Source organism: Gordonia sp. (in: high G+C Gram-positive bacteria) (genome assembly GCF_047602025.1).
GTDB lineage: Bacteria > Actinomycetota > Actinomycetes > Mycobacteriales > Mycobacteriaceae > Gordonia.
In genome coordinates this window covers 1,190,524-1,245,786 of sequence record NZ_JASGII010000001.1, presented here as the reverse complement: position 1 = coordinate 1,245,786, position 55,263 = coordinate 1,190,524, and the positions used below count along the sequence as shown (strand labels likewise).

The 55,263-nt window shown below is 70.2% G+C and carries 57 protein-coding genes and 2 pseudogenes (1 of these 59 only partly in view); 10 read left to right on the top strand and 49 right to left on the bottom strand.

Features of this window, described 5'->3' with window-relative positions:
• From cobA to QM728_RS06180, 3 genes and pseudogenes are all read right to left on the bottom strand, one after another.
• Positions 1 to 860 (bottom strand): annotated as a pseudogene (gene cobA, locus QM728_RS06190) (uroporphyrinogen-III C-methyltransferase); it reaches 374 nt to the left of the window's first position.
• Between the two features lie 34 nt (positions 861 to 894).
• The gene (locus QM728_RS06185) at positions 895 to 1,128 is read right to left on the bottom strand and encodes a hypothetical protein (protein ID WP_415031163.1); all 234 of its coding nucleotides are present in this window, start codon (positions 1,126 to 1,128) and stop codon (positions 895 to 897) included.
• Positions 1,129 to 1,130: 2 nt separating this feature from the next.
• A complete protein-coding gene (locus tag QM728_RS06180) occupies positions 1,131 to 2,165 on the bottom strand; it encodes an acyl-ACP desaturase (RefSeq protein WP_415031162.1) in 1,035 nt (344 codons plus the stop codon).
• Positions 2,166 to 2,274: 109 nt separating this feature from the next.
• Between QM728_RS06180 and QM728_RS06175 the strand changes: the two genes are divergently transcribed.
• Positions 2,275 to 2,928: a response regulator gene (locus QM728_RS06175; RefSeq protein ID WP_415031161.1), complete on the top strand. Its 654-nt coding sequence runs from the start codon at positions 2,275 to 2,277 to the stop codon at positions 2,926 to 2,928.
• A gap of 3 nt (positions 2,929 to 2,931) precedes the next feature.
• Here the strand turns inward: QM728_RS06175 and QM728_RS06170 are convergent, their stop codons facing one another.
• Both QM728_RS06170 and mqo read right to left on the bottom strand, forming a co-directional pair.
• Positions 2,932 to 4,530: a GAF domain-containing protein gene (locus tag QM728_RS06170; protein WP_415032842.1), complete on the bottom strand. Its 1,599-nt coding sequence runs from the start codon at positions 4,528 to 4,530 to the stop codon at positions 2,932 to 2,934.
• A gap of 81 nt (positions 4,531 to 4,611) precedes the next feature.
• Entirely contained in the window at positions 4,612 to 6,147 is a 1,536-nt protein-coding gene (mqo, locus tag QM728_RS06165; RefSeq protein ID WP_415031160.1) for a malate dehydrogenase (quinone), read from the bottom strand.
• Positions 6,148 to 6,227: 80 nt separating this feature from the next.
• Between mqo and QM728_RS06160 the strand changes: the two genes are divergently transcribed.
• Entirely contained in the window at positions 6,228 to 7,355 is a 1,128-nt protein-coding gene (locus QM728_RS06160) for an alpha/beta hydrolase (RefSeq protein WP_415031159.1), read from the top strand.
• Here QM728_RS06160 and QM728_RS06155 read toward each other — a convergent pair.
• From QM728_RS06155 to dxr, 7 genes are all read right to left on the bottom strand, one after another.
• Positions 7,352 to 8,173, bottom strand: coding sequence for an alpha/beta fold hydrolase (locus QM728_RS06155; protein WP_415031158.1), 822 nt, complete (start codon positions 8,171 to 8,173; stop codon positions 7,352 to 7,354). The two genes, QM728_RS06160 and QM728_RS06155, sit on opposite strands and share 4 nt — an antisense overlap.
• Positions 8,170 to 9,045 (bottom strand): type I methionyl aminopeptidase, encoded by an 876-nt coding sequence (map, locus tag QM728_RS06150; protein WP_415031157.1) that lies wholly within the window; start codon positions 9,043 to 9,045, stop codon positions 8,170 to 8,172. The genes QM728_RS06155 and map overlap by 4 nt, the downstream gene beginning before the upstream one ends.
• Before the next feature lie 33 nt (positions 9,046 to 9,078).
• Entirely contained in the window at positions 9,079 to 10,911 is a 1,833-nt protein-coding gene (locus tag QM728_RS06145; RefSeq protein WP_415031156.1) for a penicillin-binding transpeptidase domain-containing protein, read from the bottom strand.
• 80 nt (positions 10,912 to 10,991) lie between these two features.
• Positions 10,992 to 11,825, bottom strand: a complete 834-nt coding sequence (locus tag QM728_RS06140; RefSeq protein ID WP_415031155.1) for a GNAT family N-acetyltransferase — start codon at positions 11,823 to 11,825, stop codon at positions 10,992 to 10,994.
• A gap of 49 nt (positions 11,826 to 11,874) precedes the next feature.
• A complete protein-coding gene (gene ispG, locus QM728_RS06135) occupies positions 11,875 to 13,044 on the bottom strand; it encodes a flavodoxin-dependent (E)-4-hydroxy-3-methylbut-2-enyl-diphosphate synthase (protein ID WP_415031154.1) in 1,170 nt (389 codons plus the stop codon).
• Between the two features lie 8 nt (positions 13,045 to 13,052).
• Entirely contained in the window at positions 13,053 to 14,273 is a 1,221-nt protein-coding gene (locus tag QM728_RS06130; RefSeq protein WP_415031153.1) for a M50 family metallopeptidase, read from the bottom strand.
• Between the two features lie 4 nt (positions 14,274 to 14,277).
• Positions 14,278 to 15,447, bottom strand: coding sequence for a 1-deoxy-D-xylulose-5-phosphate reductoisomerase (gene dxr, locus QM728_RS06125; RefSeq protein ID WP_415031152.1), 1,170 nt, complete (start codon positions 15,445 to 15,447; stop codon positions 14,278 to 14,280).
• A gap of 80 nt (positions 15,448 to 15,527) precedes the next feature.
• On the opposite strand from dxr, the gene QM728_RS06120 reads away from it, so the two are divergent.
• Entirely contained in the window at positions 15,528 to 15,794 is a 267-nt protein-coding gene (locus tag QM728_RS06120) for a DUF2631 domain-containing protein (protein ID WP_415031151.1), read from the top strand.
• Positions 15,795 to 15,809: 15 nt separating this feature from the next.
• Here QM728_RS06120 and rlmN read toward each other — a convergent pair whose 3' ends face one another.
• Both rlmN and QM728_RS06110 read right to left on the bottom strand, forming a co-directional pair.
• Positions 15,810 to 16,916, bottom strand: coding sequence for a 23S rRNA (adenine(2503)-C(2))-methyltransferase RlmN (gene rlmN / locus QM728_RS06115; RefSeq protein ID WP_415031150.1), 1,107 nt, complete (start codon positions 16,914 to 16,916; stop codon positions 15,810 to 15,812).
• 34 nt (positions 16,917 to 16,950) lie between these two features.
• Entirely contained in the window at positions 16,951 to 17,574 is a 624-nt protein-coding gene (locus QM728_RS06110; RefSeq protein ID WP_415031149.1) for a TetR/AcrR family transcriptional regulator C-terminal domain-containing protein, read from the bottom strand.
• A 66-nt stretch (positions 17,575 to 17,640) separates the two neighbouring features.
• Here QM728_RS06110 and QM728_RS06105 point away from each other — a divergent pair, with 66 nt between their 5' ends.
• A complete protein-coding gene (locus tag QM728_RS06105; protein ID WP_415031148.1) occupies positions 17,641 to 18,609 on the top strand; it encodes a zinc-binding alcohol dehydrogenase family protein in 969 nt (322 codons plus the stop codon).
• A 16-nt stretch (positions 18,610 to 18,625) separates the two neighbouring features.
• Here QM728_RS06105 and QM728_RS06100 read toward each other — a convergent pair whose 3' ends face one another.
• From QM728_RS06100 to rpsB, 5 genes are all read right to left on the bottom strand, one after another.
• Positions 18,626 to 19,483, bottom strand: coding sequence for a phosphatidate cytidylyltransferase (locus QM728_RS06100; RefSeq protein ID WP_415031147.1), 858 nt, complete (start codon positions 19,481 to 19,483; stop codon positions 18,626 to 18,628).
• Positions 19,484 to 19,495: 12 nt separating this feature from the next.
• On the bottom strand, positions 19,496 to 20,053 hold the full coding sequence (gene frr / locus QM728_RS06095) for a ribosome recycling factor (protein WP_415031146.1): 558 nt from the start codon (positions 20,051 to 20,053) through the stop codon (positions 19,496 to 19,498).
• Positions 20,054 to 20,069: 16 nt separating this feature from the next.
• Positions 20,070 to 20,804, bottom strand: a complete 735-nt coding sequence (gene pyrH / locus QM728_RS06090; protein WP_415031145.1) for a UMP kinase — start codon at positions 20,802 to 20,804, stop codon at positions 20,070 to 20,072.
• A gap of 137 nt (positions 20,805 to 20,941) precedes the next feature.
• Positions 20,942 to 21,766 carry a translation elongation factor Ts gene (tsf, locus tag QM728_RS06085; protein ID WP_415031144.1) on the bottom strand — a complete coding sequence of 275 codons (825 nt, stop codon included), beginning with the start codon at positions 21,764 to 21,766 and terminating at the stop codon, positions 20,942 to 20,944.
• Between the two features lie 47 nt (positions 21,767 to 21,813).
• On the bottom strand, positions 21,814 to 22,680 hold the full coding sequence (rpsB, locus tag QM728_RS06080) for a 30S ribosomal protein S2 (protein WP_415031143.1): 867 nt from the start codon (positions 22,678 to 22,680) through the stop codon (positions 21,814 to 21,816).
• A 271-nt stretch (positions 22,681 to 22,951) separates the two neighbouring features.
• Here rpsB and QM728_RS06075 point away from each other — a divergent pair, with 271 nt between their 5' ends.
• Positions 22,952 to 23,467, top strand: coding sequence for a M23 family metallopeptidase (locus QM728_RS06075; RefSeq protein WP_415031142.1), 516 nt, complete (start codon positions 22,952 to 22,954; stop codon positions 23,465 to 23,467).
• Here QM728_RS06075 and QM728_RS06070 read toward each other — a convergent pair.
• Positions 23,460 to 24,116, bottom strand: a complete 657-nt coding sequence (locus QM728_RS06070; RefSeq protein WP_415031141.1) for a M15 family metallopeptidase — start codon at positions 24,114 to 24,116, stop codon at positions 23,460 to 23,462. The genes QM728_RS06075 and QM728_RS06070 overlap by 8 nt on opposite strands.
• A 17-nt stretch (positions 24,117 to 24,133) precedes the next feature.
• A complete protein-coding gene (locus QM728_RS06065; protein WP_415031140.1) occupies positions 24,134 to 25,045 on the bottom strand; it encodes a tyrosine recombinase XerC in 912 nt (303 codons plus the stop codon).
• Between the two features lie 190 nt (positions 25,046 to 25,235).
• Between QM728_RS06065 and QM728_RS06060 the strand changes: the two genes are divergently transcribed.
• On the top strand, positions 25,236 to 25,940 hold the full coding sequence (locus tag QM728_RS06060) for a response regulator transcription factor (protein ID WP_415032841.1): 705 nt from the start codon (positions 25,236 to 25,238) through the stop codon (positions 25,938 to 25,940).
• Complete coding sequence (locus QM728_RS06055) at positions 25,918 to 27,387, top strand: sensor histidine kinase (RefSeq protein ID WP_415031139.1); 1,470 nt, start codon at positions 25,918 to 25,920, stop codon at positions 27,385 to 27,387. Before QM728_RS06060 ends, QM728_RS06055 begins: the two co-directional genes overlap by 23 nt.
• Before the next feature lie 283 nt (positions 27,388 to 27,670).
• On the opposite strand, the gene QM728_RS06050 is transcribed toward QM728_RS06055, so the two are convergent.
• Positions 27,671 to 28,540 carry a siderophore-interacting protein gene (locus QM728_RS06050; RefSeq protein ID WP_415031138.1) on the bottom strand — a complete coding sequence of 290 codons (870 nt, stop codon included), beginning with the start codon at positions 28,538 to 28,540 and terminating at the stop codon, positions 27,671 to 27,673.
• A 116-nt stretch (positions 28,541 to 28,656) separates the two neighbouring features.
• On the opposite strand from QM728_RS06050, the gene QM728_RS06045 reads away from it, so the two are divergent.
• Positions 28,657 to 29,136, top strand: coding sequence for a hypothetical protein (locus QM728_RS06045; RefSeq protein WP_415031137.1), 480 nt, complete (start codon positions 28,657 to 28,659; stop codon positions 29,134 to 29,136).
• 27 nt (positions 29,137 to 29,163) lie between these two features.
• Here QM728_RS06045 and QM728_RS06040 read toward each other — a convergent pair whose 3' ends face one another.
• From QM728_RS06040 to rpsP, 14 genes and pseudogenes are all read right to left on the bottom strand, one after another.
• Entirely contained in the window at positions 29,164 to 29,454 is a 291-nt protein-coding gene (locus QM728_RS06040; RefSeq protein ID WP_415031136.1) for a type II toxin-antitoxin system RelE/ParE family toxin, read from the bottom strand.
• Positions 29,451 to 29,687, bottom strand: coding sequence for a type II toxin-antitoxin system ParD family antitoxin (locus QM728_RS06035; RefSeq protein WP_415031135.1), 237 nt, complete (start codon positions 29,685 to 29,687; stop codon positions 29,451 to 29,453). The genes QM728_RS06040 and QM728_RS06035 overlap by 4 nt, the downstream gene beginning before the upstream one ends.
• 49 nt (positions 29,688 to 29,736) lie before the next feature.
• A complete protein-coding gene (dprA, locus tag QM728_RS06030) occupies positions 29,737 to 30,876 on the bottom strand; it encodes a DNA-processing protein DprA (protein WP_415031134.1) in 1,140 nt (379 codons plus the stop codon).
• Positions 30,873 to 32,384 (bottom strand): YifB family Mg chelatase-like AAA ATPase, encoded by a 1,512-nt coding sequence (locus tag QM728_RS06025; protein ID WP_415031133.1) that lies wholly within the window; start codon positions 32,382 to 32,384, stop codon positions 30,873 to 30,875. Before QM728_RS06025 ends, dprA begins: the two co-directional genes overlap by 4 nt.
• A gap of 2 nt (positions 32,385 to 32,386) precedes the next feature.
• Entirely contained in the window at positions 32,387 to 32,782 is a 396-nt protein-coding gene (locus QM728_RS06020; protein ID WP_415031132.1) for a YraN family protein, read from the bottom strand.
• 86 nt (positions 32,783 to 32,868) lie between these two features.
• Entirely contained in the window at positions 32,869 to 33,447 is a 579-nt protein-coding gene (locus tag QM728_RS06015) for a histidine phosphatase family protein (protein WP_415031131.1), read from the bottom strand.
• Positions 33,448 to 33,460: 13 nt separating this feature from the next.
• Positions 33,461 to 33,766: a DUF2469 domain-containing protein gene (locus QM728_RS06010; RefSeq protein WP_415031130.1), complete on the bottom strand. Its 306-nt coding sequence runs from the start codon at positions 33,764 to 33,766 to the stop codon at positions 33,461 to 33,463.
• Positions 33,763 to 34,440, bottom strand: coding sequence for a ribonuclease HII (locus QM728_RS06005; RefSeq protein WP_415031129.1), 678 nt, complete (start codon positions 34,438 to 34,440; stop codon positions 33,763 to 33,765). The genes QM728_RS06010 and QM728_RS06005 overlap by 4 nt, the downstream gene beginning before the upstream one ends.
• Positions 34,441 to 34,448: 8 nt before the next feature.
• Positions 34,449 to 35,240, bottom strand: a complete 792-nt coding sequence (lepB, locus tag QM728_RS06000) for a signal peptidase I (protein WP_415031128.1) — start codon at positions 35,238 to 35,240, stop codon at positions 34,449 to 34,451.
• Positions 35,241 to 35,259: 19 nt separating this feature from the next.
• Positions 35,260 to 35,601, bottom strand: coding sequence for a 50S ribosomal protein L19 (rplS, locus tag QM728_RS05995; protein ID WP_415031127.1), 342 nt, complete (start codon positions 35,599 to 35,601; stop codon positions 35,260 to 35,262).
• Positions 35,602 to 35,756: 155 nt separating this feature from the next.
• On the bottom strand, positions 35,757 to 36,464 hold the full coding sequence (trmD, locus tag QM728_RS05990) for a tRNA (guanosine(37)-N1)-methyltransferase TrmD (protein WP_415031126.1): 708 nt from the start codon (positions 36,462 to 36,464) through the stop codon (positions 35,757 to 35,759).
• A 2-nt stretch (positions 36,465 to 36,466) separates the two neighbouring features.
• Entirely contained in the window at positions 36,467 to 37,000 is a 534-nt protein-coding gene (gene rimM / locus QM728_RS05985; protein WP_415031125.1) for a ribosome maturation factor RimM, read from the bottom strand.
• 14 nt (positions 37,001 to 37,014) lie between these two features.
• A complete protein-coding gene (locus QM728_RS05980) occupies positions 37,015 to 37,260 on the bottom strand; it encodes an RNA-binding protein (RefSeq protein ID WP_124247423.1) in 246 nt (81 codons plus the stop codon).
• A 347-nt stretch (positions 37,261 to 37,607) separates the two neighbouring features.
• A pseudogene (gene rpsP, locus QM728_RS05975) lies at positions 37,608 to 38,069 on the bottom strand (30S ribosomal protein S16); the annotation flags it as partial.
• Between the two features lie 172 nt (positions 38,070 to 38,241).
• On the opposite strand from rpsP, the gene QM728_RS05970 reads away from it, so the two are divergent.
• Positions 38,242 to 38,628, top strand: coding sequence for a hypothetical protein (locus QM728_RS05970; protein WP_415031124.1), 387 nt, complete (start codon positions 38,242 to 38,244; stop codon positions 38,626 to 38,628).
• 107 nt (positions 38,629 to 38,735) lie between these two features.
• Positions 38,736 to 39,455 carry an N-acetylmuramoyl-L-alanine amidase gene (locus QM728_RS05965; protein ID WP_415031123.1) on the top strand — a complete coding sequence of 240 codons (720 nt, stop codon included), beginning with the start codon at positions 38,736 to 38,738 and terminating at the stop codon, positions 39,453 to 39,455.
• 16 nt (positions 39,456 to 39,471) lie between these two features.
• On the opposite strand, the gene QM728_RS05960 is transcribed toward QM728_RS05965, so the two are convergent.
• The 13 genes from QM728_RS05960 to QM728_RS05900 form a co-directional block, all read right to left on the bottom strand.
• Positions 39,472 to 40,560 (bottom strand): amidohydrolase family protein, encoded by a 1,089-nt coding sequence (locus tag QM728_RS05960; protein ID WP_415031122.1) that lies wholly within the window; start codon positions 40,558 to 40,560, stop codon positions 39,472 to 39,474.
• Between the two features lie 3 nt (positions 40,561 to 40,563).
• Entirely contained in the window at positions 40,564 to 42,147 is a 1,584-nt protein-coding gene (gene ffh, locus QM728_RS05955) for a signal recognition particle protein (RefSeq protein ID WP_415031121.1), read from the bottom strand.
• Positions 42,148 to 42,202: 55 nt separating this feature from the next.
• Positions 42,203 to 44,599, bottom strand: a complete 2,397-nt coding sequence (locus QM728_RS05950; RefSeq protein ID WP_415031120.1) for a [protein-PII] uridylyltransferase — start codon at positions 44,597 to 44,599, stop codon at positions 42,203 to 42,205.
• Between the two features lie 34 nt (positions 44,600 to 44,633).
• Complete coding sequence (locus tag QM728_RS05945) at positions 44,634 to 44,972, bottom strand: P-II family nitrogen regulator (protein ID WP_415031119.1); 339 nt, start codon at positions 44,970 to 44,972, stop codon at positions 44,634 to 44,636.
• Between the two features lie 32 nt (positions 44,973 to 45,004).
• Positions 45,005 to 46,354 (bottom strand): ammonium transporter, encoded by a 1,350-nt coding sequence (locus QM728_RS05940; RefSeq protein ID WP_415031118.1) that lies wholly within the window; start codon positions 46,352 to 46,354, stop codon positions 45,005 to 45,007.
• Positions 46,355 to 46,557: 203 nt separating this feature from the next.
• Positions 46,558 to 47,841, bottom strand: a complete 1,284-nt coding sequence (gene ftsY, locus QM728_RS05935; protein WP_415031117.1) for a signal recognition particle-docking protein FtsY — start codon at positions 47,839 to 47,841, stop codon at positions 46,558 to 46,560.
• 13 nt (positions 47,842 to 47,854) lie between these two features.
• Positions 47,855 to 51,484: a chromosome segregation protein SMC gene (smc, locus tag QM728_RS05930; protein WP_415031116.1), complete on the bottom strand. Its 3,630-nt coding sequence runs from the start codon at positions 51,482 to 51,484 to the stop codon at positions 47,855 to 47,857.
• Positions 51,485 to 51,503: 19 nt separating this feature from the next.
• Entirely contained in the window at positions 51,504 to 51,788 is a 285-nt protein-coding gene (locus QM728_RS05925) for an acylphosphatase (protein ID WP_415031115.1), read from the bottom strand.
• 2 nt (positions 51,789 to 51,790) lie between these two features.
• Positions 51,791 to 52,198, bottom strand: coding sequence for an OsmC family protein (locus QM728_RS05920; RefSeq protein WP_415031114.1), 408 nt, complete (start codon positions 52,196 to 52,198; stop codon positions 51,791 to 51,793).
• A gap of 42 nt (positions 52,199 to 52,240) precedes the next feature.
• Positions 52,241 to 53,110: a bifunctional DNA-formamidopyrimidine glycosylase/DNA-(apurinic or apyrimidinic site) lyase gene (mutM, locus tag QM728_RS05915; protein ID WP_415031113.1), complete on the bottom strand. Its 870-nt coding sequence runs from the start codon at positions 53,108 to 53,110 to the stop codon at positions 52,241 to 52,243.
• The gene (gene rnc, locus QM728_RS05910) at positions 53,103 to 53,822 is read right to left on the bottom strand and encodes a ribonuclease III (protein ID WP_415031112.1); all 720 of its coding nucleotides are present in this window, start codon (positions 53,820 to 53,822) and stop codon (positions 53,103 to 53,105) included. Before rnc ends, mutM begins: the two co-directional genes overlap by 8 nt.
• Positions 53,823 to 53,825: 3 nt before the next feature.
• Positions 53,826 to 54,383 (bottom strand): YceD family protein, encoded by a 558-nt coding sequence (locus QM728_RS05905; RefSeq protein ID WP_415031111.1) that lies wholly within the window; start codon positions 54,381 to 54,383, stop codon positions 53,826 to 53,828.
• A gap of 40 nt (positions 54,384 to 54,423) precedes the next feature.
• Entirely contained in the window at positions 54,424 to 55,200 is a 777-nt protein-coding gene (locus QM728_RS05900) for a DivIVA domain-containing protein (RefSeq protein ID WP_415031110.1), read from the bottom strand.
• Positions 55,201 to 55,263: the final 63 nt, after the last annotated feature.

The following is a 55,263-nucleotide window of genomic DNA, read 5'->3' as shown; positions in this document are numbered from 1 at the left end:
GGCGCCGAGATGGCGCTGGTGATGCCGGGCACGACGGTGACGGGGATGCCCGCGTCGACGCAGGCCTGCAGTTCTTCGAAGCCGCGGCCGTAGACGTAGGGGTCGCCGCCCTTGAGGCGCACCACGAATTTTCCGGCCTTCGCGCGGTCGACGAGGATCTCGTTGATCCTCTCCTGCCGCATCGCACGGCCGTAGGGGACCTTCGCCGCGTCAATGACCTCGACGTCGGCGGGCAGGCCGGCGAGGAGTTCGGCGGGGGCGAGCCGGTCGGCGACGACAACATCGGCCCGACCGAGCAGCGCCCGACCGCGGACGGTGATCAGATCGGGGTCGCCCGGTCCCCCGCCGACGAGGGCGACACCGGCGGCATGCGGACCCTCGGGCGGGGCGACCGGCGCCGTGGAGTGCTCGATCGCGGCCAAGAGGCGGTCGCGGACCTGCGCCGAGCGCCGGTGGTCGCCGGAGGCCAGCACGCCGACGGCCAGGCCGTCGTGCCGAGCGCTGGCCGGCGTGACTGCGGTGCCCAGGCGAGCGTCGTCGGCGCGGACGCAGAAGATTCGGCGGCGCTGCGCCTCGGCGGCGACCGCGGCGTTCACCGCCGGATCATCGGTGCAGGCGATGACGTACCAGGCGCCCTCGAGGTCGCCGTCGGCGTACGCGCGGCGCAGCACCTCGACCCGCGGGTTGGACTCGACCGCCGGGGTCGGATCGAGCGCGACGACCACGACGCGCGCCTGCGCGGCCAGGAGGTTCGGGAGCCTGCGCTGGGCGACCGACCCTCCCCCGACGACCACGACTCGGCGACCGGCCAGGTCCAGTCCGGCCAGGTAGTGACCCGCGGCGGGTTCGTCGGCTGCCATAGCCGACAAGCCTACCGGCGACCGCCCCGTCGACTCAGATCGGCAGTTCGCCGGTCGCGCGGATGCGCGCCCAGATGTCGCTGACCGGGACGCCCATGCGGTGGGCCTGGCTGCGGATGAACTCGGCCAACAGCACCGACGAGGCGTAGCCGCCGTCGGCGTCGTGCGATTGGCTGCGCACCTCGTTCCACCACGTGGGGTTCTCGCAGGCCGCGGCCTCGGCCATGGCGATCGCGGTGTCAAAGCCGGGCATGTCCGTGACGGTCATCGCTACGCCCGCGCCTTCGCCCGGTCGCGGTCCGCCTTGGCCTGCATACGGGCCAGGGCGCGCTCGCGGGCGTCCTCGAACTTGACGACCTTGTCGTCGAGGTCGAGCAGGAACTTCTGCAGCTCGTCGCGGTAGTACTCGCCGGTGGGCCCGAAGTCGTCGCGCTCGAAGATGCGCCACTTCTTGAGCACCGGCGCGAGCACCTCGGTGCGGTGCTGCGGCAGGTCGTAGATGCCGTCCTTGGCGATCAGCACCGCGTTGCGGCGGAAGTTCGGCATGGTGGCGCCGGGCATCGCGAAGTTGGACACGATCGAGTAGATCGCGGCCATCGCCAGGTCCGGCACGACGTCGAGCGCCGCGGCGACGATGTTGCGGTAGAAGGTCATGTGCAGGTGCTCATCGGCGGCCACGCGCTGCAGCATGCGGTCGGCGATCGGGTCGCCGCACGCCTTGCCGGTGTTGCGGTGCGAGACGCGCGTCGCGAGCTCCTGGAAGCTGACGTAGGTCACCGACAGCAGCATCTCCAGCGCGGTGTGCTGGTGGAACGCCGGCTCCAGCTTGTGGATCTCGCGGGCATGGTCGATCGGGTCGTAACCGGCGGTCATGTGGACCAACCGGGTCTTCTCCAGCTCGACCGGGTCGACGCCGCGGGTGACGACCAGGTAGTCGCGCATCACGATCGAGTGGCGCGCCTCCTCGGCGGTCCAGCGGCCGACCCAGAAGCCCCAGGCGTCGTCGAGGGAGAAGTTCTCGGCGATGACGCGGTGGTAGGACGGCAGGTTGTCCTCGGTCAGCAGGTTGGTGATCATCGCGGCCTTGGCCGTCTCGGAGAGCTCCGACTGACTCGGATCCCAGTCCTCGCCGCCGAGGAAGGCGAAGTTGCGGCCCTCGTCCCACGGCACGTAGTCGTGCGGCATCCAGTCGACGGCGGCCTTCATGTGGCGGTCGACCTCTTTCGCGGCCACCGGCTCGAGCTCAGTCAGGAGGTCCTTGCCCTCCATGTTCTCGGTCAGTGCAATCACATCTGTAGCGGTCATACCCACAGACCCTGCCGGTCGGGCGAGGCGAATACATGAGTCAAAAGTCCTTGCGACACCGCGACATGCGTCCCGACCGCGGCGGGACTGTCGGGGTACCGTTTAGCCCATGTCCGAAGCACCGGTGCGGGTATTCATCGTCGACGACCACGAGCTGGTCCGGCGCGGTCTGCGCGACCTGCTGGCTACCGACGGCGACCTGGAGGTCATCGGTGAGGCGGCCAACGTCGCCGAGGCCCTCGTCGGGATCACCAACAACCCGCCCGACGTCGCCATTCTGGACGTGCGCCTGCCCGACGGCAGCGGCGTGGAGCTGTGCCGCGAGGTGCGCTCGCGCTGCCCGGACACCCACTGTCTGATGCTGACCAGCTACGCCGACGACGACGCGTTGCTCGCCGCGGTCATGGCGGGCGCGTCCGGCTTCGTGCTGAAGCAGATCCTCGGCCAGAACCTGGTGTCGGCGGTGCGCACCGTCGCAGCCGGCGGCAACCTGCTCGACCAGCGCAGCACCGCCGCCCTCATGGAGCGCCTGCGCGGGCGCAGCGCGGCGGCCGACGACCCGTTTGCCACGCTCACCGAGCGTGAACGCGAAATCGTCGACTTGATCGGCGAGGGCCTGACCAACCGGATCATCGCCAAGCGGATGCACCTGGCGGAGAAGACCATCAAGAACAACGTCACGCGGATCCTCGCGAAGCTGGACCTGTCCAGCCGCACGCAGGTCGCCGTGCTGGCGACGAAGAACTCCCAGCGCGGCAAATAGCGCTCAGTCCGCGCTCTTCACCTCGACGAGGGGCACCCGCCACAGCAGGCGCGTGCCGCGGCCCGAGAGTCCCGGTCCGACGACGAAGTCGCCCTCCCACTCCTCGGCCCGCTTGCGCAGGTTCTCCAGGCCGCTGCGGCGCACCCCCGGGGTGATGCCCTTGCCGTCGTCGGTTATCTCGACGGTCAACTCCCCCGCCCGCGGCTCGGCCACGACGCGGACCTCGATGCGGTCGGCCCCCGAGTGCCGCAGCGCGTTGCTCACGCCCTCGCGGACCACGGCGTCGACGTGGCTGGCGAGCTCGGGGATGACGACCGTGTCCACCGGGCCGTCGAAGCGCACCATCGGCGTCACCTCGGCATGGCCGGACACCTGGCCGATCACGGCGAGGACCCGGCGGCGCAGGGTCGCATCGTGCGACGGATCGCCGGTCTGCAGGTCGAAGATGGAGGTGCGGATCTGGGCGATCGTGCCGTCGAGGTCGTTGAGCACCTGCCCGAGCCGCTCCTGCATCGCGGCGTCGCTCGGCGCCCCCTGCGCGGTGAGGGCCTGCAACGACAGGCCCATCGCGAACAGGCGCTGGATGACGTGGTCGTGCAGGTCGCGCGCGATGCGGTGGCGGTCCTCGAGGGCCTCGAGCTTGCGCCCCATCTCGCGGCGCTCGGCATAGGCGATCGCCAACGACGCGATTTCGGCGACGCCCGCCAGACCGGAGCGTTCCTCGGCCTCCCAGTCCGGCTTGTCGTCCTGGTGCAGCACGATCGCGCCGTACACCCACGGCCCACGCACCAGCGGGACGATCGTCAGCCACCCGCCATCGCGATCGCCCCACCCGGGGACCTCGGCGTCGGGCAGCACCCGCTGCTCGGCGCTGTCGGTGATCGCCGCACCGAAGGCCACGGCGTCAATCGCCCCGGGCCACCCCGAGTTGGCGCGCAGCGTCGCCGCGGAATCCTCGGTCTCGTAGAGGTATACCGCGCGGGCACCGGTGATCTCGGCGACGTCGGCACAGATGTTGTTGAGGTTGGCCGTCAGGCTGACCCCGGCGAGCGGTTCGGCGCCGCGGCGGGCGAGCATCTCGGTCCAGGTGTGCTGGATGCGCGCCCGCTCGAAGCCGCGGGCGTTGTCGATGGCGATGCCGGCGGCGACCGCAAGCACGCCGATCAGCGCCTCGTCGAGTGCGGAGAAGGCCGGCGCGGTGCGCTTCTCGGTCAGGTAGATGCTGCCGAACACCTCGCCGCGGATGAGGATGGGCGCGCCGAGGAAGCTGCGCATCGGCGGGTGGTTCGGCGGGAAGCCCACCGACTCCGGGTGGTGCGAGAGGTCGGCGATCCGCAGCACGTGCGGGTCGTTGATCAGGACCCCGAGCACGCCCTTGCCGACCGGCGGCTCGCCCATCGTCGCGCGGACCTCCGGCGTGATGCCGGTGTAGACGAACTCGCGCAGTCCGCCGTCGGAGGAGCGCACGCCCAGCGCCGCGTAGCGGGCGTCGAGGACGCGGGCCGCGACGTCGACGATGCGCTGCACCGCCTGGTCGAGGTCGAGTCCCTGGCTGACGATCAGCACCGACTCCAGCAGGTCGCGGGCCTTGTCCGGCCGCATGCCCTGCCGGGCGAGCGTGTTCAGCGTGGGCCGCAGGCTCTCCAGCGGACTCGGCGACGACGGGGTGTCGGGCACGACGGCCTAGGCGTTCGCGGGGGCCTTCGTGAGCTCGAGGCTCTTGGAGGTCCAGTCCCACACCTTCTTGAACAGCTTCGGGTCGTCGTTCAAGGTCTTGCCGAAGGACGGGATCATCTCGGCCAGGCGCGACGACCACGGGCCCTCGTACAGGTCGCCGAAGCACTGGCTGAGGACGTTCAGCATCGCCGGCACCGCGGTCGACGCGCCGGGCGAAGCACCCAGCAGACCGGCGATGGTGCCGTCGCCGGCGGCCACGACGGCCGTGCCGAACTCGAGCGAGCCCTTCGCGCCGCTGCCGCGGATGACCTGGACGCGCTGGCCGGCGGTGATCGACTCCCAGTCCGAGCCGAGGGCCTCCGGCACGAATTCGCGCATCGTCGTGATGCGGTCGGCCGGGCTGGCGGCGAGTTCGCCGATCAGGTACTTGAGCAGGCCGAACTCCTGCGGCGCGATCGACATCATCGGCAGCAGGTTGCTCGGGCGCACCGAGAACGGCAGATCGGTGATGCTGCCGTTCTTGAGGAACTTGGGCGACCAACCGGCGTACGGGCCGAACAGCAGGCCGGGCTGGTGGTTGATGACGCGGGTGTCCAGGTGCGGCACCGACATCGGCGGTGCTCCGACGGCCGCCTGGCCGTAGACCTTGGCGGCGTGCTCGGCGATCAGCTCCGGGTTGGTGCAGCGCAGGAATTCGCCGCTGACCGGGAAGCCGCCGAAGCCCTTGGCCTCCTTGATGCCCGAGCGCTGCAGCAGGTGCAGGGCACCGCCGCCGGCGCCGACGAACACGAAGTTCGACTGCACCTTGCGCTTCTCGCCGGTGTGGTTGTTGCGGACGGTGACGATCCAGCTGCCGTCGGACTGCTTGGTCAGGTTGGTCACCTTGTGGCCGAAGAACACGTCGGCGCCCTGGCCGACGTAGTTCACCAGCTGCTGGGTGAGGGCGCCGAAGTCGACGTCGGTGCCGTGCTCGAACCAGTTGAGCGCGACCGGGTCGCTGAAGTCGCGACCGGCCGCCATCAGCGGCAGGCGCTTGGTGAACTCACCGGCGTCGGTGATGAACTCCATGCCCTCGAAGAGGGTCTCGCGCGACAGCTTGTCGTAGCGCTTGCGCAGGTAGTCGACACCGCCGTCGCCGTGGGTGAAGCTGACGTGCGGGATCGGGTTGATGAACTCGCTCGGGTGGTCCAGGACGCCGTTGTCGACCGCGTGGGCCCAGAACTGGCGGGACACCTGGAACTGCTCGTTGATCGACAGCGCCTTGGTGATGTCGACCTCGCCGTCGGCGCCGAGCGGCGTGTAGTTCAGCTCGCACAGGGCCGAGTGGCCGGTGCCGGCGTTGTTCCAGGGATCCGAGCTCTCCGCGGCGGCCGCGTCGAGGGTCTCGAACAGCGTGATGGACCAGTCGGGTTCCAGCTGGCGCAGCAGGGCGCCGAGCGTGGCGCTCATGATGCCCGCTCCCACCAACACGACGTCTGTCTTGACCACCGATGCCGACACGCAAACTCCATTCCTCGCGGTTACCCGCTCATTGTTCCCCATCGTGGCAGGCGGGTCGCCACCGGCCGACCGGTTTGTGGGAAGAACGACAAGCCCCGGGCGGCGGACTACGATCGGCAATCGTGACGAAAACCTCCGATTGGCAGCCCGACTCCGAACTCGCCGGCTATCTCCAGCGGGTCTTCGAGCTGGGCACCGACCCCGACGGCGAGTCGCCGATCGCCGCGACCCTGGTGAAGGCGCCGAAGGCGCCGCGGTCGCCGAAGGGCGCGGTGCTCTACATCCACGGGTTCACCGACTACTTCTTCCATGAGCCGCTCGCCGACTTCTTCATCGCGCAGGGCTATCACTTCTACGCCCTGGACCTGCGCAAGTGCGGCCGGTCGCGGCGAAAGGGGCAGACCGCGCACTACGTGTCGGATCTGTCCCACTACGACGTCGAACTCGGCCTGGCCCTCGACATCATCGCCGAGGAGTCGGGCATCAACGGCTCGGGCGACCGCAAAGTCATCGTCGGCGCCCACTCGACCGGCGGGCTCATCGTGCCGCTCTGGGTCGATCGGCTGCGCCGCCTGGACTCGTCGCGACACGCGCTCATCGGCGGGCTGATCCTCAACAGCCCGTGGCTGGACCTGCAGGGTCGCGCCGCGCTGCGCTCCCCCGCCGTCACCGCGGCGATTCGCGGCGTCGGCATGACGCGCAAGTTCACCGTCCTGCCGCAGGAGCTCTCGCCGGCCTACGGCGACAGCATCCACGAGAGCCGCCACGGCGAGTGGAAGTACAACCTCGACTTCAAACCGCTCGGCGGCTTCCCGGTCACGTTCGGCTGGCTCCGCGCGATCCGCAACGGCCACGCCCTGCTGCAGGCCGGTCTCGACGTCGCCGTGCCGTCGCTGGTGCTGCGGTCGGACCGGTCGTACTTCGCCAAGAACTACTCGTCGAGGACCGACCGCGCCGACGCGGTCCTCGACGTCACGCACATGGCCCGCTGGGCCGGCTGCCTGGGCGGCCGGCTGACGTCGGTGCCGGTCCCCGGGGCGCGCCACGACGTGTTCCTCTCGCTGCCCGATGTGCGGCAGCGGGCGTACGCCGAGGTCGAGGCCTGGTTGGCGAACGGACTCGTCCCCCCCGTCGCGACGGCGGCGGCCAAGAAGGCCGCGGCCGCGACCCCACCGAGGAAGACCGCGGCTCCGGCCAAGGCTGCGAAGAAGACCGCCGCCAAGAAGACAGCGGCGAAGAAGGCCCGCTAGACGCCGGCGCGATCGATGATCGCGGCGGCGAGGGCCTCGGGCGCCTTCTCCGGCACCCAGTGGTCGACACCGGCCAACTCGACGAAGCGATAGTCGCCGTCGACGAAACCCGCGCTGGCCTCCGCCTGCTCGCGGCCCAGCGCCGTGTCGCCGTCGCTCCACACCAGGGTCGTCGGGATGCTCACCCGCCGACTCGGCATCTTGGCCGCGATGTCGCCGGTGAAGTTGGCCCGGTACCAGTTCAGGCCGCCGGTGAGCGCACCCGGCTCCTGCATCTGCAGCGCCGCCTCCTTGGGGCAGGTGCGCCGCAACAGCACCGCGTTGCGGGCCAGGAGCTTCTCCTCGGCGCCCTCTTCGATGAAGAAGGAGATGTACGACGACTTCTCCCGCTGGTCGTCGCCGCCGGCGAGCGCGCCGGAGATCGCACCCGGGTGCCCGGTGCTCACCGCGACGTACCCGGTGAAGCGATCGGGGTGCCGCGACGCCAGTTGCCAGCCGATGATGCCACCCCAGTCGTGGCCGACGAGCAAGCACTTGTCGATCCCCAGCTCGTCGAGGACGCCGAGGGCGTCGGACATCAGGTTGTCGATGACGTAGGCGTCGACGTCGGCCGGACGCGCGCCGGGGCTGTAGCCGCGCTGGTCGAAGGTGATGGTGCGCAGCCCCGCGTCGTGCAGCAGCGGCAGCACCCCGGCGAAACTGGCGCTGTTGTGCGGGAAGCCGTGCAGCAGGAGGACCGGCGCCCCGCCCGCCGGGCCGCCGACCGCGACGTCGAAGACGAGGTCGCCGAGGGCGATCTGGCTGGGCGCCGCGCTCACTTGGCCGGATCCTCGTCCGGCAGGGTGAGGATCTCCGCGCCGTCGTCGGTCACGACGAGGGTGTGCTCGAACTGCGCGGTCCACTTGCGGTCGCGCGTGACCACGGTCCACCCGTCGTCCCAGATCTCATAGGGCAGCCCGCCGAGGTTGATCATGGGCTCGATGGTGAACACCATGCCCGGCTCGAGGACGGTGTCCACGCTGGGCTGGTCGTAGTGCAGCACGACCAGGCCGTTGTGAAAGGTCTCGCCGATGCCGTGACCGGTGAAGTCGCGCACGACGTTGTAGCCGAAGCGGTTGGCGTAGGCCTCGATGACGCGACCGACGACGTTGAGCTCGCGGCCCGGTTTGACCGCCTTGATGGCGCGCTCGGTGGCGATGCGGGTGCGTTCGACCAGGTCGACGGCCTCCTGGGCGACATTGCCGGCGAGGAAGGTCGCGTTGGTGTCGCCGTGGGCGCCGTCGATGTAGGCGGTGACGTCGATGTTGACGATGTCGCCGTCGGCGACGACCGTCGAGTCCGGGATGCCGTGGCAGATGACCTCGTTCAGCGAGGTGCAGCACGACTTGGGAAAGCCCTTGTAGCCCAGCGTCGACGGGTAGGCGTCGTGCGCGACGAGGTAGTCGTGGACGATGCCGTCGAGCTCGTCGGTGGTGATGCCCGGCTCGACCGCCCGGCCCGCGGCGGCCAACGCGTTCGCGGCGATCTTGCTTGCGACGCGCACCCGCTCGATGATCTCCGGGGTCTGCACCCAGGGCTCGGCGCCCTCCTTGACCGTCTTCTTGTCGACGTACTCCGGGCGGTCGATGTGGTCGGGCACGGGGCGCCGCGGCGACACCTTGCCGGGCTTGAGGGGGGCGCGAACGGACATGGCGTCCACTCTAGTGGCCGCGCCGGGCGGGCGTCAGCGGCGTGCGCCGAGTCCGTAACCCGCCGGGAGCGAGGCAAAGAAGTCGCGGGTGACGCCGACCGCGTGGGTCGAATCGCCACCGCCGACGATGAGCGTCGCGAAGGCCAGATCGCCGCGGAAGCCGGCGAACCAGGCGTGCGAACCGCCCGCGTACTCGGCCTCACCGGTCTTGGCGAAGATCGGTCCCATCCCGTTCACGACGGTGCCGGTGCCCTCGGTGACCACCGCGCGCATCATCGGCTTGAGCTCGTTGTAGATCTTCGGGTCGACCTCGGGCCGCGGCCCGGAGACCTTGGTCGGACGGCCCTTGATGAACGTCGGCACCGGCGGCGTGCCGTTGGCGACGGTCGCCGCCACCAGGGCGAGGCCGAACGGCGAGACGAGCACCCGGCCCTGGCCGAAGCCGTCTTCACTGCGCGCCACCAGGTCGGGGTCGATCGGCACCGACCCGGACTTGGCGGCCAGGCCGGGGATGTCGTAGGCGGCGCCGAGGCCCATGGCGGCGGCCTGGTTGGCCAGCGTCGACGGCCCCATCTGGCTGGCCAGGTGGGCGAACGTCGTGTTGCACGACTGCGCGAACGCACCGGTCAGCGGGATGTCGCCGAGGGCGAACTTGTCGTAGTTCGGGATCACGCGCGAGCCGATGGTGATCTCACCGGGGCACGGCACGACCGAGTCGGGGTGCGCCAGGTTTTCGCGGACTGCCGCGGCGGCGGTGACCATCTTGAAGGTCGAGCCGGGCGGGAAGAGGCCGTGCGTGGCGATCAGGCCATCGGCGTCGGCACGCTTGTTCTGCGCGATGGCCAGGATGTTCCCGGTCGACGGCTGGATCACGACCATGGCGATCTTGAAGCGGTCCGACGCGTTGACCGCGCGCTGCGCGGCGGCCTGCGCGGCTCGCGAGAGGGTCAGCGTCACCGCCGGCGACGGCGTCGGCGAGAAGTCGGTGAGTACGCCGGCGGTCAGGCCGTTCGGGTTGACGATGTCTACCCGCCAGCCGGGTGCGCCGACCGTCTCGTCGCCGACGACCTTGCGCACCTGCGACAGCAGCGCCGGAGCGAAACCGGGCTCGGTGGGCAGCAGTTCGGCCTGGTCGGTGGCCACGATGCCGGGAATGGCGAGACGGTCGCGCAGCAGGTCGAAGTCGCGGTGGCTGAGCCGGATCAGCGAATAGGGCTTGCCGGACGCGGTGGCCGTCTCAACGATGTTCTGCACGTTGAGCTTGGGGTCGAAGCGCCGCAGCGCGCCGACGGCCGACGCGGCGGCCTCCGCGGGCTCGACGCCGGCCGCCTGCGCGGCCTTGGCGTCGAACGAGATGCCGACGACGGTGCCGTTCGCCATCACGCGCGTACCGTCGGCCTCGTTGACCTCGGCGCGCGGCGCCTCGATGACGCGGAACTTGAGCTTCTGGTCGGCGCCGATCTCCGGGTGCAGGTTGGTGGGCATCCAGCGCACCGACCAGCCCTTGTCGCCGCGGCTCGCCGCGACCTGCGCGGTGTAGTTCCACTTGCGCTTGCCGGGCAGCTGCCAGGTGTAGGTGACGTCGGTGAGCGCGTTGTCGACCGAGAGTCGGATCTTGCCGGTCGTGTAGTCCAGGTGCTCGGCGGTGAGCCCGCTCCACAGATCGGCGATCGCGCTCGTCGCGGCGCTCGGCTTGTCGGTCTGCGCGGCGGCGCCCTGGGCGTCGCGCTGGGCGATGGAGGCCATGAAGCGCTCGACGACGCGGCGCGGGTTGTCCTCGGGCGAGCTGCATGAGCTCAACGAGAGGCCGACGGCGGCGGCAGAGGCGATGGCGACGGCACGGACGACGCGCTTCGAAAGGTTCATCACTCGTGATAATAGAGTGACGCATGTGAAAGTTGGGGAACGCCACGCGGGCGCGCCCGCTCAGTCGGAGTGGGCCCCGCTCAGTCGATGAGGACGGTCGCGAACGTGCCGACCTGCTCGAACCCGACGGCCATGTAGGTGCGTCGGGCCGCGACATTGAAGTCGTTGACGTACAGGCTGGGGATGCGGCCGTAGGCGCGGATCGCCGCCGCGACCGCCGCGGTCCCGGCTTTGCCGACGCCCGTCGCCCGGTACGCCGGATCGACCCAGACGCCCTGGATCTGGCCGACCGCCGACGACATCGCGCCGATCTCGGCCTTGAACACGACCCGGCCGCCGTCGAAGCGCGCGAACACCCGCTTGGCGTCGATGAGGCCGACCAGGCGTTGCCGGTACATCCGGCCGCCGTCGAAGGCGCACGGATCGACCCCGATCTCGCTGGTGAACATCTCCACCGCCGCCGGGAAGTACGCGTCGATGTCGTCGCGGGTCACCAGGCGCACCGCCGGGTCGGCGGCCAGGGCCGGCGCGCCGCGCAGCGCCATCAACTGCTGCACCGGGCGGATCTCGCGCGCCACCCCCCACGTCGGTTCGAGCCGTTCCCACAGCCCCAGCGCGAGATCGGCGGGACCGACGACCGAGGAACACTCGCGCGGCGCCGAGAGCGCGGCGTGCGCGAAATAGTCGAGGTCGGCGTGGTCGCCGGCGAGCGGGACGAGGTTCGCGCCGGCGAAGCACAGCGAATACTCGGGGTTGTCGGCCGACCACAGTTGCCCGCCGAGCCAGCGCGGCTCGATGCCGTAGGCCTCGACGCGGGCGGCGACCATGCAGGAGGCGACCGGGTCGACCGACAGCGCGCGCCGCACGGCGGGCGCATCACTGGCCGCGAGCGATCGTCGACGCGTGGTCAGCATCGGCCGGACTCCCTTTCCGCAGGTTGCAGGCGCGGCCCCGACGTCGTCGTCAGCTGACGGTGACGACGGGAGCGCCGCTACCAGTGTCGCCCGTCTCCTCGGCGATCCGCAGCGCTTCCTCGATTAACGTCTCGACGATTTGGGACTCGGGCACGGTCTTGATCACCTCGCCCTTGACGAAGATCTGCCCCTTGCCGTTGCCCGACGCAACGCCCAGGTCGGCCTCGCGAGCCTCCCCCGGGCCGTTGACGACGCAGCCCATGACGGCGACGCGCAGCGGCACCTCCATGCCCTCGAGGCCGGCGGTCACCTCTTCGGCGAGCTTGTAGACGTCGACCTGGGCCCGCCCGCACGACGGGCAGGACACGATCTCGAGTTTGCGCGGGCGCAGGTTCAGGGACTGCAGGATCGCGTCGCCGACCTTGATCTCCTCGGCCGGCGGCGCCGACAGGGAGACGCGGATGGTGTCGCCGATCCCCTCCGACAGCAGCGCGCCGAAGGCCACCGCGGACTTGATGGTGCCCTGGAAGGCCGGACCGGCCTCGGTGACGCCGAGGTGGAGCGGGTAGTCGCACTGCGCGGCCAATTGGCGGTAGGCCTCGACCATCACGACCGGGTCGTTGTGCTTGACGGAGATCTTGATGTCGCCGAAGCCGTGCTCCTCGAACAGCGACGCCTCCCACAGGGCCGATTCGACGAGGGCCTCGGGCGTGGCCTTGCCGTACTTCTCCATCATCCGCTTGTCGAGGGAGCCGGCGTTGACGCCGATGCGGATCGGGATGCCCGCGGCCGATGCCGCCTGCGCGACCTCCTTCACCCGGCCGTCGAACTCCTTGATGTTGCCCGGGTTGACGCGCACCGCGGCGCAACCGGCGTCGATGGCCGCGAAGATGTACTTCGGCTGGAAGTGGATGTCGGCGATCACCGGGATGTTGGCCTTGCGCGCGATCTCCGGCAGCGCGTCGGCGTCCTCCTGGCGCGGGCAGGCCACGCGCACGATGTCGCAGCCCGAGGCCGTCAGCTGCGCGATCTGTTGCAGCGTCGCGTTCACGTCGTGGGTCTTGGTGGTCGTCATCGACTGCACCGAGATCGGCGACTCGCTGCCGACGCCGACGTTGCCGACCTTGATCTGCCGGGTCTTGCGGCGCGGGGCGAGCACCGGCGGCGGCGCGTCGGGCAGGCCGAGGCCGATGGGCTGGGGCGACGATGAGCCGGTCATGGCGGTCCTCAGAACAGCTTGATCGGGTTGATGATGTCGGCGGTGAGCGTGAGCACCATGAACACGCCCATCACGGCGATGACCGCGTAGGTCAGCGGCATCAACTTCATGTAGTCGACGGGGCCGGCCGCCGGCTTGCCCAGGCGGCGGCGCACCGCATCGCGCAGCTTCTCGTAGCCGACGACGGCCATGTGTCCGCCGTCGAGCGGGAGCAACGGCACCAGGTTGAAGGCGCCGAGGAAGAAGTTGATGCTGATCAGCAGCAGGAGGAAGACCTCCCACACGCCCTTCTCGACGGCGTCGCCGCCGAGGACGGAGGCGCCCCACATGCTGATCGGGGTGTCCGGCGAGCGCTCGCCGCCGGTGACCGCGGTCCACAGCGCGCCGATCTTGGTCGGCAGCGAGACCAGCGCGTCCCACACAGACTTCAACAGGTCGCCGGCGAAGGCGGCCGACGCCGGGATCGCCGAAAGCAGGTTGTGCTTGACCGGCGCGGGCGGCGGCGGGTACTTGAGGCCGACCATCTTGCGGGTCTCGGTGGTCGTGGTGCCGTTGGGTCCCGGACCGGTGATGGTGACCGGCGTCGGGTTGACGGTCAGCGTGAGCCGCTGGCCGGCGCGTTCGACGCCGAGGACGACCGGGCCGGTCGACTTCGCCAGGATCGGGCTCAACTCGGCGGCGGTGGAAACGGGCTTGCCGTTGGCGGAGACGATCGTGTCCCCGGCGCGCAGCCCGGCCTCGGCGGCGGGTCCGGCACCGACGCAGGGCGCGGTGTTCTGCATCTTCTCGTTGAGCTGCGGCGCGACACAGGACGTCGACGCGACGACGGCCGGCGTCGGCTCGGAGCTCATGCTCGGCAGGCCCCAGCCGACCGCGAGGACGACGATCAACAGGTAGCCGAGGATGAAGTTCTGCATCGGACCGGCGAACAGCACGACCAGGCGCTTCCAGGCCTTCTGCTTGTACATCGCCCGCGACTCGTCCTCGGGCGCGATCTCGTCGTAGGGCGTCATCCCGGCGATGTCGCAGAAGCCGCCCAGCGGCAGGGCTTTCAGGCCGTATTCGGTCTCGCCGCGGCGGGTCGACCACAGCGACGGGCCGAAGCCGACGAAGAAGCGGCGCACCTTCATTCCGGTGGCCTGCGCGGCCCACATGTGGCCGCACTCGTGCCAGGCCACCGACAGCACCAAGGCGGCCGCGAAGGCCGCCACCCCGAGGGCAAAACTCACTGGTTCACTCCGTTGCTCTCACCATCTCGGCGGCCCGGGCTCGGGCCCACCGATCAGCGGCGAATACGTCCTCCACAGTACCTGGCTGGGCACGCCACTCGTCGGCGGCGGCGAGGACCTCGGCGATGGTCGGCACGATCGCGTCGAAGCGCGTCTTCCCGTCCAGGAAGGCTTGCGCGGCGACCTCGTTGGCGGCGTTGTAGACCGCGGTCAGGCTGCCACCGGCCGCACCGGCCTCGCGGGCGACGCGGATCGCCGGGAACACCTCGTCGTCGACGGGCTCGAAGGTCCACTGCGACGCGGTCGAGAAGTCGCACGCGGTCGACGAGCCGGGCACCCGGTCGGGCCAGCCGAGGGCTAGGGCGATGGGCAGTTTCATCGACGGCGGCGAAGCCTTCGCGATGGTCGCGCCGTCGACGAAGGTGACCATCGAGTGGACGATCGATTGCGGATGGACGGTGACGTCGATGCGGTCGTAGGGGACGTCGAACAGCAGGTGCGCCTCGATAACCTCGAGCGCCTTGTTGACCAGCGTCGCCGAGTTCAAGGTGATCATCGGGCCCATTGACCAGGTCGGATGCCGGCCGGCCTGCTCCGGGGTGACGCCGCGCAACTGATCTGCGGTCCACCCGCGGAACGGTCCGCCAGAGGCGGTGAGGACCAGCCGGTCGACCTCGGCGGCGCTGCCGCCGCGCAGGCACTGGGCGATGGCGGAGTGCTCGGAGTCGACGGGCACGATCTGGCCGGGCGCGGCGGCATCCATCACGAGCGAGCCGCCGGCGACCAGCGATTCCTTGTTGGCCAGCGCCAGTCGGGCGCCGGACTTGAGCACGGCCAGGCTCGGCGCCAGCCCCCGCGCCCCGACGACCGCGTTGAGCACGATGTCGGCGGGCACCGCGTCGATCAGGTCCACCATCGCGTCCCCGCCGGTCAGCACCGGTCCGCCGAGCGCGTCGGACACCTCGCGCGCGGCGTTCTCGTCGGCGACGGCGATCGCCGGCGGCTCGATGCCGAAGTCGCGGGCCTGAGTGATCAACGTCGCAGGATTGCCCCCGCCGGCGCCGAGCCCGACGACGGTAAACCGCTCGGGGTGCTCGGCGATCACCTCGAGCGCCTGGGTGCCGATCGACCCGGTCGAGCCCAGGATGAGTACGCGTGTGGTCACGACGCTCATTCTCCCCCATCCACGGCGCGGGGCTCCACGCCGGTTATGATGACTGCCAACGCAGTCCGAACCGTTGAAGGAGTCGTCAGGTGAGCACCGAGGTCGAGCACGCAAGCGTTGACACCGGCTGGGTCCGCGAGCCCGCGGACGCCCCGTCGGCGCGGTTCGGCTGGCACAAGTTCGGCGGCATGATCCCGACCATCACCGGTTGGATCGTCGTCGTGTTCCTGCTGGCGATGACCATCGGCAACCACGAGAGCAAGATCGAGGACATCTACCTCGTTCTGATCGCGCTCGTCTTCGCGTTCGCGCTGGTGTGGAACAGCACCCGCACCCGCCGCCACAAGCGCTCCTAGCAGCTTCTAGCGCTCTCAGCGGTCTTCGGCGGCCAACTGACCGCAGGCCGCGGCGATCTCCTGCCCGCGCGTGTCGCGGACCGTGCACGACACCCCCTGCGCTCGCACGCGGGCGACGAACTCCCGCTCCACCGGCTTGGGGCTGGCGTCCCATTCCGATCCCGGCGTCGGGTTGAGCGGGATCAGGTTCACGTGCACCAGCGACCCGAGCGCCGCGTGCAGCTTCTTGCCGAGCATGTCGGCCCGCCACGGCTGGTCGTTGACGTCGCGGATCAGGGCGTACTCGATGGACACCCGGCGGCCGGTCGTGTCGGCGTAGTACCGCGCCGCCTCCAGTACCTCGGCCACCGACCAGCGGTTGTTCACCGGCACGAGCGTGTCGCGCAGCTCGTCGTCGGGCGTGTGCAGCGAGACGGCCAGCGTGACCGCCAGGCCCTCGTCGGCGAGGCGACGGATCGACGGGGCCAGGCCGACGGTCGAGACGGTGACGTGGCGCGCGGAAATCCCGAACCCCGCGGGTGGCGGTGACGTGATCTTGCGAACGGCGTCGACGACCCGCTTGTAGTTGGCCAGCGGCTCCCCCATGCCCATGAAGACGACGTTCGACAGGCGGCCCGGCTCGCCGAACTCGCCGTCGCGCAGCGTTCGCGCCGCGGCGCGCACCTGGTCGACGATCTCGGCGGTCGACAGGTTGCGGTCGAGGCCGCCCTGGCCGGTGGCGCAGAACGGGCAGGCCATGCCGCAGCCGGCCTGCGACGAGATGCACAGCGTGTTGCGGTCGCTGTAGCGCATGAGCACGCTTTCGAGCAGCGTGCCGTCGTGCAGCCGCCAGAGCGTCTTGCGCGTCGTGTGGTCGTCGGTGTCGATGGCTCGCACCGGCGTCATCAGCGTCGGGAACAGCTGCTCGCCGACCGACTCCCGGATGTTCGCCGGCAGGTCCGTCATCTCGGCGACGTCGGCCGACAATCGCGCGTAGTAGTGGTTCGCCAACTGCTTGGCGCGAAACTTCGGCAACCCCAGCTTCTCGACCACGGCTGCCGCCTCGTCCGGCGCGAGGTCGGCAAAATGGGTCGGCGGCTTGCCGCGCTTGGGCGCGTCGAACACCAGCGGCAAGGACGTCATGCGGTCCATTGTCCCACGGCCCGGCCGCCGATCCTCAATCCCGCGGTCGCGCCAGGGCCGGAACGAGGACGCCGAGGTGTGCCGCAAAGCGATCGGCGGGCGGCCGGTAGGCGAGGTGCCCCACCGCGACGGTGAGCGGGTGGTCCGGGCCGACGGCGCGGTCGCGATCGGCGAGCGAGTAGCGCGTCTCGTCGGCGCGTTCCTGCTCTTCGATGACGAAGCCGACCACAAACGCGGTCAAGGCCTCGAAGGAGGCCGTCAACCGGTCCAGGGAGACACCCGCCGCGGTCCAGTGCGCAAGGGCCGACTCCTGGCGGCGCAGGACTTCGGCGTCGACGAGCCTGGTGCCGGAGAACGTTCGCGCGCCGTCGCGGTGGGCCAAGTACTCCTCCCGCATCACCAACGCATAGTTCCGCAGCGCCGCCTCGAAAGTATCGGGGAACGGCTCGGCCAGCGCCCGGTCGGCGATGCGCCGCGCGACCTCGGTGCCCATCTGGTCGAGCAACTCCTGCTTCGATGACACGTGCCAGTACAGCGCCGGCGCCTTCACCCCCAGTCGCGTCGCCAAGGCGCGCACGGTCAGCCCGTCGATCCCCTCGGCGTCGAGCAGGTCGAAGGCTTCCCCGACGATCATCTCGCGCGTCAGCTTGGCGGCCACCTTGACAGCTTAACACTGTTAGAGGATGCTGGCCGTTGTATTTAACAGCGTTAAACAGGAGGCGACATGAAGGCGGCAATCGTCCACGGACCGGACCAGACACCCGTTTACGGAGACTTCGACGACCCCGTCGCGGGCGACGGCCAGCACCTCGTCGAACTGGTCGGCGCGGGTATCCACAACGTCGTGCGCTCGCGCGCGAGCGGCCACCACTACAGCTCGGACGGAACCTGGCCGCTGATCCCGGGCATCGACGCGGTCGTGCGCACCGGCGACGGCTCGCTGATCTACACGGCGACCCCGTCAGCACGCTGGGGGACGATGGCCGAGCGCATCGCCGCCCCCGCCGGCCTCGCCATCCCGGTCCCCGACGCCGCTGACCCCCTCGCCGTGGCCGCCGGGTGCAACCCCGGGCTGGCATCGTGGCTGCCGCTGGGCAAGCAGCGTGACCGTCTCGCCGACGCCGGTGGGCTGGGCACCGTGCTGGTCCTGGGTGCCACCGGGATGGCGGGCCGCATCGCCGTTGCGGCGGCCCTGGCCATGGGCGCCGACCACGTCGTCGGAGTGGGGCGCAACGCCGACATCCTGTCGTCGGTGGCTGCACGCCACGGCGATCGGGTGCGCACGGTCGCGCTCACCGGTACCGACGAGGACTCGGCGACGATCGGCGAGGCATGCGACGGCCGTGCGCCCACGACGGTGATCGACTTCCTGTGGGGGTCGGTCGCCGAGCGAACCTTCCGTGCGCTGGCGCCGTTGGCCGAGGACGCCGACGTATCGCACATCGAGGTCGGCACGATGGCCGGCGCGGACGCCGCCGTCCCCGGCGCATTGTTGCGCAGCCGCCGGTACACCCTGAGCGGCAGCGGGTTGGGCAGCGTCGACCCGGCGGACCTGATTCCCGCGATCGGCGAGTTCATCGACCGCATCGCCGACGGCACGGTCGAGGTGCCCTACCGCGCGTTCCCGCTCGACCGGGTCGGCGAAGCGTGGACCGCGCCCGGCCCCGAGCGCGCGGTCGTCGTGCCCGGTTAGCCGCTCAAACGGTCGCTCAGAGGAGCGCGGTGAGCACGGCCCAGACGATGAACGCCGAGGGCAGCAGCGAGTCCAGGCGGTCCATGATGCCGCCGTGGCCGGGCAGCAGACTGCCCATGTCTTTGATCTCCAGGTCGCGCTTGACCTGCGACTCCACGAGGTCGCCCAGCGTCGCGCAGACGACGAGCACCGCACCCAGGATCGCGCCGACCCACCAGCGATTGTCGAGCAGGAAGACCACGCAGCAAATGCCGCCGATGATCCCGAAGGTCAGCGACCCGGCCAGGCCCTCCCACGACTTCTTCGGGCTGATCGCGGGCACCATCGGATGCTTGCCGAACAGGACGCCCGCGGCGTAACCGCCGATATCGGAGCAGGCCACGACGATCATCAGGGTGAAGACGCGCTGCGAACCGTGGTCCTGCAGCACCATCGCGGCACCGAACGACGCGAGCACCGGGATCCACAACAGGACCAGCACCGACGCGGCGAGGTCGGGCAGGAAGTTGACCGGTGCTGCGTTGAGCCCCTGGCTGAGCAGGCGCCACACCATGGTGACCAGGACGGTCGCGACGAGGGCGACGAGGACTCCCGAGGTCCCCCACTGCCAAGACGAGGCGATGATGGCGGCGGTGCCTACGAGCAGCGGAATGACCGGAACGGCGAAGCCGCCCTCGCGCAGCCGCTTGATGACCTCCCACGACGCCACGACCATGGCCACGCCGACCACCAGGTACCACCACTTCGGCGCGAATAGCAGCACCGCGATGATCAGGGCGGCCAGGACGACGGCCACGGCGATCGCTGCGGGCAGGTTGCGGCCGGCTTTCGACTTCTTCGGAGCGTCGGCCGGGGCGGCGGGAGGCGGTGTCATAGCGGGGTGGGCTCAGACTTCGAGCAGCTCGCCTTCCTTGTGCTTGACGATCTCGTCGACCTGCGCGACATAGCCTGCGGTCGTCTTGTCCAGGTCCTTCTCGGCGCGCACGACCTCGTCCTCGCCGGCCTCGCCGTCCTTCTGGATCCGCTTGAGCTCTTCGGCGGCCTTGCGGCGCACGTTGCGGATGGCCACCTTGGCGTCCTCGCCCTTGGCCTTGGCCTGCTTGACCAGTTCCTTGCGACGGTCCTCGGTGAGTTGCGGCACCGAAACACGGATCAGGTTGCCGTCGTTGGTCGGGTTGACGCCCAGGTCCGAGTTGCGGATGGCCGTCTCGATGTCGCCCAGGGTCGACGTCTCGTACGGCTTGATGACGACGAGCCGCGCCTCGGGCGTGGTGATGCTGGCGACCTGGGTCACCGGCGTCGGCGAGCCGTAGTAGTCGATGACGATCCGGTTGAACATCGACGGGTTGGCGCGTCCGGTGCGGATCGAGCCCATGTCGTCCTTCGCCCGGGCGACCGCCTTCTCCATCTTTTCCTCGGCGTCGAGCAGCGCGTCGTCAATCATCGGTATCTACGTTCTCCTAGGTCGTGACGAGGGTGCCGATGCGCTCGCCGGCGATGGCGCGCGCGATGTTGCCCTCGGTCAACAGATTGAACACCAACATGGGCATCTTGTTGTCCATACAGAGGCTGAACGCGGTCGCATCGGCGACCTTCAGCCCCTTCTCCAGCACCTCGCGGTGGCTGATCTCGGTGAACATCGTGGCGTCGGGGTCCTCGCGCGGGTCCGCGGTGTAGACGCCGTCGACGGCCTTGGCCATCAGCACGACCTCCGCCTTGATCTCCAGGGCGCGCTGGGCGGCGGTGGTGTCGGTGGAGAAGTAGGGCATGCCCATGCCGGCGCCGAAGATGACCACGCGCCCCTTCTCGAGGTGGCGCACCGCGCGCAGCGGCAGATACGGCTCGGCGACCTGGCCCATCGTGATGGCGGTCTGCACACGGGTGGTCACGCCGCGCTTCTCCAGGAAGTCCTGCAGGGCGAGGCAGTTCATCACCGTGCCGAGCATGCCCATGTAGTCCGAGCGGGCGCGGTCCAGGCCGCGCTGCTGCAGCTCGGCGCCGCGGAAGAAGTTGCCACCGCCGATCACGACGGCGACCTGCGCCCCGTCGCGGACGACTTCGGCGATCTGATCGGCCACCGCGGCGACGACGTCGGGATCCAGGCCCACTTCCCCGCCGCCGAACATCTCGCCGCCGAGCTTCAGCAGGACCCGCTGGTATCCGTGCCGAGCAGTGCTGTCTCCCGACGACGTCATGTGACTCCTCGCTCGCTTCCCCCGCGCGGCCGACCGGGCGCGCGCACTCGTCTCATCTTAGGCGCAACACGACGAAGCCCCGCCCCCGACCTGCCGGACGGGAAGCGGGGCTCGCGCGGTTGATACGGCGCAGTCGGTTAGGACTGGCCCACCTCGAAGCGGGTGAAGCCCTTCACCGACGCGCCGGCGTCGGAGAGAACCGCGCCGACGGTCTTCTTGCTGTCCTTCACGAACGGCTGGTTCACCAGAACCGCGTCCTTGAGGAAGCCCTTGAGACGACCCTCGACGATCTTCGGGAGAGCGGCCTCGGGCTTGCCCTCCTCCTTCGCGGTCTCCTCGGCGATGCGGCGCTCGTTGGCCTTCACGTCCTCGGGGACGTCGGCCTCGGAGGCGTAGGACGCCTTGAGCGCGGCGACCTGCTGGGCGGCGTTGCGGGCCGCCTCGGCAGCCGCATCGCCGTCACCCTCGTAGGACACGAGCACGCCGACGCCCGGGGGCAGGTCCGATGCGCGCTTGTGCAGGTAGACCGCGACCGGGCCGTCGTAGTAGACGACGCGGCGCAGCTCGAGCTTCTCGCCGATCTTGGCCGACAGGGCCGCGATGGCGTCGGCGACGGTGCCGTCGCCCAGCTTGGCGGCCTTGAGCTCCTCGACATCGCTGGTCTTGGCCGCGATGGCCGAGTCCAGGATCTGGTCGGCGAGCTTCTGGAACTCGTCGTTCTTGGCGACGAAGTCGGTCTCGGAGTTGAGCTCGATCATCGCGCCGTCACGAGCCGCGACCAGGCCCTCGGCCGTGGAGCGCTCAGCGCGCTTGCCCACGTCCTTGGCGCCCTTGATGCGCAGTTCCTCGACGGCCTTGTCAAAGTCGCCGTCGTTGTTGGCCAGGGCATTCTTGCAGTCGAGCATGCCCGAGCCGGTGACCTCGCGGAGCCGCTTGACGTCGGCTGCGGTGTAGTTCGCCATGGGTGGCGAGCCTCCTTTTTCGGATTGGCTGGTTGGTGGGGTGACCGCTACTTGGCGGCCGGTGCCTCGTCGCCGGCGGCGGGGGCCTCGGTGGCCTTCGCGTCGGCGGCCTTGGCCTCGTCGGCCGAAGCGGCATCCTTGCCCTCGAGGAGATCCTTCTCCCACTCGGCGAGCGGCTCACCGGCGCCGACGCCGGCGTCCGGCTTGTCGTCGCCGGCACTCTGGCCGGCGCGCGCCTGCACACCCTCGGCGACGGCGGAGGCGACCACGCGGGTCAGCAGGGCCGCGCTGCGGATGGCGTCGTCGTTGCCCGGGATCGGGTAGTCGACGAGGTCGGGGTCGCAGTTGGTGTCCAGGATCGCGATGACCGGGATGTTCAGCTTGCGGGCCTCACCGACGGCGATGTGCTCCTTGTTGGTGTCGACGACCCAGATCGCCGAGGGCACCTTGGCCATGTCGCGGATACCGCCGAGCGTGCGCTCGAGCTTGTTCTTCTCGCGGGTCAGCATCAAGATTTCCTTCTTGGTGCGGCCCTCGAAGCCACCGGTCTGCTCCATGGTCTCGAGCTCCTTCAGGCGCTGCAGGCGCTTGTGGACGGTCGAGAAGTTGGTGAGCATGCCGCCCAGCCAGCGCTGGTTCACGTAGGGCATGCCGACGCGGGTGGCCTCTTCGGCGATCGATTCCTGCGCCTGCTTCTTGGTGCCGACGAAGAGCACGGTGCCGCCGTGGGCGACCGTCTCCTTGACGAACTCGTAGGCGCGATCGATGTAGGTCAGCGTCTGCTGAAGATCGATGATGTAGATGCCGTTGCGGTCGGTGAAGATGAATCGCTTCATCTTCGGGTTCCACCGGCGGGTCTGGTGCCCGAAGTGGGCGCCGCTGTCCAGCAGCTGTTTCATGGTCACGACAGCCATCGTCGGGACTCCAATTCTGTTGCAGTTGTCATCGCCCGACCGGGATTGGCGGGTGATCCTGATGCTTGCCACGACGACGGACCCGAGTTCTCGGGACTGCCCGTGCCGCGCCGACCAGCGAAGATCGGTAGCGAGCATGCGAAGTCACATCTTCTGACCGAAGTCAGACGAAGTGCGTCGATAAGTCTAATGGCGCAGGTCGCGGGCACCAAATCGCTTTTCGCACCCGCCCGTCGGGAACCGCCCGCCGACGCCCTGCGTCCTAGTCGGTATGAGGCGGGTGCTGACGATTGCCGCGGCGGTGACCCTGGGCATCGCGGCGGGCCCGACGGCCGACGCCGCCGGAGCCCGGTACGACTGGCCGCTGCGGCCGAAACCTCGGGTCGTCACCGGCTACGATCCGCCGGCGCAGCGGTGGCTGCCGGGACACCGCGGGGTCGATCTGGCCGCCGCCGACGGGCAGTCGGTGCTGGCGGCCGGCGACGGCACGGTCACCTTCGCCGGGAAGGTCGGCGGCAAGCCGGTGGTCTCGATCCGCCACACCGCGACCCTCTGGACGACCTACGAACCGGTCGAAGCATCGGTCACGGCGGGGCAGACGGTCCGACGGGGCGACGTCGTCGGAACGGTGCGCGCCGGGCACGAGGGGTGCCCGACAGTCGCCTGCCTGCACTGGGGTGCGCGAACCGGGCCCGGCCGGCTCGCCGGGTACCGCAATCCACTCGGTCTGATCGGGGCGCTGCGCGTGCGCCTGTACCCGGTCCGGCCTGACTCGGCGGCTAGTTGACCGGCGCCTTCAGGTGCGGGCGCGGGGTCTTGGCGCCGGGTCCGTCGTAGTGCCACCACTCGCCCTCGTACTGGCTGAGGCCGCCGGCGGCCATGGCTCCGCGCAGCGTCGCGCGATTCTGCTGGGCGACCATGCTGATCCCCGGCGCGTTGGCGTGCGAGGACGGGCTGAAGTCGTCGAAACCGGTGCCCATGTCCAGGCGGCGACCGTCGCGGTGCGCCAGCGTCACGTCGACCGAGCGGGCCGACTCGTGGCTGGTGGCCTGGTTTCCGGGCTTGGCGACCCACGCCGGGTTCGGCACCTTCTCCCACATCTTCACCTGCGCGGCGTGGGGTCGGTAGCAGTCCCAGAACACCAGGCGCAGCCCCTTGCCGCGCAGCTGGGCCGCCGCCCTCGTCAGACCGGGGGCCATCGACTTGTGCACGAGGCAGCGAGCGCCCGCCGGGTAGAGGCGCACGTGGGTGAAGTTGTCCGACGTCGCATATCGCATGTCGACGATCGCGTCGGGCACGGCCGTGCGGACGTCGACGAGGCCTTCGGCCGCCGCCGTCGGGTTGAGCGGCGGGACCGGTGCGGCGTCAGCGACTCCGGCGGCAGCGGCGAGCAGCGTCGCCGCGGCGACGAGGGCACGAATCATCGGCTTGATCACGGCGACCACGGTACCGGTTAGGCCCGCGGGTGTGCCTGGGCGTGCACCGCGCGGAGGCGCTCCACGCTGACATGCGTGTAGAGCTGGGTCGTCGCGAGGGACGAGTGACCGAGTAGTTCTTGCACGACGCGCAGGTCCGCTCCCCCTTCGAGGAGGTGGGTAGCAGCACTGTGCCGCAGGCCGTGCGGCCCCATCGCCGGACCACCGGCGGCTTCGACGGCCTTGGTCACGACGCTTCGCGCCATCCGCTGGTCCAGGCGGCCGCCGCGGGCGCCGAGGAGCAGCGCCGACCCCGACGCGGAGTTCGCAACCTCGGGACGACCGCGGCGCAGCCACTCCGACAGGGCCTGTGCCGCCGGCCGTCCGAACGGGACGGTGCGCTGCTTGTTGCCCTTGCCGATGACGCGGATGACTTGGCGCGCATCGTCGACGTCGGCCAGATCGAGGCCGCACAATTCCCCGACGCGGATCCCACTGGCGTAGAGCAGCTCGAGGATCACCCGGTCGCGCAACTGCATGGGCGACGGCTCCCCGGCCATCGGCTGATCACCACCCGCGATCGGAACGGCGGTGACGGCCTCGGCCTGGTCGGGCGACAAGACGTGCGGCAGCACCCGGTGCGCCTTGGGCGCCTGCAGGCGGACGGTCGGGTCGGCGCGGAGGATGCCTTCGCGGGTGGCCCACGCGCCGAAGGTTTTCGCGCTGGACACCTGCCGCGCGATCGTCGTTCGCGCGATGCCGCGACGGGTCTGCTCGGCGAGCCAGGCCCGCAGCAGCGGCAGATCGATGTCGCGCACCGCGACGCCCCGCGCACCGGCAAAGGTGATCAGACCGCGCACGTCGCCGGTGTAGGCCCGCACGGTGTGCTCGCTGCGCCCCTTCTCCAAGCGCAGGTGTGCCGCGAAATCGTCGACAACGCCCTCACTCATACCGACCAGTCCACGCGGCCGGCCGGCGCATCGCAATCCGGCGCGCCCGGTTGCGATCAGACCGTTACGCAACTCCCGCCTTTGCACACGGTTTACCAAACCCACAGGTGACACCTATGTTCAGCGCAGGTCCGCCCTACCCGCGAGGTCGATACTCAGCCGGGTGACGTCAGCACCCAGTCGCGAGTCCATGACCCGCCCCGACGGTTCCCCGGTCCGCGTTCTCGTCGTCGACGACGAAGCCGTCCTGGCCGACATGGTCGCCATGGCCCTGCGCTACGAGGGGTGGACCGTCGCCACGGCGGGCGACGGATCGTCGGCGATCACGAGCGCCCGGGACGTGTGCCCCGACGCGGTGATGCTCGATCTGATGCTGCCGGACATGGACGGCCTCGAGGTCCTCGAGCGCCTGCGCCGGTTGAACCCGCACCTGCCGGTGCTGATGTTGACCGCCAAGGATTCCACCGAGGACCGGATCGCCGGGCTCGCCGCCGGCGGCGACGACTACGTGACCAAGCCGTTCAGCATCGAGGAGGTGGTCCTGCGCCTGCGGTCCCTGCTCCGCCGCGCCGGCATCACCGCCGCCGACGGATCCACCCAGATCACCGTCGGCGACCTGGTCCTCGACGAGGACAGCCACGAGGTGACGCGCGACGGCCAGCCCATCACCCTGACCTCCACCGAGTTCGAGTTGCTGCGCTACCTGATGCGCAACCCCAAGCGGGTGCTGTCGAAGGGGCAGATCCTCGACTGCGTGTGGCAGTACGACTTCGGCGGACGGTCCAACATCGTCGAGCTCTACATCTCCTACCTGCGCAAGAAGATCGACTCCGGGCGCGAACCGATGATCCATACCCTGCGCGGCTCGGGCTATGTCCTCAAGCCGGCGACGTAGCGCTGTGTTCACCCCGGGCGCCTGGTCGTTGCGGACGCGACTGGTCGTCGGGCAACTCCTCGTGCTGGCCCTCGTGTGCATCGGCATCGGGTCGACGACGGAGATCGCCCTGCGCCACTCCCTCGTCGCCCAACTCGACAACGATCTGCAGGACGCGGTGGACCGCTCGGTGCAGGTGTCCGAGAGCGGTCGGCCCAACGCCCCGAAGCCCGGCCCCGGCCCGGTGTTCCTCGACGCCCCCGGTCAGCCCACCGGCATCGTCGCCGCCGTCGTGCGCGACGAGGGACGGTCAAGTACCGGCACGCTGGCCAGCGACGGCTCGCGCGAGAAGTTGACCGCCGCGGCGACGAAACAGCTCGCCGCCATCGCGCCGAGACGCCCGCCGTCGACCGCGGTCATCGACGGCAAGGGCGACTACCGCCTCGCCGCGGCGCGAAACAGCGACGGCGCGACCGTCGTGGTCGGCCTGCCGATGGCCGGGGTGAACCACACCTTGTGGCGAATGCTCGTGATCATGGTCGCGGTGACCGCCGCGGCGCTGGCCGCCGCGACCACCGTCGGCATCGCGGTGACCCGACGGGCCCTGGCCCCGCTGACCCGCGTCGCCGCCACCGCCCGCGAGGTGGCAGATCTTCCCCTGCACCGCGGCGAGGTCGAGCTGCCGGTCCGTGTCCCCGCGGCCGACACCGACCCGGCCACCGAGGTCGGCCAGATGAACTCGGCGCTCAATCGGATGCTCGACCACATGGGTGCGGCGCTCTCGACGCGTCATGCGAGCGAGACCCGGGTGCGACAGTTCGTCGCCGACGCCAGCCACGAGCTGCGCACGCCGTTGGCGGCGATCCGCGGATACGCCGAGCTGGCGCACCGGCACCGCACCGACGTGCCCGACGAGGTCGCGTATGCGATTGGCCGGGTGGAGTCGGAGGCCGAGCGGATGACGCGCCTGGTCGAAGACCTGCTGCTCCTGGCCCGCCTCGATTCCGGGCGACCGCTCGAGCGGGAACCGGTCGACATGTCCCAGCTGGCCGTCGACGCGGTGAGTGACGCCCACGCCGCCGGGCCGGATCATTGCTGGCAGCTCGACCTGCCGGGCGAACCCGTCGTCGTCACCGGCGACGCCGCCCGCCTGCACCAGGTGGTCGTCAATCTGCTTGCCAATGCCCGCGTCCACACGCCCGACGGCACCCTGGTGACCGTCGGGCTCTCTCCCGGTGACGGCGAGACCGTCATCAGCGTCGCCGACAACGGCCCCGGTATCGACCCGGCGCTGCAGAACGAGGTCTTCACCCGGTTCGCGCGCGGGGATTCACGCGCGCGCAGCGGCGGTGGGACGGGCCTGGGGCTCTCCATCGTCGACGCCGTCGTCAAGGCCCACCGCGGATCCATCGACCTGCGCAGCCGCCCCGGCCACACCGTGTTCCGCATCCACCTCCCCAGCGCCTGACGGGCGCACACGGCAAGGCGCCCCCGGCCATTCGGCCGGGGGCGCCTGGAACAAGTACCCAGAGGGGGAAGGGTTACTTGGACTTCTTCTTCAGCGAGAACTTCCGCTTTGCCTGGAACGGCAGGACGAGCGAGGACTTGTGCTTGGCCTTCTTCGGCTTCGACATTGGAGACTCCTTTGACTCTGTGTTCACCGGGTCGATCAACCCGATACACACGAAGTTAGGAGGGCCCGATGGGTGCCAGCCCAGCGCAGGCTATGTGTTCGCTATGTGTGCCGACGGCTAGGCCTGAGCCGATTCCTCGGCCTTGCGGAGGTCGGCCTTCCACTGGCGGAAGCCCTCCTCCGTGCGGCCGCGCCGCCAGTACCCGGAGATCGACGCGTTCTTGGCGCCGACGCCGCGCTCCTTCCGGATGTAGCCCCGCAGGTTGTGCATGACGGCCTGCGCCTCGCCGTGGATGAAGACTTGCGGCTCGCCGTCCCACCACGGCGCGTTGCGCACGGCGGCGATCAGCGGCGCGTTGTCGCCGGCGACGTCGTCGCCCACCTCGCCTGCACCGCCGCCGCGATGGATCCAGGTGACCTCGACACCGCTCGGCGCCGTGATCGGCAGCTCGTCGGCGGCATCGGCGACTTCGATGAAGGCCTGCCCGCGCGCGTCGGCGGGCAGTGCTTCGATGGCCGCGGCGACGGCGGGCAGACCGGCCTCGTCGCACGCGAACAGGTGCCACGGCGCGTCGGGGTCCGGCCGGTAGCCGCTGCCGGGTCCGACGAACCGCACGGTCTCCCCCGCCTGTGCGCGCAGGGCCCACGGGCCCGCCAGGCCCTCATCGCCGTGCACGACGAAGTCGATGGCGAGTTCCTTGGCGACGGGGTCGTAGTTGCGGACCGTATAGGTGCGCAGGACCGGTTTCCCCGGTTGACCGGTGCCGCCGCGCAGCTCCGCGGGATCGAGTCCGTCGGGCACCGCCGAGCCGTCCGGCATGAACACGATCTTGACGTACATGTCGGTGTCCCAGTCGGCAGTCACGTCATCGCGGCCGCGTACCGGGGCGAAGTCGTCGAATCCGTCGCCACCGAGGTACACCCGCACGAAGTGCGGGCTGAGCCGCTCGGTCCGCAGTACCTGCATCGTGTTCAGCCGCTTGGCCATGCACCCTCCCAAAGGTTGACGGCACCAGCCTACGCAGGATTGCCTAACTCGGCGGCGGCCGGTGTGGTGACCGAAACCCGCGTGCGGATCGTCGCTGATCCGGCAACACTGTCACCATGAGTCGAACCGTCCCGGTGTTCCGCGGAGAGTCCCTGTTCTGGGCGCTCGACGCGGCGCTGGCGGTGTGGCTGTTCGGCTTCCTCGACGGAGCGCAGGAGCGCCGTCTCGAGGACGATCCGTGGTGGGCCGAGCGCTTGCACTCGTGGCAGGTCACCGCAATCGTGGGTGGAACCAGCGTGTTCGACCTTCCCGAGGAATGGGTCGACGATCGGCTCGAGACGTTCACCACCCTCGCGCTCGACTCGGTCGCGTCGTTGCGGGAACAGGACGAGCTGGACACCGCCCTGCTCGCGAAACGCCTGGTGTTCGGCGACGCGACGACGTCGGCCAGTCGGTACCACCAGCGGAAGCAGGAGACCGTGGCCACCGAGCCGATCGCGCTGCTGGGTGAGGCTCTGGTCGACTTGGCCCACGGCACCCTGCCACCGCCGCCGAAGGGGCACCGCGTGGTACTTCGGGACCGACGACGGACCTAAGACCATCGCGATGCGCGAGCGCTGATCTCACAGGTGCCTCGTCGGATCCATGCGCTGGTGCAGGATGCGGATGACGTCAATGCCGACGACTCGCGCGACGTAGTAGATGAGATGGCTGCCGACGGCGTAGCGCCGATAGCCCTGGCGAACGGTGTCACACGTACGCCCGCGCTCGGGGTCCTCGGCGATGCGCTCCACGGCCGCGCGAATCTCCGAAACGTAGACCTCGGCTTGATGAACATCCCAGTGGTCCCTGGTGTAGTCCCAGATCGAGGACAGGTCATCCTGAGCTGCCGGCGTGAGCCGATAACTCGTCACGCCTTCTTCTTGTCCGCGATGAACGCATCGAAGTCGAAGTCTTCTGCCGCGCCGCTCGCCTCTCCATCGACGAGGGCCTGCCGGAGCGCGGACATCTGTGTTTCCCGGTCCTCCAGCAATCGCAGACCGGCACGCACGACCTCGCTGGCGGACCGGTAACGCCCCGACGCCACTTGTTGCGCGAGGAACTCGGCGAAGTGGTCGTCCAGGCTGATCGACGTGTTCTGGGCCATGTAAGCCAAGTTACCAGGATTTGGTATAGGCAGCGTCCGACGATCGGAGTCAACCACGGTTCAACGACCACCCCTCGCCCGCCGCCACGATGAAGCCGTCGACCTCCAACATCGCCAGCGCGGCCAGCACCCGGCCGCTGTCGATCCCGGCGCGCAGGACCAACTCCTCGACGGCGAGCGCACCGCTGCCGGGAATCGCTTCGTAGACGCGCGAACGATCGCCGGAGAGCGCATCAACCTTCCGCACCGGTCCGCCGTTCGGGCCACCGGCCCCATCGGGCGCGGCCAGCGAGATCAGCGAGGCCGCATCGGTGATGAGTGCGGCTTGCTCGTCGGCGATCATCCGGTTGCATCCCACCGACATCGCCGACGTGACGGGCCCGGGTACCGCTCCGAGTGGTCGCCCGAGTTTGCGGGCCCAGGCGGCCGTGTTCGCCGCCCCGCTGCGCCGACCGGCCTCGACGACGACCACCGCTGTCGCCAGCGCCGCGACGAGGCGGTTGCGGGTGAGGAAGCGGTGCCGAGCCGCCGTCGTGCCGGGCGGGTACTCGGTCACGATCAGACCGTCGCGCGCGATGGCGGTGAACAGCGCCGTGTGCGACGCCGGATAGTCAACGTCGATGCCGCATGCCATCACCGCGATGGTGCTGCCACCGGAGCCGAGCGCCGCCCGATGCGCGGTCCCGTCGATGCCGAAAGCGCCGCCAGAGATCACCGACCACCCGTGCTCGACGACGCCACCGACGAGCTGCCCGGTCACATGCTCGCCGTACGAGGTCGACCCGCGCGCGCCGACCACACCGATACCGGCCCGTACCTCGTCGGCGAGGCACCTGGTGCCCCGCACCCACAGCGCCAGCGGCGGCCCGCCCCGCTCGACGGTGTCGGCGGCGCGCAGTCCCCACAGTTGCCACCCGGGCCACTCGTCGTCGTCGTCGGGCGTGACCAGGCGCGCACCAATGGCGGCCGCCGCCTCGAGGTCCTCGGCACCGCGGTCGACGCGTGCCCGCGCCTGCGTCGCACTCGACAGCCCGGCGTACCCCGCGGGCACGTTTCGCGATCTGATGGCGGCGGCCGCATCGACCGGACCTTCCGCCTCGACGAATTCGCGCAGCGCCGTGTGCGGCGGTTCGGCGACGCGGGACAGGTAGGCCCAGGCCCGCCGGGTCACCTCGTCCGACCCGCTCACGCGAGTCCGCCCCGATCCCGGTACAGCAGCGCCTGGGCGACGTCGTCCTCGCCCGGCCAGTCCGCGCCGCGCAGGTCGCCCATGGTCCAGGCCAGTCGCAGCGCACGGTCCGCACCGCGCGCGGTCACGCGTCCATCGCGCAGGAACAGCTCGACCGGCCGCATCGCCGCCGGCGCCAGCCGATACTCCCCGCGCAGTGCGACGCCGGGCACCTCGGCGTTCGTCCGCCAACCGTGTGCGGCCCACCGTTGAGCCGCGGCACGGCGCGCCGTCTCGACGCGGGCCCGCACCGTCTCGCTCGGCTCGCCCGATTCGGTGAGCAGCGCCGTGTTGCCCGGCGGGTTCATGCGCACCCTGATGTCGATGCGGTCCATCAGCGGCCCGGACAGTTTGCCCAGGTAGCGGCGGCGCGCGATGGCCGAACAGACGCAGTCGACGTCGTGGGCCGGCGCGCACGGGCAGGGGTTGGCCGCGAGGACGAGCTGGATCCGCGCCGGATAGACGGCGACGCCGTCGCGCCGCGACACCCGGACCTCGCCCTCCTCCAGCGGTTGGCGCAGCGCATCGAGGGCCTTGGCGCCCATTTCCGCACATTCGTCGAGGAACAGGACCCCGCGATGCGCGAGCGACACCGCCCCCGGCCCGGCGATGCCGGTGCCGCCACCGAGGAGCGCGGTCACCGACACCGAGTGGTGCGGTGCGATGAACGGCGGTTCGGCGATGAGCGGTCGGCCGCTGGGCAGGAGGCCGGCGATCGAGTGCACGGCGGTCACCTCGAGCGCGTCGTCGTCGCCGAGCGGCGGCAGGATCCCGGGCAGCCGCCTGGCCAACATCGTCTTGCCGATACCCGGCGGACCGGTCATCAGCACGTGGTGCATGCCCGCGGCGGCGATCTCGAGGGCCTTGCGCGCCTGCGCCTGCCCGACGACGTCGGCCATGTCGGGGACGAGGGCGGGCGACTCGTCGACGAGTGGCGGCGCCACGTCCAGCGCCAGCTCGCCGTTCAACCACCGGCACACCTCGTCGAAGGTGTGGGCGCCGTGGATCTCCAGGTCGGAGACCAGTGCGGCCTCTGCGGTATTGGCCATCGGCACCACCGCCCCCGCGAAGCCGGCCCGGCGCGCGGCGATGAGGCAGGGCAACACCCCGCGCACCGGGCGCAGCGCCCCGTCGAGGCCCAACTCGCCGAGGAACACGGTTGAGGCGATATGGACCTGCGACAGTTCACCCATCGCCAGGCCGATGCTGACGGCCATGGCCAGGTCGTAGCCGGGCCCCGACTTCGGCATATTCGCGGGCGCCAGCGCGACGACGACCTTCAGGTCGGGAAACTTCTTGCCCGAGTTGACCACCGCCGGCCGGACACGATCGCGGGCTTCGTGCAGCGCCGTGTCGGCCAGGCCGGTGATGGAGAAGCCCGGATTGCCCCGACTGGTGTTGGCCTGGACCTCGACCACCCGCGCGGTGAACGCGTTGAGCCCGACGGAGTAGGCACGACCGAAAGCCACGGCTAGTCCCCCAGTCCGCGGTGGTGCCGCAGGACCGGAGCACCGTTTGGCCCGTCCAGCCGGATGGCGATCACGTCCAACCGCAGCGCGGCGAAGTACGGCAAATCCCCCGCCTCGCGCTGCTCCTCGACCCACATCCACCCGACGTTGAACATGCGCGCGACCTTGTCGGGCGTCACGGCGGCAACCGGGTCGTCGTACATCCGGCCGTCGCGCCGCGTCTTCACCTCGACGATTACCAGGTTGTCGGCGGCGGTGGTGGGCTCCCGCGCGATGATGTCGACCTCGCCGTACCGCGTGCGCCAATTGCGCGCACAGACGTGCCAGCCGAGAGTCCGCAGATAGTCGGCGGCGATGTCCTCGCCGAGCGCTCCGAGCCGTTGTCGTGTGTCCGCCATGCGCTCATCGTGCGCGCGGACGGCCACGCTCCGGCCCGGCGACGCCCCTTCGTCGCCGCCCCCTGTGGACGACGGCGAACTGTGGATCAGTCCCGTGCGTCCGGGAGGATGTCCAGCTCCCGCACGGTCCATTCGCCGTCGACGCGGTCGAGGATCTGGTACGAGGCGGTCCGCACGTCGAGCTGATCCTCGGCCACCCCGAAGTCGACGAGGAGAGGTCGGATCACGGCGTCGTGGGTGACCACGGCGACCGCGCAGTCCGCCTGTTCGCCGCGGTCGGCCCACCGCTCCAGCGTCGGGCGGGCCCGCGCGATGACATCGGGTGTGGGTTCCACTCCCGGCGCCGCGTCGACGGATCCGAACCGGGCGACGACCTCGGCCTTGACCTGCCCGGTCCACTCGCCGTAGTCGCGGTCGTTGAAACCCTCGTCGACTTCCGCGATCACGCCCAGAGGCTCCGCGATCGCGGCGGCGGTCTGCCTGGCGCGTGCCAACGGGCTCGACACGACGAACCCGGCTCCGCTGCCGGCCAACGCCCTGCCCAGTGCCACGGCCTGCCCCAGCCCGGTCTCGTTGAGATCCGGATCAGCCAACCCGCGCAAGCGGCCATCGGCATTGAGAGCCGTCTCGCCGTGTCGGCAAAGGTAGACGGTGGTCATGGTCATGGCTGCACCCGGCCTACTCGGGCAGGCGCAGCTCGGGCTGCTCGAGTTCCTCGACGTTGACGTCCTTGAAGGTGATGACGCGGACCTGCTTGACGAAGCGGGCGGGACGGTAGAGGTCCCACACCCAGGCGTCGGTGAGGCGCAGTTCGAAGTAGACCTCGCCGTCGGCGTTGCGCGGTGCGAGCTCGACGTTGTTGGCGAGGTAGAAGCGGCGGTCGGTCTCGACCGCATAGGTGAACTGGCCGACGATGTCCTTGTACTCGCGGTACAGGGACAGCTCCATCTCGGCTTCGTACTTCTCGAGATCTTCGGCACTCATGGGTTCAGGGTATCTCCCGGCGCGTGGGCCGCCACGTTGCGATAGGACATGCGGTGTTGCGGCGACGGTCCGAGCTCGGCGATCCGCGACATGTGCAGGCTCGTCGAGTACCCCTTGTGCACCGCGAACTCGTAGCCGGGCAGTTCCTCGTCGAGGCCCGCCATGATGTCGTCGCGGGTCACCTTCGCCAGGATGCTGGCCGCCGCGATGCACGCGGCGTTGGCGTCGCCGGCGATGATCGGCAACGACGGCACCGGCAGGCCGGGGACGACGAACCCGTCGGACAGCACATAACCGGGCGACGGATCCAGCGCGGCGACGGCCCGTCGCATCCCCTCGATGTTGGCGACGTGGATCCCGATCCGATCGATCTCGGCGGCCTCGATCACGACCACGGAGTACGCCTGGGCGTACTTGCGGATCGCGGTGTAGAGCCGCCGCCGCAGCGGTGGGGCGACCTTCTTCGAGTCGTTCAACTCCGCCAACGACCGCAGCTGATTCGGTTTGAGTACACACGCCGCGACCACGAGCGGCCCGGCGCACGCACCGCGACCGGCCTCGTCGACGCCCGCCACCGGGCCGAGGCCGCTGTTGTGCAGCGCGAACTCGTAGGTGCGCAGTGACGCTGCCCGCCGGACCGGCGGGCGCGGGGGCCAGCGCAGGGAGGCAGACATCGGTGGGGCTACTTCTGCGGGTTCACCGACCCGACGCCGCCGATCCGCTTGATCGGCCACATCTTGAAGCGCACCTTGCCGCGGATATCGCCGCGCGGAACGGTGCCGTGGAATTGGTCGGTCATGTGGAAGCGCGAGTCGGCCGACTGCGAGCGGTTGTCGCCCATGACCCACACGTTGCCGTCGGGCACCTTCACCGGGCCGAAGTCCTCGCCGAAGCAGGGCCGGTCGTCGATCTGGCTGCCCTTGTCGATGTACGGCTCGGTGAGCGGCTTGCCGTCGACCTTGAACCCGGCGCCGTCACCCTCGTTTCGGCATTCGACGCTCTGCCCGCCGGTCGCGATGACGCGCTTGACGAGGCTGTACTCGTTGGGCGGGGCGTAGCCGAACCAGGACAGGACGTTCATGACCTTGCCGCGGAAAGTCGAGCCGTCGCGCAGCGGCACGCCGCCGTCCCAGTCATCGCTGGGGGCCTTGAACACGATCACGTCGCCGGGCCGCGGGTCCCCGAAACGGTAGACCAGCTTGTCGATGACGATCCGGTCGTTCGAGCGCGCTTCGCCGTTCGGACCGGCGCCGCCGATGAGCGTCTTCTCCATCGACTGCGACGGCACGACGTACTGCCGGAAGACGAAGGTCTGACCCAACCAGCTGATGATCAGGACGATGCCGACGATGATCGCCAGCTCGGTGACAAAGGAGCGCCCACCCTCGTCGGATTTGTCCTTCTTGGACTTCCAGGGGCGGTCGGTGGAGTCGTTCTCGTCGTTGACGCCGTCAGCGTCGGTTACCTCGGACACGACTCCAGAGCCTAGTCGATCAGCGCTTCTCCTTGATCTTCGCGGCCTTGCCACGCAGATCACGGAGGTAGTAGAGCTTGGCGCGACGGACGTCACCGCGGGTGACGACGTCGATCTTGTCGATGTTCGGGCTGTGCACCGGGAAGGTGCGCTCGACGCCGACGCCGAAGGACACCTTGCGAACGGTGAAGGTCTCACGCACGCCGCCGCCCTGGCGTCGGATGACGACGCCCTTGAACACCTGGATGCGCTCCTTCGAGCCCTCGATGACCTTGACGTGGACGTCGAGGGTGTCGCCGGGGCCGAATTCGGGCAGGTCGTCGCGGAGGGACTGCTTGTCGAGGGAGTCCAGGGTGTTCATAGCGGGTTGTTCCAATCTGGCGTGTGCGTGAGTAGAGGAACCTGGCGGCCGACGCGCAGGGCGTTGGTTCAACCGGTTCATGCTCCGAGCAGTTGTCGTTGTCGACGCGGGGCCGGTAAGACCGTGACCTGCCGCGCGGCAACCGCTCTATTGTGTCAGTCCGCCTCCGGTGGCAGCAAATCGGGCCGACGCTCGGCCGTCCGCCGCAGCGACTGCTCGCGCCGCCAGGCCGCGACCTTGGCGTGATCGCCCGACAACAGCACGTCGGGGACGTCGAGCCCGCGCCATGACACCGGCCGCGTGTAGCTGGGCCCCTCGAGCAGCCCGTCGGAGAAGGAGTCGTCCTGGTGGGACACCGGGTTCCCGAGCACCCCGTCGATCAGCCGGGTGGTGGCCTCGATCATCGCCATCGTGGCGACCTCTCCCCCGATCAGCACGAAGTCGCCGATGGACACCTCTTCGACGCGCATGCGCCGTGCGGCATCGTCGACCACGCGCTGGTCGATGCCCTCGTAGCGACCGCAGGCAAACACGAGGTGCTGCTCGCGGCTCCAGCGCTGCGCCGTCTCCTGGGTGAACGGCAAACCGGCCGGCGTGGGGACGACGAGGATCGGCCCGTTCTCCATGTCGGTCTCGGTGCCGCACACCTCGTCGAGGGCCTCGCCCCACACCTCGGGTTTCATCACCATGCCGGGCCCACCGCCGTAGGGCGAGTCGTCGACGCTGCGGTGGACGTCGTGGGCCCAGTCGCGCAGGTCGTGGACGTCGAGCGAGACGATCCCCCGGTCGATGGCCTTGCCGAGCAACGCGCCGCGCAGCGCGGCGACGTAGTCGGGGAAGATCGTGACGATGGACAGGCGCACCGCTACTCCTCCAGCAGGCCGTCGGGTGGGTCGACGACGATGCCGTCGTCGAGGGAGACCGTCGGAACGATCTCGCCCACGAACGGAATGAGGATCTCGCGCCCGTCGGCCGCCGCGGTGACCGCCAGCAGGTCCGAGGCGGGCAGGTGGATCACATCGCGGACCTCGCCGATAGCAGCGCCCTCGACGGTGCGGACCGGCAGCCCGATCAGCTCGTGGTCGTAGAACTCGTTGGGATCGTCGCCGGAGTCGACGTCGGCGGCATCGATGACGAACAGCAGTCCGCGCAACTCGTCGGCGGCATCCCGATCGGCGACACCGTCCAAAGACACCAACAGCCGCCCGGAGTGATTCCGGGCGGCGTTGATGGTGAAACGACGCTCCTCAGCGTTCTTGGCGCCCTTGCCCCGCGACAGCAGGCCGCGGACCCGGGTGCCGGGGGCGAACCGCAATTCGGGCTCGTCGGTGCGGACGTCGACGACCAACTCCCCACGGACTCCGTGGGGCTTGACCACCCGTCCGACGACGAGGTCCACCGGCCCGCTACTCGTCAGCGATCGGTGTCGACGATGTCGACGCGCAGCCCGCGGCCGCCGATGCCGGAGACCAGGGTGCGCAGCGCGGTCGCCGTGCGGCCGTTGCGGCCGATGACCTTGCCGAGGTCCTCGGGGTTGACGTGCACCTCGATCAGGCGCCCGCCGCGACCGCCGGAGAGCAGCTCGACGCGGACGTCATCGGGGTTGGCGACGATGCCGCGCACCAGGTGCTCGACGGCGTCGGCGACGACGGCACTCACTTGTCGTCGGCCTTCTCGCCGTCGGCGTCAGCCTTGTCGTCCTTCTTGGCGGCGGCCTTCTTGGCCGGAGCCTTCTTGGCCGGCTTCTCCTCGGCCTTCTCGTCCTTGGCCTCGTCAGCCTTCGCCTCGTCAGCCTTGGCGCCCTCTTCCTGCGACGGCGGCAGCGAGTAGCCCGCGGCCTCGGCGTCGGCGTCGGTGGCGAACCAGATCTCGGCGACGGTGCTGTCGAAGAACGCGGTGCCCGGGCGGTGGTACAGCTTGGACTGCAGGTTGCCCTTGATCGGGAAGCCGTCCGGCTGACCGCCGTCCTCGAGCGGAGCGTGGGCGCCCTTGGGCAGGTCGGCGGCCTTTTCGGCGGCGTCGGCCTTGGCGTCCTTCTTGTCCGCCTTGGCGTCGTCGGCCTTGGCGTCGTCCTTCTTGGCGGCGGCCTTCTTCTTCGGCGTGGTGGCCTCGGCGGCGGGCTCGTTGTCGGCTGCGGCGAGCGCGGCGTTGAACAGGTCCTGCTTGCTCGGCTTCGGCTCGGCGACCTTGAGGGTGCCCTCGCCGCCCTTGAGGCCCTTGGCCTTCTGCCAGTCGCCGGTGATCTTCAGGATGGCCGCGACCGGCTCGGTCGGCTGCGCGCCGACGCTCAGCCAGTACTGCGCGCGCTCGGAGTCGACCTCGATGAACGAGGGCTCTTCCTTGGGGCGGTACTTGCCGATGGTCTCGATGACGCGGCCGTTGCGACGGGTGCGCGAGTCGGCGACGACGATGCGGTACTGCGGGTTGCGGATCTTGCCCAGACGGGCAAGCTTGATCTTGACAGCCATGTTTCCTTCAAGTGGTCACTGCGCAATTCAGCGACCCGCACAAGTGCGCGCGAGCCCGGTTTTGCGATTGATTCGGTGTGACCGCCGGTCGGTGCGTAACCGGGTCCGGCGAACCGGGGTTCCATTTTGCCAGAACGCGCACCTCCGACGGAAATCGGCCGATACTTGTCAGATGCAGCACGTCACGCGCACGACGATCGCGGCCGGTCTGGCCCTCGCCGCGGCACTCGGTTCCGCCGTGTTCGGCACGGCCGACGCCGCCGCCCAGATCCGCCCCGGCAAGTACACGATGATCAGCCAGAGCGGCGGCGCCTACCGGAACCTCCCGGCGACGAAGACGCCGGTCACGGTGTGCGCGAACGGCAACCTGTCGACGCAGTACACCGCCGACTGCGCCTGGTCGGTCATCCCCACTCCCGACGGCGGCATCGTCCTCGGCTACGAGGGAACGTTCTCCTGGATCTACTTCCAGCAGCGCGGCAACACGTACGTCGGGCAGCAGACCGACGACGGTTCGCTCGGCGGGTCCACCATCATCCTCGTCCCACGGCGACGCTGATCGCCGCGGTGTCCTCCCCTCGCCGGCTGATCGCCGCCGTCGCGCTACTGGTCTGCGGGTGCGCAACGGATCCCGCCTCCCCGGTTTCCGGTCCGGATTCTCCGCCGGTGCGCACCGCCACGCCGTCGAGCACCGCCTCGGCGGCCGCCGCCTGCGCTCCCCCGGTCGTCGCGCTCGATCCCGGGCACAACCCGGTCGAGGTGTCCGGCACCGACCCGGTGACGGGCGTCGCCATGCGCGACTACCCGAACGGCGCCGAGGACGGCGACGTCATGGCCGTCGCGCTCCTGGTCCAGCGGGCACTGACCAAGGCCGGCTACCGCGTGGTCCTGCTGAAGAAGTCGGCGGCGGAGAACATCGACTACCGCCGTCGCGTCACCCGCGCCGAGCGGGCCGGCGCCGACGTCGGCGTCAGCATCCACACCTACACCGGCGACCACAAGGTCTTCGTCCAACGCGTCGGCCTCTACCGCGAGGGCACCGGCGCCGACGGCAAGCCGTTGCGGGTGACCTTCCGAAACGCGGCCACCGCCGCCAAGAGTCAGCGGTACGCACGGGCCGTCGCCGCGGCGCGCAGTCGGTACGAGAACCGGCGGGTCGTCGTCGCCGACAACAACTTCAACGGCCGCGCGCCGCTCTGGGGCGGCAACATCCCGATGATCGCGCTCATGGCCCAGCACACGCCGTGGGTCTACAACGAGTTCGGCACCGCGACCGGCGGCGGCTCGATCCCGATCGGCGACGCCGCCATCGCGACCTACGCGCGCGGGCTCGCCGACGGCATCCGGCGGGCACTGCCGAACAAGTGCGCACGCCCGTCCCCCTGAACCGTGGGCCGCTTCCCTATCCGCTGATTGCGATCCCGCCGCAGATGATCTCGCGCGGGCGGCGCAGCGTGGACAAATCCACCCGCGGGTCGGCGTCGAGCACCAGGACGTCGGCACGGTCGCCGTCGTCGAAGACACCGACGCCCAACCACCGCCGCGCACCGGCGCTGGCGGCGTCGAGCGCTGCCGTCGACGACATGCCCATGGCGGCCAGCGCGTCGACCTCGTCGACGATCCGCCCGTGCTCGATGAACCCGCCGGCGTCGGTTCCGGCGAATATCCGCACGCCGGCCTCGCGCGCGGCGGCCATCACCTCGCCGGACCGCGCATACAGCCGGCGCATGTTGGCCTGATAGTCGGGGAAGCGGTCCGCGCCGTCGGCGATTTCCGGGAAGTTCTCGAGCTGGATCATCGTCGGCACCAGTGCGATGTCGCGACGGACCATCTCGTCGATGAGATCGGCGGTCAGCCCGGTTCCGTGCTCGATGCAGTCGACGCCGGCGGCGATCAGGTCGGGCAGCGCGTCGTGGCCGAAGACGTGCGCGGTGATCCTCGCGCCGGCCCCGTGTGCGGCGACCACGGCCGCATCGAGCTGCGTGCGGGTCCACAGCGGGGCGAGGTCGCCGACGTCCCGGTCGATCCAGTCGCCGACCAGCTTCACCCACCCGTCGCCGGCGGCCGCCTGGACAGCGACCTCGGCGGCGAGATCGTCGGGGTCGTCCAGATCGACGCCGTAGTCGCGCAGGTACCGCTTGGGGCGGGCGATGTGCTTGCCGGAGCGGATGAACCGCGGACCGCCCGGATCATCGTCGAGCGGATGGGTGTCCAGCGGCGAGCCGACCTCACGGATCAGCGTCGTGCCCGCGGCCGCGTCGGCACGCGCGAACGCCCGTGCCTGTTCGATGGTGACGCCGAGGCCGGGTGCGATCCCGACGTGGTTGTGGGCGTCGACGAGCCCGGGCAGCAACCAAGCGTCGTCGGCGACGGTGACCGCTCCGGCGACCGGTTCGAGTCGGAACCGCCCGTCGACGATCCAGCGCTCGAGGTGCTCACCGGTCAGCGCGTCGCGACCGGCGACGCGCAGGACCTCCGACGTCTGCGCCACGCGCTACTTCTTCTTCTTGCCGTTCTGGTCGAACTGGGAGAAGTCGAGGTCGGCGAGGCCGGGGGGCAGCTCGTCGAGGCCCGGCGGCATCGACGACAGGTCCGGCATCCCGCCCGGGAACGCGCCCGGCGGCATCCCGGGGAAGCCGCCGCGCGCCTTGGGCTGCGTGGGACCGCGGTTCTTGCCGCCGCGCTTGGCGTTCTTCTTGCCCTTGCCCTTCTTGCGGGTGTTCTTGCGCCCGCCGCCGGGTCCGCCCATGCGACCGGTCATCGCGGCCATCTGCTTGCGGGCCTCGAAGAAGCGGTCGACGAGCTGGTTGACCTCGGACACCGACACGCCGGAGCCGTTGGCGATGCGCAGTCGGCGCGAGCCGTTGATGATCTTGGGGTCGGCGCGCTCGGCCGGGGTCATGCCGCGGATGATCGCCTGCACGCGGTCGAGCTGCGAGTCGTCGACCTGCGCCAGCGCGTCCTTCATCTGGCCGGCGCCGGGCATCATCGCCAGCAGATTCCCGATCGGGCCCATCTTGCGGATCATCAGCATCTGCTGCAGGAAGTCCTCCAGCGTCAGCTCGCCGCCCATGATCTTCGTGGCGGCCTCTTCGGCCTGCTGGGCGTCCCAGTGCTCCTCGGCCTGTTCGATGAGCGAGAGCACATCGCCCATGCCGAGGATGCGGCTGGCCATGCGGTCGGGGTGGAAGACGTCGAAGTCCTCGAGCTTCTCACCGGTCGACGCGAAGAGGATCGGCTTGCCGGTGACCTCGCGGACGCTCAGCGCGGCACCGCCGCGGGCGTCGCCGTCGAGCTTGGTGAGCACGACGCCGGTGAAGCCGACGCCCTCCTCGAAGGCCTGCGCCGTGGTGACCGCGTCCTGGCCGATCATCGCGTCGACGACGAACAGGACCTCGTCGGGATCGGTTGCCGCCCGGACATCGGCCGCCTGGGCCATCAACTCGTCATCGACGCCGAGTCGGCCGGCGGTGTCGATGATGACCGTGTCGTAGTGGTTGTCGCGGGCGAACTCGACGCCGCCGCGCGCGACCTCGACCGGGTCACCGGCGGAGACGCCCATCTCGCCCTCGCCGCCGACACCGGTGCCCGGGTGCGGCGCGTAGACGGGAACGTCGGCGCGCTCACCGACGATCTGCAGCTGGCTCACCGCGCCGGGGCGCTGGAGGTCACAGGCGACGAGCAGCGGGGTGTGGCCCTGCTTGCGCAGCCAGGCCGCGAGCTTTCCGGCCAAGGTCGTCTTACCGGCACCCTGCAGGCCGGCGAGCATGACCACCGTCGGCGGGGTCTTGGCGAGCGTCAGGCGCCGGGTCTCGCCACCGAGGATGCCGACCAGCTCCTCGTTGACGATCTTGACGACCTGCTGGGCCGGGTTCAGCGCACCGGAGACCTCGGCACCCTTGGCGCGGGTCTTGACCCGGTCGATGAAGGTGCGCACCACCGGCAGTGCGACGTCGGCCTCGAGCAGGGCCAGGCGGATCTCGCGGGCGGTCGCGTCGACATCGGCGTCGGTCAGGCGGCCCTTGCCGCGCAGGTCCTTGAGGGCACCGGTCAACCGGTCAGACAGGGAGTCGAACATGGCGTCCAGTGTTCCATATCGGCGCGCGGCGACAGCCACCGCCGGACGGGGTCGATCAGGCTCGGGCGCAGGCCAGGGCGACCTGCTGGGCGATGAGCCGTCGACGCCGCTCGTCGACCGGGTTCTCCCAACTGAGTGCGAAGGTGTCGACCACCGTGCCGCCCATCGTCGTGACCGCCGCCCAGCGGATCGACGCACCGGCGCGCTCGAGGACCGACGACACCGTCGACAACAGTCCCGGACGGTCGGAGGCGCGCACCTCGAGGGTGGAGACGTCGTCATGCAGCCACTGCACGATCGGCGGCGCGAGCGTCGCCTGGCCGGGAACCCCGTCGGGGGTCGCCTTGGGCTCGGGTGCCGACCGCATCTCGGCCAGTCGCGCGGCGACGTCGACCGAGCCGCTGAGCGCGCCCTTCATGCGCTGGCGCAGCAGGCCGGCCGCCGGGGGGTCGCCGTAGAACGGGGCGACGATGAACGTGTTGATCGCCGCGCCCTCGACCGACCGGACCGTCGCCCGCAGGACCCGCAGATCGGAGATCGCCAGCACACCGGCCATCTTGGCCAGCACGCCGGTGGTGTCCGGCGCGCTCATGGTGACCTCGAAACGGTGCTCCTGGTCGGTGGGCGTGATCTCGACGACGACATCGTCGGCGGTGAAGCGCGCGACCTCCTCATCGGACAGCGGCTGCGGCTCGGCGACGTCCTCGCCGGCGATGAGATTGGCGGTGCTGGCGACCAGTTTGCGGGTGAGCATCTCTTTCCAATCGCTCCAGACCCCGGGGCCGGTCGCCTTCGCGTCCGCCTCGGCGAGGGCGCCGAGGACCTCCAGCAGCACGGCGCTGCCGCCGACCTTCTCGGCGACGAACTCGGCGGTCGCCGGATCGTCGACGTCGCGGCGGGCGATGGTCTTGGCCAGCAGCAGGTGATGGGTCACGACGTCGGCCAGCGTGTCCACGTCCTCCGGCCACAGGCCGAGGCGGTTGCCGATGACGCGGGCCATCCGCGCACCGATCTCGCTGTGGTCGCCGCCGCGCCCCTTGCCGATGTCGTGCACGAGGGCCCCGAGCAACAGCAGGTCCGGGCGGGACACGCGCGTGGTCAACGGCGCGGCGTGTGCGACCGCTTCCAGCAGGTGGCGGTCGACGGTCCACGCGTGGACCGCGTCGCGCGGTGGCAGGTCGCGCACGAAGTCCCACTCCGGGAAGAGGCGTCCCCACAGGCCCATCCGGTCGAGGGCCTCGACGGGGCCGAGCATCGCCGGTCCGGTGGCCAGCAGGTCGAGCAGGCTGTCGAGGATCGGGGCCGGCCAGGTGCCGCGGATCTCCGGCGCGTAGTCGGCGAGCCGGTGCAGCGTCGACGTCGAGATGGGCAACCCGGCCCGCGCCGCGGCATTGGCGACGCGCAGCACCAGACCGGGGTCGTGGCTGGGAATGGCATCGCGCGCCAACACGACTTCTCCCCCGTGTTCGACGACGCCCTCGTCGAGCGGTCGGCGCATCGGGAGCAGGCTGCGCATCGAGCGCCCCCGGCGCGGGACGGCGCCCTGGGCGGTGCGCAGCCCGACGTCGAGTGCGAAGCCGATGGTGCGGGCCTCGTCGGAGATGAGGCGGGACAGGGCGAACCGGTCGCCCAGGTGCAGTGCGGCGGCGATCTCGTCGGCGTCCTGGGCGCGGAGCTGTTCGCGGCCGCGCCCCGCGACGCGGTGCAGTTCGGTGCGCACGTCGAGCAGTCGTCGATACGCGGTGCCCAGGCCGCCACCGGGCGCGTCGTCGGCCGCGAGCCGCAGGCCGTCGGTCAGGTGCGCCAGCGCGAGCGCGTTGAGCAGCTGGACGTCGCGCAGGCCGCCGCGACCGTTCTTCACGTCGGGCTCGCTGCGGTGCGCCACCTCGCCGGCGCGCGCCCAGCGCTGCTGCGCGTGCTCGATCAGCTGCGGCAGCCGGTGCGGGGCGTCCTTGCGCCACTGCTGTCTGATCTCGCCGATCAGCAGGTCGGACAAGTCCTCGTCGCCGGCTATGTGTCGGGCGTCGAGGAGGCCGAGTGCCGCGGACAGGTCGTCGCCGGCCACGCGGAGCGCCTCCGGGACGGTTCGGACGCTGTGGTCGAGGCCGACGTTGGCGTCCCAGACCGGGTACCAGAGCTTGTCGGCGATCGTTCCGACCCGGTCGGCCTGATCGCCGTCGTGCAGCAGGACCAGGTCCAGATCGGAATACGGGAGCATCTCCCCGCGTGCCAGCCCCCCGACGGCCAGCAGCGCGAATCCGCTCCCCGGGGTCACGCCCGCCTCACGGGCCGCCCCGGACAACCAGAGTTCGAACAGGTCGCCCAGTGCTCGACGCAGCGCGGCCGCGTCGGGCACCGGGCGCTTGTCCGGCGCCAGACCCGGACCGCCGATCAGGGCGGCCCGGGCCCGGGCTAGGTCGGTGGACGGGTTGGTCGACGCTTCGGCACTCATGACTTCCGTCCCCCTTCATGTGTTCGGCCGGCGGCTAGAGCGCCTCCGGGCCGCGTTCTCCGGTACGGACGCGCACGACCGAGTCGACCGGCGACACCCAGACCTTGCCGTCGCCGATCTTGCCGGTGCGGGCGGCCTCGACGATGGTGTCCACGGTCTGGTCGACGATCCCGTCGTCGACGATGACCTCGATCCGGACCTTCGGCACGAAGTCGACGGAGTACTCGGCGCCGCGGTAGACCTCGGTGTGGCCCTTCTGGCGCCCGTAGCCCTGAACCTCGCTGACGGTCATCCCGACGATGCCGGACTGCTCCAGACCCGCCTTGATGTCCTCCAGCGTGAACGGCTTGACGATTGCGGTGATCAGTTTCATCTTCTGTTCCCTCTCAGTCCTGTTCAGCCTAGTCAGGCCAAGTCGTAGGCGGATTCGGCGTGAGCGGACTCGTCAATGCCCGTCATCTCTTCTTCCTCGCTGATCCGCCAGCCCAGGGGCTTGAGCGCGAACGCGATGATGGCGGTGACGATGCCGGTGAAGGCGAGCGCCACGAGTGCGATGACCGTCTGCACGGCGAGCTGCTTGGCGTCGTGCCCGTAGAACAGGCCCGTCTCCTTGGCCAGCAGGCCGATGCCGATGGTGCCCCAGAGGCCGGCGACCAGGTGGACGCCGACGACGTCGAGCGAGTCGTCGTAGCCGAGCTTGGTCTTCAGCGAGATCGCCAGGGCCGACAGGATGCCGGCGACGACGCCGAGGGCGATCGAGCCCACCGGAGTGAGCGCGGCACAGGCCGGGGTGATGGCCACCAGACCGGCGACGATGCCCGATGCGGCGCCGACGCTCGTCGGGTGCCGGTCGCGGATCCACTCAACGCCCAGCCAACCGATCATCGCGGCGGCGGTGGCAACGGTCGTGTTGACCCACACCAGTCCGGCGGTGCCGTCGGCGGCGAGCTCCGAGCCGGCGTTGAAGCCGAACCAGCCGAACCACAGGAGTGCGGCGCCGAGCATCACGAACGGGATGTTGTGCGGACGGTAGGCGGTCTTGCCGAAGCCCTTGCGCGCCCCGATGATCAGGACCAGGACCAGGGCGGCCATACCGGCGTTGATGTGGACCACGGTGCCACCGGCGAAGTCGATCGGCGCCACGTTGGTGGTGAACTCCTTCTTCGCTTCGTCGAAGGTGGTGCCGAACATCTTGGCCGCTAGGCCGTCGGTCGAGCCCGACAGCAGGCCGCCGCCCCACACCATGTGCGAGAGCGGGAAGTACACCAGGGTCGCCCAGACGCCCGAGAACACCAGCCAGGTGCCGAACGAGACGCGCTCGGCGAGCGCACCGCTGATCAGGGCCACGGCGATCACCGCGAAGGTCAGCTGGAAGGCCAGGAAGACGATCGCCGGGATGCTGCCACCCGCGGTGTTGAGCACGACGTGCGTCGCGTCACCGGCTTCCTTGGTCTCCATCAACTGGTCGGAGCCGAAGAGCGTGAACGGGTTGGAGAAGATTCCCCAGATGTCCTTGTCTCCGGTGATCCCGTTGCCGAAGGACATCGAGAAGCCCCACAGCACGTAGATGATGCCGACCACGCCGATCGACGCGAACGACATCATCATCATGTTCAGTACGGACTTCCCGCGGGACAACCCGCCGTAGAAGAACGCGAGTGCCGGTGTCATCAACAACACCAGCGAGGCGCTGATCAAAACCCACGCCGTATTTCCGGTATCCGCAGGACCGAACATATCGTCCGGCAATGCCATCACGGTTTCCACCACGAGCCATCCTCCTTGGTCTCATCACACTTGGGTGCTCCAGTGCTGTGAGCAAGGTTGCTAGGCGGCTGTTTCCCCCTTGGTGCCCATGATGTTTCGCGTGCGTGAACGCTTCCGCCGGGGTTGTTTCGCCCCTGTTACGGGCCCCTGGGAAGCGGCCAAGAGGGGCCTTATCGACCCCTGACGGCCGACTACAGCAGCGCGTCGACGAAGGCGGCCGGATCGAACGGGGCCAGGTCGTCGGCACCCTCGCCGAGGCCGACGAGCTTGACCGGGACGCCGAGCTCCTCCTGCACGGCGAACACGATGCCGCCCTTGGCGGTGCCGTCGAGCTTGGTGAGCACGACGCCGGTGATGTCGACGACGTCGGCGAACACGCGCGCCTGCGTGAGGCCGTTCTGGCCGATGGTGGCGTCGAGGACCAGGAGCACCTCGTCGACGTTGGCCTTCTTCTCGACGACCCGCTTGACCTTGCCGAGCTCGTCCATCAGACCGGTCTTGGTGTGCAGGCGGCCGGCGGTGTCGATGATGACCACGTCGACGCCGGTGTCGATCCCGGTGGCGACGGCGTCGAACGCGACAGACGCGGGGTCGGCCCCCTCGGCGCCGCGCACGGTGTCGGCGCCCACGCGCTCGCCCCAGGTCTGCAACTGATCGGCCGCGGCAGCGCGGAAGGTGTCCGCGGCGCCCAACAGCACCCGCCGCCCGTCGGCGACGAGTACGCGGGCGAGTTTGCCGGTCGTGGTCGTCTTACCGGTTCCGTTGACGCCGACGACGAGGACGACCGCGGGCCGGCCGTCGTGCGGGAGTGCCTTCACGGAGCGGTCGAGCTCCGGGTGCAACTGCTCGGTGAGGACCTGGGTGAGCAGCGCGCGCGCCTCATCGGAGCTCGTCACGCTGCGCGTCGCCAGCTCGGCGCGCAGTTTGTCGGTGATCGCCATCGTCGAGGCCGTGCCGACGTCGGCCATCAGCAGCGTGTCCTCGATCTCCTCCCACGAGTCCTCGTCGAGGTCGCCGCCGCCGAGCAGGCCGAGCATGCTCTTGCCCAGGGCGCCCTGGGAGCGCGCGAGGCGCCCGCGCAGACGGCCGAGGCGGCCGGCCGTGGGCTCGATGTCGTCGAGGGCGGGGGCTTCGGGTGCCACCGGCTCCGGCGTCGGCGGCGCCTCGGGCTCGACCGGCGCCTGGGCACTCGCTTCGCTCGCTGTCGGCGGCTCGACCGGCGCGGGGGCTTCGCTCGGCGCGGGCTGGGTGGGCGCTGGCGTGACCGGCTCGGGCTCGAGGACGGCCGTGTCGCTGCCCTGGCCGAAGTCGAACCCGGCCTTGGTCTGGTACTGGCTCCGGTCGGCCTGCCCGATGGCCTTGTCCTGCGGCGGCGCGATGGAGACGCGGCGACGACGGGCGAGGACGAGGCCGAGGGCGACGAGCGCGACCAGGACGAGTACGGCGATGATCGCGATGATGACCGGTGTTTCCACAGTGCTCCCTGAGCTAGTCGGCGGCGGTGACCGTGCCGGTGGTGACGAGGTTCTGGCCGCGCATGCGCTGCGAGATCACCTGGGTGATGCCGTCGCCGCGCATACTCACACCGTAGAGGGCGTCGGCGACTTCCATCGTCGGCTTTTGGTGCGTAATCACGATCAGCTGCGACTTTTCCCGCAGTTGCTCGAACAACCCGATCAGGCGCTGCAGGTTCGTGTCGTCCAGCGCGGCCTCGACCTCGTCCATGACGTAGAACGGCGACGGACGTGCGCGGAAGATCGCGACCAGCATGGCGACAGCGGTCAGCGACTTCTCGCCGCCCGACAGCAGCGACAGGCGCTTGACCTTCTTGCCCGGCGGGCGGGCCTCGACCTCGACGCCGGTCGTCAGCATGTCGTTCGGGTCGGTCAGCACGAGTCGGCCCTCGCCGCCCGGGAAGAGTCGGGAGAACACCTCGGTGAATTCGCGCTCGACGTCGGCGTACGCCTCGGTGAACACCTCCAGGATGCGGGCGTCGACGTCCTCGACGACCTGCAGCAGGTCGGCGCGCGCACCCTTCACGTCCTCCAATTGGGCGGACAGGAAGTTGTAGCGCTCCTCCAGTGCGGCGAACTCCTCCAGGGCCAGCGGGTTGACCTTGCCGAGGGTGTTGAGGTCCTTCTGCGCCTGTTTGGCCCGGTTCTCCTGGGTGGCGCGGTCGTACGGCATCGGTGCCGGCGCGACGACGAGTTCGCCCCGCGCCTTGGCCTCCTGGAACTCGGCCATCTCCAACGCCGACGGCGGCATCGGCACATCGGGGCCGTACTCGTTGATCAGGTCCTCCGGGCTGATCGCGAATTGCTCGCTGATCTGCTCCTCGAGCTGCTCGATGCGCATCGCGGCCTGGGCCTTGGCCATCTCGTCGCGGTGCACGGCGTCGCGCAGTCCGTCCAGTTGGGAGGTCAGCGTCGACACCGTGGTCTTCAGCTCCCCCACCGTCGCGGTGTGGGCGACGCGAACCTGCTCCAGCTGGTCGCGCGCGGCTTGGGCCTGCTGCACGGCGCCGGCCAGCCGCTCGGCGACCTTCGCACCGGATTCGGCGACCGCTCCGGCGACGGTGGCGGCGTGGCGACGGGTGGCATCGGCCTTGCGCGCCCGATCGCGGGCCTCGCGCTCCTGCCGCGCGGTGCGGCGCAGCCCCTCGGCACGCCCCCGGGCAGAGGCGAATCGCTCCTCGGCGGTGCGCAGCGCCAGTCGCGCTTCGACTTCCTCGGCACGCACGGCTGCGACGGCCTTGCCGGCCTCGTCCCGCCGGCCGTCGTCGACGATGTGGTGCTGACCGTCGGCGTCCGGCTCGTCGCGCGCGATGCGCAGCCGCTCGGTCAGGGCGGCGAGCTGCTCGACGGTATCGGCGTGGCCCTCCTCGGCCAGCTGGCGCTGGCGGGTCAGGCGGTCGGCCTCGTCCTGGGCGGCGCGGATGTCCTGGCCGAAGCGGGCGAGTTGTTCGTAGGCACCCCCGAGCGAGGAATCCGACTCGTGCAGCGCGGCGAGCGCCTCCTCGGCGGCCTCGCGGCGGTCGGTCTGCTCGGTGAGCGCGCCCGACAGCGCGGCGGCCAACTCTTCGACGGAGCGGTTGGCGGTGGCCAGTTCCGCCGTGGCGGCATCGATCGCCGACTGGACCTCCAGGCTGGAGGTGCGCCGGGCCGAGCCACCCTCGACGGAGGCGGCGGTGATGCGGTCGCCGTCGGCGGTGACCACGGTGAGCTGGTGGTGGTCGGCCACGAGGCGGCTGCCGACCTTGGCGCCGTCGGTGACGTCGGAGCTGAGGACGATGACGTCGTCGAGCAGGGTGTCGATGGCGCCGCGGATCGACGCGGGGCAGGTGACCACCGAGCGGGCCCAGCGGGCGCCGGACGGCAGCTTCACGCCGCCGGGTTCGGGCAGTGCGCGCAGGCCGCAGACCAGCAGTGATGCCCGGCCTCCGTCGCCGGATTTGAGCGCTTCCAGCGCGCGGGCCGCGGCGAGTGAATCGACCGTCGCGATGGCGTCGACGGTCGAGCCGAGGGCGCCGGCGACCGACGACTCGAAGCCCGACTCGACGGTGAGGAGGTCGGACACCGGGGCGAGCAGGCCGTCGGCGGCCTTCTCCAGCAGCCAGGCGCCGCCGTCGTTTCGTTCCAGGCCGACGGCGAGGGCTTCGATGCGCGCGGTCAGCGAGGCAATCCTCTGCTCCGCTTCACGCTCCTGCGCCTGCAGCGTCTCGACGCGCTCGTCGGCGGCCTGTGCGGCAGCGGTGCACCGCTCGTGGTGCTCGTCGAGGCCCTTCTCCGCCGACTCCAGTTCGGCGACCGACTTCGACACGGTGTCCATCTCCGCCTGCGACTTGGCGGCGCGCTCGGCGGCGGCCTCGATGGCGGCGGACAGGCGGGCGGTCTCGGCGTCGACCGAGTCGGCCCGGGTGGTCAGGTTGGCGACCTCGCCCTCCAGGCGGGCCAGCCCTTCGCGGCGGTCGGCGACGGCGGCGACCGCGGCAGCGTGGGCGCGCTCGACGGCGGCCGCGTGCTCCTCGGCCTCGGTCAGGCGCGCCTTGATCTCGTCGAGGGCGGTGCTGGCGGTCTCGACCTGGGCGGCGAGCTCCTGCTCCTGGGCGGCGGCGCGCGCGGCCTGCTCGTCGAGCTCGTCCGGGTCGGGGCCGGTGGCGGCGACGGTCGGCGCGGCCAGGTGCCGGCTGCGCTCCTGGGCGACGCGGATGGTGGCGTCGACGCGCTCGGCGAGCGCGGAGAGGCGGAACCAGCCGTGGCTGGCCGACTGGGCGGCCGGCTCGATGGCGGCCAGGCTGGTCTCGTGACGGGTGAGCTCGGCGGTCGCGGCGTCGAGGGCCGCGGTGACCTCGGCCTGCTGGCGGCGGATGGTCTCCTCGAGCTGGGACTGCTCGGCCATCTCGCCGCGGCGCTGCACCAGGTCGTCGGCGGCCAGGCGCAGGCGGGCGTCGCGCAAGTCGGCCTGCACGGTGGCGGCGCGACGGGCGACTTCGGCCTGGCGGCCGAGCGGCTTGAGTTGGCGCCGCAGCTCACCGGTGAGGTCGGTCAGGCGCGCGAGGTTGGCCTGCATCGAGTCGAGCTTGCGGACGGCCTTCTCTTTGCGCTTGCGGTGCTTGAGGACGCCGGCGGCCTCCTCGATGAAGGCGCGGCGGTCCTCAGGCTTGGATTCGAGGATGGCGGCGAGGCGGCCCTGCCCGACGATGACGTGCATCTCGCGGCCGATGCCCGAGTCGCTCAGCAACTCCTGCACATCCATCAGGCGGCACGACTCGCCGTTGATCTCGTACTCGCCGGCACCGTCGCGGAACATGCGCCGCGTGATGGAGACCTCGGAGTAGTCGATGGGCAGCGCACCGTCGGAATTGTCGATGGTGAGGGTGACCTCGGCGCGGCCCAACGGGGGGCGGCCGGAGGTACCGGCGAAGATGACGTCTTCCATCTTGCCGCCGCGCAGCGTCTTGGCGCCCTGCTCGCCCATCACCCACGTGAGGGCGTCTACGACGTTCGACTTCCCCGACCCGTTGGGCCCCACCACACAGGTGATGCCGGGTTCGAACCGCAGCGTCGTGGCCGACGCGAACGACTTGAACCCTTTGAGGGTCAGGGACTTGAGATGCACGAAGGTAGAGCCTACCTACTCAGCGCTCGACGAATCCGCGCAGATCACCGCGCGCGGCCTCGAACCGTTCGACAACCGTGTCGACCCGCCCGGGTGTGTCCGGTCCGCGCAGGTAGTCGAGCAGTTCCTCGGTCTTTGCGCGAGGTCCCTCGGCGACGACGTGAACCCGTCCGTCGACGAGGTTCTGGGCATAGCCGACCAGGCCCAGTGCGAGCGCCCGCGAACGCGTCGCCCAGCGGAATCCGACGCCCTGCACGTGGCCCAGGACGAAGGCGGACAGGCGGGTGTCGGCGACGTCGGACACGGTTAGTCGGTGTTGATGGTCAGCGAGACCTGCGTGCCCGCCTTGAGCGTGCGCCCGACGGTGCAGGTGCGGTCGACGGCGCGTTGCACGACGGCGAGCAGGCGCTGGGCGGCATCCGGATCAAGCTCGGAGAGGTCGAGTTCGAAGACCTCGTCGAGTGCCGGGTAGGTCTCCGATTCGCGGTCGGCGGCGCCGCTGACGCGGACGGTCGCGTCGTAATCGTCGCCGAGGCGGCGGGCCAGCGAGACGTCGGAGGCCATGCCGGTGCACCCGGCAAGCGCGATCTTCAGCAGCTCGCCCGGGGTGAAGACGCCGTCGACGTCCTCGCCGCCGATCTGCACGGTCGCCCCGCGCGAGCTGTTGCCGACGTAGCGGCGCGATCCGGTGCGCTGCACCCACAGTTCTGTCATAGCTCTATTCAACCAGCGCTTCGGCGGGCCGACATTTCGCAGTCAGCGACGTTGGCATTTCGCGCAATAGAACGAGCTACGGTTCATGAACGCCTCGCGGCGCATCGGGGTGCCGCAGCGGTGGCAGGGCTCCCCTTCGCGACCGTAGGCGTTCAATGAGCGGGCGAAATAGCCGGACTCGCCGTTGACGTTGACGTACAGCTCGTCGAACGAGGTGCCGCCGACGGCGAGCGCCTCGTCCATGACCTCGCGCGCATGCCCGAGCAGCTCGACGAGCTTGGCCTTGGCGATCGAATCGGTGAGCCGCGTCCCGCGCAGCTTCGCCCGCCACAGCGCCTCGTCGGCGTAGATGTTCCCGATGCCGGAGACCAGCGACTGGTCGAGCAGCGCCCGTTTGACCTCAGTGTGCTTGCGCCGCATGCGCCCGGCGACGTCCGCGGCGTCGTATCCGGCGTCGTAGGGGTCGGGCGCGATGTGCGCGACCACCGCCGGCACGGTGGCGCCGAGCGTGAAGGTGTCGGGCACCAGGTCGTCGACCTGCCAACCGCCGAAGGTGCGCTGGTCGACGAACCAGAACTCATGGTCGCCCTGACGGGTACGGATCCGCAGATGCTTGGTCTCGCCCGAATCGCCGTCGTCGACGATCCGCAGCTGCCCGCTCATCCCCAGGTGGATGACCAGCGCCTGGTCGACGGTTCCGTCGGTGTCGGCGAGGTCGAGCCAGAGGTACTTGCCGCGGCGGCGGGCGGCGACGGGAGTGGTGCCGCGCAGGCGCCCGCTGAGCTCTGCGGCGCCGCCGGCCTGTCGTCGCACCGCGCGGTCGTGCAGGACTTCGACATCGGTGAACGTGTGGCCGACGACGTGCTTGTCGACACCGAGCCGGACGGTCTCGACTTCGGGGAGCTCAGGCACCCTTCTCGCCCGCGCGCTCGTCGAGCACCCGCCACGCCTCTTGGGCGGCGACCTGCTCGGCCTCTTTCTTCGAGCGGCCGACCCCGGTACCGAGCTCCTCCCCGCCGACGACGGCCGTGGCGGTGAACTCCTTGTCGTGGTCGGGGCCGGTCGAGCTGATCAGGTACGACGGCGGCCCCAGCGACTGCGCCGCGGACAACTCCTGCAGCGAGGTCTTCCAGTCGAGTCCCGCGCCCATCGACCCGGCGTCGGCGACGGCGGCGCTGAACAGATCCAAGATGACCTTCTTGGTGGGCTCGAAGCCGTGCTGCAGGTACACCGCGCCGAGCAGCGCCTCCATGCCGTCGGCGAGGATGCTGTCCTTGTCCCGGCCGCCGGTCATCTCCTCGCCGCGCCCCAGGTACAGGTGTCGGCCCAGGCCGCCGTCGCCGAGCGTGCGCGCCAGTCGGGCCAGCGCCTGACCGTTGACGACGCTGGCACGGATCTTGGCCAACTCGCCTTCGGGGCGGTCGGGGTAGTCGAGATAGAGCTTCTCGGTGATGACGATGCCCAGCACCGAGTCGCCGAGGAATTCGAGTCGTTCGTTCGTGGGCAGGCCGCCGTGCTCGTAGGCGTAGGACCGGTGCGTGAGCGCAAGGGTCAGCAGGTCGTCGTCGATCGTGGTGCCCACCGCCGCCAGCAGGACGTCGGGGTCGCGCGCGAGATCAGCCATCCGTCAGCTCTCGCCGTCGGTCATCGCCTCGAGCTTGTCCGCCAGCCCGGCCCAGCGCGGATCGATCTTCTCGTGGCCGTGGCCCGGCTCGGCCGTCGCGAGCGCCACACCGCAATCGGGGCACAGCCCCCGGCAGTTCTCGCTGCACAGCGGCGACATCGGCAGCTCGAGCCCGATGGCGTCGATCAGCGCCTGCTCCAGGTCGACCTGGTCGTCGGTCACCCGGTGCACCTCCTCGTCGGAGGTCGTCTTCTCGGTCTCGCTGTCGGGGTAGGCGAATAGCTCGGTGAGGAACACGGTGACGGTGTCCTCGAGGGGTTCGAGGCAGCGTGCGCACTGCCCGGTGGTCTCGCCGCAGGCCGTGCCGGTGACGAGGACTCCCTCGGAGACGGATTCGAGTCGCAGGTCCAGGTCCATGTCGGAGCCGGGTTCGATGCCGATCATCTCGGTGCCGATGCGGATCGGCGTCTCGACGGTACGGTGCGACTCGATCATGCTGCCGGGCCGACGGCCCAGCGATCGGACGTCGACGACGAACGGTGCGTCTACTGCGTGAACCACACCGCCACGATACGCCCCCGCCCCGGATACCCCGGGGTGCTTAGCCCGCGAGTGTGGCGCGGTCGTCGTCGACGGCGCGCGGGTACTCGACGTAGTCGTGCATGCCGGCGCCGGTGCGCAGCTGCTGGCGGCCGCGGCCGACCGAGCGCAGCGTGCCGGTGAGGACCTCTTCGAAGTCCGCCAGCTTCTTGTCGACGTAGATGTCGCAGTCGCCGCGCAGGCGGTCGGCCTCGGCGTGCGCGGCGTCGATGATGCGCTGGGCCTCGGACTTGGCCGCGTTCACGACCTCGTCGTCGGCGACCAGGCGCTGCTGCTCGGCGATGCCGTCGGCGACGGAACGCTCGTAGTGCGCATTGGCGTCCTCGACGATGCGGGCCGCCTCCGCACGGGCGCGACCGGTCGTCGACTCGTGCTCGCGCTGGGCGCTGGCGGTCAGTCGGTTGGCCTCTTCGGTGGCGTCCTCGATCATGCTGCGGCTGTGCGACGCGGCATCCTCGGCCATCCGCTCGGCGGCGGAGCGGGCCTCGGCGACGAGGCGCTCGGCCTCGGCCTGCGCCGCGGCGACCATGGCCTCGGCGTCGGTCTTGGCCTGCTTGATGGTGGAGTCGGCGTTCTGCCGGGCGGTGCCGACGAGCGCCTCGCGCTGGTCGAGCACATCCTGGGCGTCGTCGAGCTCGCCGGGGATGGACTCCTTGATGTCGTCGAGGAGTTCGAGCACGTCTCCGCGGGGGATCATGCAGCCGGCCGTCATCGGCACGGCGCGCGCCTCTTCGACGATCGCGACCAGTTCATCGAGGGCTTCGAATACGCGGTACACAGCAACACCCCTATCTCACAGCGGCCATCTGGCCACCTCAGGACTTCTGTGACCATTGTGCCC

What these genes read in the sequence shown, in the direction of transcription:
- tsf (WP_415031144.1), bottom strand. Translation starts at nt 21,766, where the DNA reads ATGGCGAACTACACCGCAGCCGACGTCAAGCGGCTCCGCGAGGTCACC.
- QM728_RS05945 (WP_415031119.1), bottom strand. Translation starts at nt 44,972, where the DNA reads ATGAAACTGATCACCGCAATCGTCAAGCCGTTCACGCTGGAGGACATC.
- QM728_RS05970 (WP_415031124.1), top strand. Translation starts at nt 38,242, where the DNA reads ATGCAGCACGTCACGCGCACGACGATCGCGGCCGGTCTGGCCCTCGCC.
- rpsB (WP_415031143.1), bottom strand. Translation starts at nt 22,680, where the DNA reads ATGGCTGTCGTGACCATGAAACAGCTGCTGGACAGCGGCGCCCACTTC.
- rplS (WP_415031127.1), bottom strand. Translation starts at nt 35,601, where the DNA reads ATGAACACCCTGGACTCCCTCGACAAGCAGTCCCTCCGCGACGACCTG.
- rnc (WP_415031112.1), bottom strand. Translation starts at nt 53,822, where the DNA reads ATGGCTGATCTCGCGCGCGACCCCGACGTCCTGCTGGCGGCGGTGGGC.
- QM728_RS05950 (WP_415031120.1), bottom strand. Translation starts at nt 44,599, where the DNA reads ATGAGTGCCGAAGCGTCGACCAACCCGTCCACCGACCTAGCCCGGGCC.
- pyrH (WP_415031145.1), bottom strand. Translation starts at nt 20,804, where the DNA reads ATGACGTCGTCGGGAGACAGCACTGCTCGGCACGGATACCAGCGGGTC.
- QM728_RS06100 (WP_415031147.1), bottom strand. Translation starts at nt 19,483, where the DNA reads ATGACACCGCCTCCCGCCGCCCCGGCCGACGCTCCGAAGAAGTCGAAA.
- QM728_RS06055 (WP_415031139.1), top strand. Translation starts at nt 25,918, where the DNA reads ATGTCCTCAAGCCGGCGACGTAGCGCTGTGTTCACCCCGGGCGCCTGG.
- QM728_RS06060 (WP_415032841.1), top strand. Translation starts at nt 25,236, where the DNA reads ATGACCCGCCCCGACGGTTCCCCGGTCCGCGTTCTCGTCGTCGACGAC.
- ispG (WP_415031154.1), bottom strand. Translation starts at nt 13,044, where the DNA reads ATGACCGGCTCATCGTCGCCCCAGCCCATCGGCCTCGGCCTGCCCGAC.
- QM728_RS06015 (WP_415031131.1), bottom strand. Translation starts at nt 33,447, where the DNA reads ATGACCATGACCACCGTCTACCTTTGCCGACACGGCGAGACGGCTCTC.
- frr (WP_415031146.1), bottom strand. Translation starts at nt 20,053, where the DNA reads ATGATTGACGACGCGCTGCTCGACGCCGAGGAAAAGATGGAGAAGGCG.
- QM728_RS06075 (WP_415031142.1), top strand. Translation starts at nt 22,952, where the DNA reads ATGAGGCGGGTGCTGACGATTGCCGCGGCGGTGACCCTGGGCATCGCG.
- QM728_RS06185 (WP_415031163.1), bottom strand. Translation starts at nt 1,128, where the DNA reads ATGACCGTCACGGACATGCCCGGCTTTGACACCGCGATCGCCATGGCC.
- QM728_RS06175 (WP_415031161.1), top strand. Translation starts at nt 2,275, where the DNA reads ATGTCCGAAGCACCGGTGCGGGTATTCATCGTCGACGACCACGAGCTG.
- rlmN (WP_415031150.1), bottom strand. Translation starts at nt 16,916, where the DNA reads ATGACGTCCTTGCCGCTGGTGTTCGACGCGCCCAAGCGCGGCAAGCCG.
- QM728_RS05940 (WP_415031118.1), bottom strand. Translation starts at nt 46,354, where the DNA reads ATGGCATTGCCGGACGATATGTTCGGTCCTGCGGATACCGGAAATACG.
- QM728_RS06145 (WP_415031156.1), bottom strand. Translation starts at nt 10,911, where the DNA reads ATGAACCTTTCGAAGCGCGTCGTCCGTGCCGTCGCCATCGCCTCTGCC.
- QM728_RS06050 (WP_415031138.1), bottom strand. Translation starts at nt 28,540, where the DNA reads ATGGCCAAGCGGCTGAACACGATGCAGGTACTGCGGACCGAGCGGCTC.
- QM728_RS06105 (WP_415031148.1), top strand. Translation starts at nt 17,641, where the DNA reads ATGAAGGCGGCAATCGTCCACGGACCGGACCAGACACCCGTTTACGGA.
- QM728_RS06020 (WP_415031132.1), bottom strand. Translation starts at nt 32,782, where the DNA reads ATGGCGGACACACGACAACGGCTCGGAGCGCTCGGCGAGGACATCGCC.
- QM728_RS06010 (WP_415031130.1), bottom strand. Translation starts at nt 33,766, where the DNA reads ATGAGTGCCGAAGATCTCGAGAAGTACGAAGCCGAGATGGAGCTGTCC.
- mqo (WP_415031160.1), bottom strand. Translation starts at nt 6,147, where the DNA reads ATGGGGAACAATGAGCGGGTAACCGCGAGGAATGGAGTTTGCGTGTCG.
- ffh (WP_415031121.1), bottom strand. Translation starts at nt 42,147, where the DNA reads ATGTTCGACTCCCTGTCTGACCGGTTGACCGGTGCCCTCAAGGACCTG.
- QM728_RS06180 (WP_415031162.1), bottom strand. Translation starts at nt 2,165, where the DNA reads ATGACCGCTACAGATGTGATTGCACTGACCGAGAACATGGAGGGCAAG.
- QM728_RS06005 (WP_415031129.1), bottom strand. Translation starts at nt 34,440, where the DNA reads ATGTCTGCCTCCCTGCGCTGGCCCCCGCGCCCGCCGGTCCGGCGGGCA.
- QM728_RS06045 (WP_415031137.1), top strand. Translation starts at nt 28,657, where the DNA reads ATGAGTCGAACCGTCCCGGTGTTCCGCGGAGAGTCCCTGTTCTGGGCG.
- map (WP_415031157.1), bottom strand. Translation starts at nt 9,045, where the DNA reads ATGTCCGTTCGCGCCCCCCTCAAGCCCGGCAAGGTGTCGCCGCGGCGC.
- QM728_RS06170 (WP_415032842.1), bottom strand. Translation starts at nt 4,530, where the DNA reads ATGCGGCCGGACAAGGCCCGCGACCTGCTGGAGTCGGTGCTGATCGTC.
- QM728_RS05920 (WP_415031114.1), bottom strand. Translation starts at nt 52,198, where the DNA reads ATGACAGAACTGTGGGTGCAGCGCACCGGATCGCGCCGCTACGTCGGC.
- QM728_RS06035 (WP_415031135.1), bottom strand. Translation starts at nt 29,687, where the DNA reads ATGGCCCAGAACACGTCGATCAGCCTGGACGACCACTTCGCCGAGTTC.
- dxr (WP_415031152.1), bottom strand. Translation starts at nt 15,447, where the DNA reads ATGAGCGTCGTGACCACACGCGTACTCATCCTGGGCTCGACCGGGTCG.
- QM728_RS06065 (WP_415031140.1), bottom strand. Translation starts at nt 25,045, where the DNA reads ATGAGTGAGGGCGTTGTCGACGATTTCGCGGCACACCTGCGCTTGGAG.
- QM728_RS06140 (WP_415031155.1), bottom strand. Translation starts at nt 11,825, where the DNA reads ATGCTGACCACGCGTCGACGATCGCTCGCGGCCAGTGATGCGCCCGCC.